The following is a 54,770-nucleotide window of genomic DNA, read 5'->3' as shown; positions in this document are numbered from 1 at the left end:
CGGATGGGTGATGTAGGGGTCGCCGGACTTGCGCTTCTGGCCGCTGTGCCGTTCGTCGGCGACGTCGTAGGCGCGCTGCAGCAGCGCGACGTCGGCCTTCGGGTAGATCTCGCGGTGCAGGGTGACCAGGGGTTCGAGCACGGGGCGGACCTGGCTGCGGGTCGCCGTCATACGGCGGGCGAGTCGTGCGCGCACCCGGCGCGAGGCCGACGAGGACGCACCGGGCTGGATGGAGCCCACCGCGCCCGATCCGCTCGCCCGGTCGGCACTCTCGGTCGTCGTCCCGGCGGTCTCCGCGGGGGTCACGCCGCGCTGCGCCGTGTCGGATTCATCGGGCATCAGCGGTCCTCCTCACGGTTGTCTGCCGCCACACGGCGAGCCGTCCGGCCTGCCCGGGCGCGCTCAGCCGATTCTAGTCGCGCGCCGGCCGGCATCGTGTCGACGCCGTCAGTCCAGCGCGACCGCGTGGACGGGCACGTCCGGTCCGAGCCCGCGTGCGATCGTGTCCCGACCGCCGAGACCGGCGAGTTCCATGATCACCGCGACCCCGACGACGTGTGCGCCCGCCCGGTGCAGCAGTTCGGCCGCGGCGACGGCCGTTCCGCCGGTCGCGAGCACGTCGTCGACGAGCAGCACGCGGCGGCCGGACAGGTTCAGACCGTTCGCCGGGATCTCGAGCGTGGCCTGTCCGTACTCGAGGCTGTAGTCGATTGCGATGACCGGCGGCGGCAGTTTGCCTCCCTTGCGCACCGCGAGCACCCCGACCTCGAGCTCACGCGCCACCGCACCGCCCAGCAGGAACCCGCGCGCGTCGATACCGGCCACGAGATCGATCGACGTGCAGCCGTGGGTGAGCGCGGTGACGATGGTCGACAACCCTTCCGGGTCGGCGAGTACCGGCGTCAGATCCTTGAAAGCGATTCCGGGAGCAGGGAAGTCGTCGACGAGGCGGGCATGTTCGGCGATGGCCGCCCGTGCTCGCGAGACCGCTTCCGCCGTACGCTCGGGCACGACACCACCCATCGGTTCACTCCCCTGCTCAGCCACGGATCGTCCACCGATCCATATTCCATCCGGTGCCGTCGCGGCCCATGCCGGCCACCACGTTGCCCACCCGATCCTTCCATTGCCGTACCCGCGGTGCCGCGAACAGGGGCACCGACGGCATCGTCGACCAGGTCGCGTTCTCGATGGACCGGGCCAGACGCAGACGATCGGGCGCCGACACGGTCGTCGCTAGCTGATCCACTCCCCGGCTCACCATCGGCTCCCGGATGCCGGACAGATTCAGCGGGTCGCCTCCGCGCAGGGCGTAGGCGTCGCGGCTGGGGTCGGCGGCCCCGGCCGCGGCGAACGACGCGCCACCGGCGACGATCAGGACGTCGGCGTCGCGCCCGAGCGCATCGGGACCGAGCTCCGGGGAGGAGACGTCGTCGACGACGAAGCCGGCGGCGCGGCAGGACGCCGCGATCGCGGCGGTCATCTGCTGCCATCGCGGGGTCGGTGCGACGTAGCCGATGCGCACCGTCCGCGGCGCGACTCCGGACGCGGTCGTCTCACCGGTTGCCGGATCCACACCCGCGCCCTGACCGGTCGCCGACCGCACGAGTCCCCGCGCCCGTTCGATGTCGGGCCGCTGGTAGGCCTGACCGAATTCCGAGTTCATCTGCCCGGCGAGATTGTCCGCGGGTGAGAGCACACGGAGATTCCAGACTTGCGCACCCGCCCCGAAGTCGCGCGCGAGGTCGGCACGCGGCACACACGAGGCGAACGCACGGCGCATCCGCACATCACCGAAGACGCCGCGACCGGCCAGGACCAGCTCCTCCACTCCGAGTGCCCGTGCGGGCGACGCCGGGCCGGCCGCACCCGCCGAGCCGGCCACATCGCCGTCGACGAGGCCCGCCGTCACGTCGACGACGTCGAACCGGCCCTCGGGGAGCCTGCGGGTCGCGTCGGTGCCGCGACCCCAGACGACGATGCGCGAGGTCTCGGGCTTGTCTCCCCACCATGCCTCGTTGGGCACCAGGACCAGACCGCCCGATCGCGAGTACCGGTCGATGCGATACGGCCCGGACGCCGGGTAGTGCGCGTGGTCGACCCGGCCGAATGTCAGATCGAAGCCGGTGTTCCACGCGTCCGCGATACGCCCGATGGCGGCCCGGTCCATGGCGCGGATCGGGTCGATGACGTCGGTGAGTCCCGCCACCCGGGCCACGACGTGTGCCGGCACCATCGCGCCGGCGCCGAAGAGCGAGAGCCAGTTTCGGTACTCACGTCCGGGCGCGAAGGTCACGGTCGCGCTCTTGTCGCCGGCCGCGCAGTCCACCGAGTCGATGTCCCGGTAGCCCGCGGTGGTCGCCGGGGTGAACCCGGGGAGGCGTCCGCTCATCGCCGCCCAGGCCAGGAGGAGGTCGTCGCAGTCGAGGGCCACTCCGTCGGAGAAGGTCGCCTCGGGGTGGAACTCGTACCGCAGGGTCGGGACCCGGCCGGGCACCTGAGTGACCGTGCCGACGTCACGATCCGGGATGACCTGACCGGCCGGGCCCAGGAGACTGAAACCCGGCAGCAACCGGGTGGTCGCCATGAGCACGCCATCGGCGTTGCCGCCCACCGTGTTCGCGTTGTAGGTCGAGATCCGGGCGTCGACGACGTAGTCGATGGTCGGGGGTCCGTCGTCGCCGCACGCCGTCAGCAACCCGGCGACCGTGACGAGCCCGACGACGAGGCTCAGGATCCTGACGAACTCCCGGCTCCGACTGGTCACGTCGGTGAGACTAGCGGTTGCGGCGGCGTTTGCCGGTCGGGACCGCCCGGTCCGCGTCGTCGGTGTCGACGGTCTCGCCTCGACGGTGGGTCCGCACCGGTCGCGCGTCGCCGACCGGCACGCCGGACTCGACCGCGGCACGACGCCGCAGGACCTTCTCGGTGTGCCGGGCGACGTCGGGTCGACGTTCCTTCAGTGTCGCCAGGAGCGGCGCGGCGAGGAAGATCGACGAGTACGCGCCGACGATCACGCCGACCAGCTGGATGAGGCCGAGGTCCTTGAGCGTGCCCACCCCGAGCAGCCAGACCGCGATGATCATCAGCGCGATGATCGGCAACACCGAGATGACCGTGGTGTTGATCGACCGCATCAGGGTCTGGTTGACGCCGAGATTGGCTTGTTCGGCGTAGGTGCGCCGGGTGGTCTGCAGGACCGAGCGGGTGTTCTCGGAAATCTTGTCGAACACCACCACGGTGTCGTAGATCGAGAAACCGAGGATCGTGAGCAGACCGATGACGGTCGCCGGTGTGACCTCCCAGCCGACCAGCGAGTAGATCCCGGCGGTCACGATCAGGTCGAAGAACAACGACCCCATCGCCGCGACGGACATCTCCCGGTCGAATCGCACCGCGATGTAGACGAAGACGATGACCAGGAACACGGCAAGCGCGATCAGCATCCGCTCGGTGATCTCATTGCCCCAGGTCGAGCTCACATCCGAGATGCTCACCTCGGCGGGTGCGAGCTCCGGCCCGAACTCGTCGGCGAGCGCGCGGGTCACCGACTCCGCCTCGGCGAGGTCGAGTGTCTCGGTGCGCACCTGGATCGTCTGGCTGCCACCGGCGCCCGCGGTCTGCACCGACTCGGGCGCCTCACCCAGGGCTGCGGTGACGACTTCCTCCACGGATTCGGCGGTGATCTCCGAGGAGACGACCGGTACCGACATCTGGGTACCGCCCTCGAAGTCGATGCCGAGGGTGAACCCGCGGATACCGATCGAGGCCAGACAGATCAACAGGATCGCCGCGGTCACGCCGTACCACATCCGGCGGCGTCCGACGATCTCGAAAGCACCCGTACCGGTGTAGAGCCGGGACAGGAACGACCGGTCGCGGTCGGCGACGAAGTCGGCGTCCGCGCCGGGCTGCGCCTTGTCGGCGTCGAGGACGGCCGAGTCCCCGGCTGCCTTGTTGTCCGGCCCGGTCATCGCACCGTCCCCTTCTCCCGAGTGGCGTCCGTGGTGTCATCGGCGTCGGCCGTCGCGGCGGCGGAGCCGGCGGCGGGACTCGCACCCGATTGCCGGTGCGCGGCCACGCGACGCTGGCGGGCGACCTCGCTGATCGCCCCGAGTCCGTTGACGCTCGGCTTCGACAGGAACGTCGAACGGCTCGCGTAGACGACCAGCGGATGGGTGACCAGGAACACGACCATGACGTCGAGGATCGTGGTCAGACCCAGGGTGAACGCGAATCCGCGGACCTCGCCGATCGCCAGGATGTAGATGACGGCGGCGGCGATGAAGCTCACCGCGTTACCGGACCAGATGGTGCGGCGCGCGCTCGCCCAGCCGCGGGGCACCGCGGACCGGAAGCTGCGGCCCTCGCGCATCTCGTCCTTTATTCGTTCGAAGTAGACGACGAACGAGTCGGCGGTCATACCGATACCGATGATCAGACCCGCGATACCGGCCAGGTCGAGCGTGAACCCGATCCAGCGGCCGAGCAGGACGATGATGCCGTAGACCATCGCTCCCGCGAGGACCAGTGACAGCACTGTCAGGATGCCGAGCATGCGGTAGTAGGCCAGCGCGTAGATGAACACCGCGATCAGGCCGACCAGTCCGGCGATCAGACCGGCCTGCAGCGAGGCGAGACCCAGGGTCGCCGAGATCGTCTCGGCATCGGAGGCGGTGAACGACAACGGCAGCGAACCGTACTTCAGCACGTTCGCGAGCTCGTTCGACGACGACTCGGTGAATGGGCTCGCGCTGCCGCCGCTGATCCGGGTCTGACCGCCCGGGATCGGCTCGTTGATCGCCGGCGCCGACACGACGCGCGAGTCGAGGGTGAACGCGGTCTGGGTCCGGTTGGGCGCCTGCTCGGCGGTGTACCGGGGCCAGAAGCTCGCGGCCTCACCCTCGAACTCCAGGGTCACCACCCATTCGCCGGTCTGCGGGTCGGTTCCGGCGTTCGCGTTCTTGATGTCGCGACCGTCGATGATCTCCGGGCCGAGAAGGTAGACCTCCGAGCCGTCGGTCGAGCAGGCCACCAGGTACTGGTCGGGGCGGTCGTTGCCCAGCAGGGGATCGTTGGCCGTCGGCGAACAGTCCATCTTCGCCATCTGCTGCTGAAGCGCCTCGAGCTGCTGCGGGCTCGCGTTCGCGGGGGCCTGACGCAGTTTGCGCTGCTCGTCGATCGCGGCTGCCGCGGCCTCGGTCGGCAGGGCGTCCGCTTGATCGTCGGCGCCTTCGGGCTTCGGCGGTTGCGGGGTCGCCATGACGGGCTGCCCGACCACCGGCCGGACATACAGGCGCGCCGTCTGGCCCAGGGAGCGGGCCTGGGCGCCGTCCTGGCCCGGGACCGTGATGATCAGGTTGTCACCGCTGACGACGACCTCGGAACCGGAGACACCGAGTCCGTTCACACGCTGTTCGATGATCTGCTTGGCCTGGTCGAGCTGTTCTCGGGTCGGAGCCTTACCGTCTTCGGTCCGCGCGGTCAGGGTGACGCGAGTACCGCCCTGCAGGTCGATACCGAGCTTCGGTTCGATGGTCTGTGGGCCGGTGAAGAAGATCAGTCCGTAGACGACCGCGAGCAGGCCGATGAAGGCCACGAGCGGGCGCCACGGCGGGATCTCTCGAGCCGGTCGCGACCGCTTCCCTGCAGTCCGGCCCTTCCCCGAAGTCCGAGAGGGAGTTGTCACAGCTGTTCAGGTCTCCTTGAGAGCGTCAACCGGCCGACAGGCATCTCGACCGGCACGGCCACCATCGGCCCGGTGTCCGGGACACACCAGAGGAGGTCCAGGGCGGCCGCGCGGGCAGGTGGGCGCGCCGCGTCATGAACCGACGCGGCGCGGATTCGGCTTACTTGTCGGTGTCGCGTGCGTCGTCGGTGGCAGGCTTGTCCAGGCTGACCGAGTCGACGTCGTAGTCGTCGGAGTCGATCTCCGGGGCGACATGGCCCGCGTAGGTGGCGGCGGCTTCGTCGGTGGGGACGACACGCATGACAGCCAGCCGGTTCCAGCGGGTGACCACACCGGTCGCGATCTCGACGTCGACGACGTCGGGCGAGCTCGCGTCGATCACGGTGCCGAAGAGCCCGGAGGTCAGCTGGACGCGGGTGCCCGTGGACACCGAGTTCTGCATCTCCTGCATCTCGGCCACACGCTTCTTCTGCTTCCGCATCGACAGGAACATGAAGCCGGCGAGCAGGGCGAGCAGGAGCGGGAAGAGCAGAGCGTCCATGAGTGCGAGTCAATCCTTCGGGTATCGGGATGTACGGCGTGAGCGAGCGGCCTGTCCGGACGGATCCGGGCAGCATCAGCTCAGCTGTGCTCCACACAGTGTGCCACGTCTTGCGGGGAGGTCATCCCCGCAGGTGGTGCCGGTGGGGTCAGAGGTCGTCGAACAACGTCTCCGCGGCGACGTCGCGCGGACGCACCCCGAAGGTGGCGTTCATCGCACCTGCCGGCGGGGTGAGACCGAGGTGATGCCAGGCGGCTGCCGTGGCCACCCGCCCGCGTGGCGTCCGGGCGATCATGCCCGCACGCACCAGGAACGGCTCGCAGACCTCCTCGACGGTCGCCGGCTCCTCGCCGACCGCCACGGCCAGCGTCGACACACCGACCGGGCCGCCGCCGAAGGCGCGGATCAGGGCGTCCAGCACGGCCCGGTCGAGCCGGTCGAATCCCAGCTCGTCGACGTCGTAGACCGCGAGGGCCGCGCGGGCGACCTCCACGGTGATCGAACCGTCGCCGCGCACCTCGGCGTAGTCCCGAACCCGACGCAGCAGCCGGTTCGCGATGCGGGGGGTGCCGCGTGATCGGCGGGCGATCTCGCCGGAGGCGTCGTCGCGCAGTTCGATGCCGAGGATCGCCGCCGCCCGGCGCAACACCCGGACCAGTTCCTCCGGCTCGTAGAACTCCATGTGCGCGGTGAAACCGAAGCGGTCGCGCAGCGGACCGGTCAGCGACCCCGACCGCGTCGTCGCACCGACCAGGGTGAACGGCGCGACATCCAGCGGGATCGAGGTGGCACCCGGGCCCTTGCCGACCACGACGTCGACCCGGAAATCCTCCATCGCCAGGTAGAGCATCTCCTCGGCCGGCCGCGCGATGCGGTGGATCTCGTCGATGAACAGCACATCGCCCTCGACGAGATTGGAGAGCATGGCCGCGAGATCGCCGGCCCGCTCGAGTGCCGGGCCCGAGGTCACGCGGATCGCGGCGCCCATCTCCGAGGCGATGATCATGGCCAGCGACGTCTTGCCGAGCCCGGGCGGACCCGACAACAGGATGTGATCGGGTGTCCCGCCGCGACCCTTGGCTCCCTGGAGCACGAGTTCGAGTTGCTCGCAGACGCGCGGCTGGCCGACGAATTCGGCGAGCGACCGGGGCCGCAGTCCGGCGTCGAGGTCACCGTCGGACCGCACCGGCATCGCGCTCACGTCGCGATCGTCGACGTAGTCCGGGTCCTCGGTCATCTAGGACGCCTTTCCCAGCAGCGACAACGAGTGCCGGAGCGCCGTCGACGCGTCGGCATCGGGATGTTCGGCGAGTACCGCGGTGACCGCCTTCTCGGCGGGGCCGGGCGTGAACCCGAGGCCGACGAGGGCCTCGGCCACCTGATCGCGGATGCCGCCGACGACCGTGACACCGCCCGACGGCTCGCCGGTGGGCCGGTCGACCTTGTCCCGCAGTTCGACGCAGAGCCGTTCGGCCACCCGCTTGCCGATACCCGGAACCGAGGTGAGGGCCTTGGTGTCGGACTCGGCGAGCGCGCGGCGCAGCGCATCGGGCTCGAGGACCGCGAGGGTGGCCATCGCCAGTCGCGGACCGACGCCGGTCACCGTCTGCAGGAGCGCGAAGAGGGAACGGGCGTCGGGTTCGGTGAAGCCGTAGAGCGTCATCGAGTCCTCGCGGACGATCATCGAGGTCAGCAGCGTCGCCTCGTCGCCCCGGTGGAGCCGGGACAGTGTCGCGGGGGTGGCGAGCACGCGATAACCCACTCCTCCGCAGTCGATCACGGCGTGGTCGAGGGCGATCTCGAGCACCGGTCCGCGGACTGACGCGATCATGCGCGACTCCCCTCTCGTGCCTGGGCCACCCGCGCGCGGTGACGGGCCGCGGCCGCGTCGGCCTGCTTCTGCGCGGCGGCCATCCGTTCCATCATCGGTCCGCGCCAGCAGTGACAGATCGCGAGCGCCAGCGCGTCCGCGGCGTCGGCAGGACGCGGTTTGGTCTGCATGCCGAGAATCCGGGTGACCATGGCGGTGACCTGCGCCTTGTCGGCGCGCCCGCTGCCGGTCACCGCCGCCTTCACCTCCGACGGGGTGTGGAATCGGACCGGGACATCACGTTGCGACGCCGCGAGCGCGATCACGCCGCCGGCCTGCGCGGTCCCCATCGCGGTGGACACCTGGTTCTGCGCGAAGACCCGTTCGATGGCCACCACATCCGGCTGGTGGACGTCGAGCCAGTGACACGCGGAGGTGTAGATCGCGAGCAGCCGCTCGGCGAGTTCCATGTCACTCGGGGTTCGCACCACGTCGACGTCGAGGGCGGTCACCGTTCGGCCCCGACCCGACTCGACCAGCGCGATACCGCACCGGGTCAGACCCGGATCGACGCCCATGACGCGCACTCGTACCCTCCCAGGCATCGTGTTCTGCGAACAGTTGTTCGAGATCCTATCGGGGAGGACGGACAAGTCCGGTGATCAACACACCGCGTAGGGCGCCGTCATCAGTCGTTCTCGAGTTCGGCGAGGACCTCGTCGCTGATGTCGACGTTGCTGTAGACGTTCTGGACGTCGTCGGAGTCCTCGAGCGCGTCGATCAGCTTGAACACCTTGCGGGCACCGTCGGCGTCCACCGCCACCTCGACCGACGCGCGGAAGCTCGCCTCGGCGGAGTCGTAGTCGATCCCGGCCTCTTGGAGAGCGCTGCGGACGGCGATGAGATCGCTTGGCTCGCTGACGATCTCGAAGGAATCACCGAGATCGGTGACCTCTTCGGCACCCGCGTCGAGCACCGCCATCAGCACGTCGTCCTCGCTCTGCCCGTTCTTCTCCAGCGTCACCACTCCCTTGCGGGTGAACAGGTAGGACACCGAGCCGGGATCGGCCATGTTGCCGCCGTTGCGCGTCATCGCGGTCCGGACCTCGCCCGCCGCGCGGTTGCGGTTGTCGGTGAGGCACTCGATGAGGACGGCCACCCCGTTGGGGCCATAGCCCTCGTACATGATGGTCTGCCAGTCCGCGCCGCCGGCCTCTTCACCGCCGCCGCGCTTGCGCGCGCGCTCGATGTTGTCGTTGGGGACCGACGACTTCTTCGCCTTCTGGATGGCGTCGAACAGCGTGGGGTTGCCCGCCGGGTCGCCGCCGCCGGTCCGTGCCGCCACCTCGATGTTCTTGATGAGCTTGGCGAACATCTTGCCGCGCTTGGCGTCGATGGCCGCCTTCTTGTGCTTGGTGGTGGCCCATTTGGAGTGGCCGCTCATGTCCGTCGATTCCTTTCCCGGCGCCGGCACGTGCGGCGGGCCGCGGCCCGCATCCGGCGCATTCCTGGCTCTACTCGGTCGCCCTGTCGGTTGGGCGCCCTGGTGGATTGTTCCCGGCGTGCCGGGCTCGTGGTCTACCGCTGGTTCGGCACGATCTTACCGACGCACCATCTCCACGAAGTATTCATGTACGCGCCGGTCGCCGGTCACCTCCGGGTGAAACGACGTCGCGAGCACGTTCCCCTGGCGGACCGCGACGATGCGTCCGGCCGCCGGGCCGTCGGGAATGCGCGCCAGCACCTCGACCTCGGGGGCGATCGTCTCGACCCAGGGCGCACGGATGAACACCGCGCGCATGGGCGCGGCGCCGTCGGTGTCGGTGATGCCGGTGAACTCGAGGTCGGTCTCGAAGCTCTCCACCTGGCGACCGAATGCGTTGCGCCGCACGGTCACATCGAGGGCATCGAGATGTCGTGCGTCGGGCCGCGTGTCGAGGATCGTGGACGCGAGCATGATCATGCCGGCGCACGACCCGTAGGCCGGCAGTCCGTCGGACAGCTTTTCCGCCAGCGGGTCGAACAGATCGAAGATGCCGAGCAGCTTGCTCATCGTCGTCGACTCACCGCCGGGGATGATGATCCCGTCGATCTCGTCGAGTTCGGCCGGGCGTCGGACGGCCACGGCGTCGGCGCCGGCCGCCTCGAGCGCGAAGACGTGTTCGCGCACGTCGCCCTGCAGGGCGAGGACCCCGATGCGCGGTCGGCTCCGCCCGCTCACCGATCGGTCCGCGCGTGCTGGTCGGCCGGCATCGCGCGGCCGGTGCGGGCCAGCCCCTCCTGGGTGACCGCGGCGACGAGCCTGCCCCGGATGTCGAAGATCCGTCCCTGGGTCAGCGCTCGGCCCGACCCCGCCGACGGCGACGTCTGGTCGTAGAGCAGCCAGTCGTCGGCGCGGAACGGCCGCATGAACCACATCGCGTGGTCGAGCGAGGCGACCTGCGGGTTGGACTCCGGGTGCGGCACCCGCGAAGACCCGAGGAGGGTCATGTCACTCATGTAGGCGAGGGTGCCGACGTGGAAGACGGTGTCGTCGGGCAGCCGGTGGCGGTAGCGGAACCACACCCGTTGCTGCGCAGCGAAATACGATGACGTGACCATCTTCTCCCGCGGCACGATGCGCAGGTCGAAATTGGCCCACTCCTTGAACACCGCGCGTTCCTCCGCGCCCAGTTCGTCCAGGCGGTCGTTCAATTCGTCGGGTTGCGGCGCGGGAGGCATGCGGTCCTGATGCTCGTAACCCTCGTCGGTGCGGACATGGAACGACGCGGACATGGTGAAGATCGCCTCACCGTTCTGAACGCCGGTCACCCGCCGGGTGACGAACGAGCGCCCGTCCCGGATCCGGTCGACGAGGAACACCGCCGGGCGGTCCGGGTCACCGGGACGCAGAAAGTAACCGTGCAGGGAATGGACGTCGAACTCCTCGGACACCGTTCGGGTCGCCGACATCAGCGACTGTCCGGCGACCTGTCCGCCGAAGGTCCGCCGGAGATGGCTCGGGAACGCACCGCCGCGGTAGATGTCGGTCTCGATCTGCTCGACCTGGAGTATGTCCTCGATGGCTGCCACGCAGACCAGTATCGCGCACGACCCCGGTGGGGACTCCCCTGCCCACCGAAGCGCAGGCGACGATCAGAGCTCGTCGAGCGTCATGATCCCGTCCTGGATGGCCCGGGCCACCAGCGACGCCTTCGTCGGGGCCGGACGGCCGATCTCGGCGTACTTCGCCCGGATGCGGGTGAGGTGGGTGTTGACCGTGCCGAGGGAGATGTAGAGCTCCTGTGCCACAGCGGGTTTGGAATCGACCAGCATCCAGGTGCGCAGGACCTCGACCTCGCGCGAGGTGAGATTGGGCTTGGCCCGATCGACCGATGACGCTGCCACCTCGGGGATCTCGGCGGCGGGCACGGTGACCGCCCGGTGCAGGTGGGGATGTCCCGGACGATGTCCGAGTGCCAGCGGCTGACCCGCGCGCGACGGCTGGATCTGGTGGCCGGGCAACGGCATCCGGCGGGCTGCGAGACGCGCCAGTGCTTCCTTCCGGCGCGCGATGGCCTCCGCATCGCGACGAGCGCTGACCGAGCGCAGGTGCTGGGGGGCCTGGTGGGCGATCGCAGTCATGTGTGCTTCCTCTTCACTCATTGTCTTCCGGTGGTCACCCGGGTTGTCCCGGCGATGAGATGAAGATTATGAGCTTTCGCCCGGGTGGTCGATGGGGAGAACTCCCCTACCCGTGGGGAGAACTACCCACCACGAAACCGCAGGTCAGACGGGTAGTGATGAGACACCGGACTCAGCCGGCGGCGTTGCGTGCCGCCTCGGCGTCGATGAGCGGGAGATCCTCACGGGTGACGATGCGCGACGACACCGCGTACTCCACGAGTTTGGTCCGGCGGTTGCTGGCGAGTTTGCCACCCCCGCCGCGCATTCCGCTCACCCCGAGTTGATCGAGTTTGTCGCAGACGTTGTCGAGCTTGCGATTGAACTTGGTGAGCGGCCACCCCAGCCGGCGGGCCGCCTGCGCCGACGACGGGATGGCACTCGCGCCGGTCCCCTCGCGTCGCAGGATCTCCTCGGCCAGCACGATGATCAGCAGCTTCTGACTCTCGGTGAGGGTCGGCACCCCCTGCGTGGTGTGTCCCCCGCTGTATTCCGGGCGCGTCACCGACTTCACCTGGGGGGCGCGGGCGAACAGGCTCAGCTCGTAGGTTGTGGGGCCGGCGGTGAAGACGATGGTCGTCTCACCGAAAACCAGCGGCATCCGCGCACCGGGGCCCAGCGTCGCCGAGAACCCGACGTCGCCCGCCGACACGCTCGCCGACAGATGCGTACCCAGGTTGGTGAGCCACCACAGCCCGTTCTCGTTGTGGATCACCAGGAATCGCCGGTGCAGGTAGGGATTGTCGTCGATCGACAGATCTGCCTCGCGCCCGATGAAGAACCGGCGGTCGGCGTCGAGGGCGATGCGCTCGCCGCAGTACTCGACGTAGGTCGCCCCGGCATCGAGCGCGGCGTCGCCCGGTTCTGCGGGGGTCGCGGCTCGGTCCTGCCCCGTGGTCATCAGCTCTCCGATCAGCTCGGGTCGGGGGCCGGTGCCTGTCCGGCGGCCTCTCCCGGCGCCGAATCGTCGAGCGCGGGCATCGTCAGGGTCGGTACCGACTCGTGGACGGTCACGACGATCACGGTGACGTTGTCGTGTGCGCCGAGTGCCAGCGCGGCGTCGACGAGTCGCTCGGCCGCCTGCTGGGAGTCGGCCGCGTTGCGCAGGATGTCACCGATCTCCTCGTCGGGCAGCTCTCCGGTCAGGCCGTCGGTGCACAGCAGCAGCACGTCGCCGGGGAAGGCCGGCGTGCTCGAGTAGTCGGCCACCGGGTCGACCATGCCCGCCCCCAGCGCACGGGTGATCACGTTGCGGCGCGGGTCGGTTCGGGCCTGCTCGGGGGTGAGGAAGCCGGCGTCGATGAACTCCTGGACCTGAGAGTGGTCGGTGGTGAGCTGGTTGAGCGACCCGTTCTGGAAGCGGTAGGTCCGCGAGTCGCCGATGTTGAGCACCAGCCAGTGGGGGCTCTGCTCGTGGGTGACGAGCACGATGCCGGTCGCGGTGGTGCCCGCGCGGCGCTCGGTCTCGGTGTCGATCTCGCCGATGCGGCGCTGGGCGGCGAGCAGCAGGTCGTCGAGTTGCAGCTGAGTCGCCTTGAGGTCGCCGGCGCTGGTGGCCTCCGACAACGTGAGCAGTGCCGCCTCGCTGGCCAGTTCACCGCTGTCGTGTCCGCCCATGCCGTCGGCGAGCAGGTACATCCCCGGCAGCGCGAGAGCCGCGTCCTCGTTGGTCTCCCGGACTCGCCCCACGTTGCACGCGGCCGACCACTCGAGCCGCAATTCACCCACGATGTGTGTGCCCGAGACCGAGGCGTCTCGAACGATGGTCGCCGCATCCATGATCAGCAGATACTACCGCCGCGGAGCCCCTGACCCGCTACGCATGTCGACTGTTCGGTCTCGGGCGTGTTGGGCGGGGGCGCCGCGGCGGACGGCGGTCCGTCTGACCACCTACGATCTGGTCGCGATCCTCACCAGCCGCGCTCGGCGAGGCGGTGCGGCTGCGGGATGTCGTCGACGTTGATGCCGACCATCGCCTCGCCCAGACCGCGCGAGACCTTCGCGAGCACGTCGGGGTCGTCGTGGAAGGTGGTGGCCTGCACGATCGCCGCGGCGCGCTGTGCGGGGTTGCCCGACTTGAAGATCCCCGATCCCACGAACACGCCCTCGGCGCCCAGTTGCATCATCATCGCGGCGTCGGCCGGGGTGGCGATCCCGCCTGCGGTGAACAGCGTGACCGGCAGCTTGCCGGCCTCGGCCACCTCGACGACGAGGTCGTAGGGCGCCTGCAACTCCTTTGCCGCGACGTACAACTCGTCTTTCGGCAAAGACGTCAGCCGGCGGATCTCGTCGCGGATCTTGCGCATGTGCGTGGTCGCGTTGGACACGTCGCCGGTGCCGGCCTCACCCTTCGAGCGGATCATCGCCGCACCCTCGGTGATCCGGCGCAGGGCCTCACCGAGATTGGTCGCACCGCACACGAACGGCACGGTGAAGGCCCACTTGTCGATGTGGTTGCTGTAGTCGGCCGGGGTCAGGACCTCGGACTCGTCGACGTAGTCCACACCCAGGCTCTGCAGGATCTGCGCCTCGACGAAGTGACCGATGCGGGCCTTGGCCATCACCGGGATGGACACCGCGGCGATGATCCCGTCGATCATGTCCGGATCGCTCATCCTGGACACGCCGCCCTGTGCGCGGATGTCGGCGGGCACCCGCTCGAGCGCCATGACCGCGACCGCACCGGCGTCTTCGGCGATCTTCGCCTGCTCGGGGGTCACGACGTCCATGATCACGCCGCCCTTGAGCATCTCTGCCATGCCGCGCTTGACCCGGGCCGTGCCCTGGCCGACCTCGGGGACGGTCGCGCCGTTGTGACTCACTGAAGATCTCCTCGTGTCGCAGTCTCGACCTGCCGCGATCGCAGCGGCGGTACCCCACCAGTCTAGGTGAGGGGCCGATCGCCCCTGACGAGGGTCAGTCCGCCTGGCCTGGGGTGACGCGCTCGATGATCTCGAAGTACTCCGGGGGCGTCGCGTGTCCGCCGAGCCGCAACCACCGGACGGGCCGGCGTTGCGCGAGAGCCCGGGTGTCGCGCACGGCGTCGTTGTAGAAACGGCGCGCCATCATCACCCGTGTCTCGGCGTCGGCGAGTTCGACGACGAGCGCTGCGGACCGACGATTCGGGTCGGTCCGCGCCAGTGCGGCCGACACGGCGTTCTCGGCGTGCTCCCTCTCCGACGGTGCCGCACGCTCGGCCAGGTCGGCCAGGAGCGCCAGTTCCCGCGCCTGCGCGGCGACGTCGTCACCCGCGGACCTGCGGTATCCGGCGGTCCCCTCGCCCGCGATCATCTCGGCGGACACGGCACGCACGACCACCGCGCGCCGGTCGAGGCTGGATTCGAGCGCCTGGCGGGCCAGGTCGACCCGCACGTTGAGGCGGTCGAGTCGATTCGCCGTGTGGTAGGCCCAGCCGATCACGAGCAGCACGGCCACCACGCCGAGAACGATCCAGGTGGCCATCAGTCCGACACCACGACGGGGCCGGCGCCCACGGTGACGGTGTCGTAGACCCGGAGGATCTGATCGGCCACCCGCGACCAGTCGTACCTGTCGGCGCGCACCCGCCCGGCGGCGACGAGATCCTCGCGTGCCTCCGGATCGGCGAGGAGCTCGACCAGACCGGCGGCGAGCTGGTCCGGAGAGCCCGTCTCGACCAGCCGACCCGCCCGGCCGTCGTCGAGAACCCGGCGGAAGGCGTTCAGTGAGCTGGCGATCACCGCCGCCCCGGCCGCCATCGCCTCGACCAGGACGATGCCGAAGCTCTCGCCGCCCAGATTGGGGGCGCAGTAGACGTCGGCGGAGGCCAGCGCCCGCGCCTTGGTCGCGTCGTCGACCTGTCCGAGGAACACGAGGTGCTCGGCGAGCGCCCCCGCCCGTCGGCGCAACGCTGCCTGATTGCCGCCGCCGACGACGAGGACTCGCACGTAGGGGAACTTCTCCACGACCGAGGGCAGCGCGCGCATCAGCACGTCGATGCCCTTGCGTGGTTCGTCGAAGCGACCGAGGAACAGGATCGTCCCTCCGGGGTGCGGATAGCCGTCGAGGGGCTCCGCGTCGGCGAAGGACGAGACGTTGATGCCGTTCGGGATCTCGACGGCATCCGAGCCCAGCGACTCCATCTGCCACCGGCGCGCGAGCTCGGACACGGCGATCTTGCCCGCGATCCGCTCGTGATAGGGCCGCAGGATCCCCTGGAAAGCGCTCAGCCACAACGACTTCGAGGTGGCCGTGTGGAACGTGGTGACAATGGGACCCGACGCCACCATCAGCGACAGCATCGAGATGCTCGGCGAGTTCGGTTCGTGGACGTGCAGGACGTCGAAGCCGTTCTCGGCGACCCAGCGGCGCATTCGCAGGTAGCCCTTCGGGCTGAAGTTCACCCGGGAGACCGACCCGTTGTACGGGAGCGCCAGCGCCGGCCCGGCCCGGACGACGTACTCCGGGAGTTCGGTGTCGCGGGCGGCCGGGGCGAGCACACTCACCTCGTGACCACGGTCGAGGAAGACGTCGGCGAGTTCGGTGACGTGGGCCTGGACCCCGCCGGGCACATCGAAGGAGTAGGGGCAGATCATCCCGATTCGCATGGCACTCCCCTGGTCGTCGTTCCCGAATCCCGATCGTCCCCGCCGATCACGGTGGCGGTCCGTCCTGCTCCACACGGCCGCGCTGCCGGTCGGTCCAGTCCGCTTCCCAGAGCGGCTGCAGCATGTGCCAGTCCGTGGGGTGTGCGGCGATGTTGACCGCGAAGGCGTCGGCGAGCGCCTGCGTGGCGGACTCGATGCCGCCGGAGGTGTCGATCGGCTCGCCGCAGCTCATCCGGGAGTAGGGCGCCTCCTCGAACCAGTGATGGGCCGGCAGCAGCGCTGCGCCGGTCTCGATCGCCAGCCGCGCCGACCCCGCAGGCATCCTGGTTCGCCCGCCGAAGAAGGTGACCGGCACCCCGTGCCGGGCGATGTCACGCTCGCCGAGCAGGCACACGATGCCGCCGGCGCGCAGCCGATCGGCCAGGCGTCCGAAGGGAGGCTGCTCGCCACCGCTCAACGGGAAGATCTCGAAGCCGAGCGACTCCCGGTAGGCGACGAACTGGTCGAACAGCGACTCCGGCTTGAGTCGTTCGGCGACGGTCGCGAACCTGCCGTAGTGGTGGACCAGCCACACACCGGCCATGTCCCAGTTGCCCGTGTGCGGCAGGGCCAGGACCACACCCTTGCCGCGGGCCACGGCAGCATCGAGCCGAGCCCGGTCCGGCGCGGGGAGCGTGACGGTCGATGTGACGGTCGCGCGATCCTGTGCCGGCAGCCGGAAAGCCTCGCACCAGTAGCGCGCGTACGAGCGCATCGCGTCGGCGACGAGGTCGTCGGGAACCTGCGCGGGTTCGACGCCGAGGACACGGGCGAGATTGCGCCGCAACTGATCCGGACCGCCGCGACGGCGTCCCGCATAGGCTCCGGCACGGTCGAAGACAGCCCGCGCCGCCCGCTCTGGTGCCCATCGGACCGCGGCCCAGCCCGCCCGGTACCCGAGGTCGGCCGCCAGCGCGCCGAAATCGGTCATCGTTGTCCCGCAGGTGGGTTCTGTCCGCCCGAGCCGGCCGGCGGGTCGGAGTCCCCGAGGTCGGTACCGGTCTCGGCGGTGTCCCCGGGTTTCGGGGTGATCGGGATGAGGTCGCGCGCACCCGGCGACTGGGCGATCGACCACATGCGCTGGCCGACGGTGATCACGCTGGCGATCGCGAGAAACCACATCGCGACATGTACGGCCCACCACAACCCGAGACCGGTGAGCCCGGTGCCGACGAGCACGATGATCAGCCGGTCGGGCCGTTCGATGAGACCGCCGTCGCCGTAGAGGCCACTGGCCTCCGCGCGGGCCTTGGCGTAGGAGATGACCTGCGAGGTCACCAGACAGATCAGGGTCGCGACGAGCAGCAGGTGATGGGGTTCGGTGACCGCGCACCACCACGCCAGCCCCGCGAAGATGGCACCGTCGGCGACGCGGTCACAGGTCGCGTCCAGCACCGCGCCGAATCGCGTACCTCCACCCCGGGCACGCGCCATCGCCCCGTCGAGCATGTCGAACATCACGAACAGCCAGATGACCAGCGTGCCCACGAACAGATGGCCCATCGGGAACAGCGTGAGCGCGGCCGCGACGCCGGCGAGCGTGCCGATCACCGTCACCGAGTCCGGCGTGAGTCCGGTCCGCAGGAGCGCCCGACCCATCGGGAGGGTCACCTTCGAGACCGACGCCCGACCCAGAATGCTCAGCATCGCGGAGTTCCTCCCCCATCTCGCCGTGCGTCGCACCCCGACGCTTCCCGGTCATCCATCGTCTGACATCGCCTCACCCGATCACGCCGCGTACGTCAGTCACCCAGACGTTGCCACGCGTCGGCCAGCAGTCCGCGGGTGTCCCGGAGCAACTGCGGCATGACCTTCGTCTCGCCCACGATCGTGATGAAATTCGCGTCACCCATCCACCGCGGCACGATGTGCTGGTGGAGGTGCTCGGACAGCGAGCCACCCGCCGCGTAGCCGAGGTTCAGACCGACGTTGAAGGCGTTCGGGTTCGACACCGACTTGATGGTCCGGATCATCCGCTGGGTGAACGACATCAGCTCGGCCGATTCGGTGGCGGTCAGGTCCTCGAGGTCGGCGACCTGCCGGTACGGCACCACCATGGTGTGCCCCGGGTTGTACGGGTACAGGTTCAGCACCGCGTAGACGGCCTCGCCGCGCGCCACGATGAGGCCGTCCTCGTCCGACATGGTCGGGATGTCGAGGAACGGGTGCCCGGTCTTCTCCGCCGGCTGCGGGTCGGCGATGTAGGTCATCCGGTGCGGACTCCACAACCGCTGCAGGCGATCGCCGACGCCGACACCCTCGTCCCGGATCTCGCCGGGCGCGTCCCCGAACGCGGCGTCACTCATCGAGTGCCCCCGCCACCACGACCGTCTCCACGTCGCCCAGGGCGGTCTCGATCAGCTCCTTGGTGGGCGACTCGTTGCGCCTGCTCCGAACCCACTCGACGAGCACGGACACCGCGTCGGCGACCGGCACACCGTTGACCTGGGTGCCGTCGCGGAAGCGGAAGCTCACCGCGCCGGCCTCGACGTCGCGTTCGCCTGCCAGCAGCATGAACGGCACCTTGCCGGTGGTGTGGTTGCGGATCTTCTTCTGCATCCGGTCGTCGGAGTTGTCGACCTCGGCACGGATTCCGGCGGACGCCAGCGAATCGACGACCCCCTGCAGGTGCCCGGCGAACGTCTCGGCGACCGGGATGCCCACGACCTGGACCGGCGACAACCAGGCCGGGAATGCACCGGCGTAGTGCTCGGTCAGGACACCGAAGAAGCGTTCGATGGAACCGAACAACGCGCGGTGGATCATCACTGGGCGGTGCTTGGCTCCGTCGGAGGCGGTGTACTCGAGTTCGAAGCGCTCGGGCAGGTTGAAGTCGAGCTGGATGGTCGACATCTGCCAGGTACGGCCGAGTGCGTCGCGCGCCTGCACCGAGATCTTCGGGCCGTAGAAGGCCGCGCCGCCGGGGTCGGGGACGAGATCGAGCCCGGACGCCTGCGCGACTTCGGCGAGGGTCGCCGTCGCCTCCTCCCACGCCTCGTCGGACCCGACGAACTTCTTCGGGTCCTTGGTGGAGAGCTCGAGATAGAAGTCGTCGAGGCCGTAGTCCTTGAGCAGGTCGAGAACGAACTGCAGCGTCGAGGTCAGCTCGTCGCGCATCTGCTCGCGCGTGCAGTAGATGTGCGCGTCGTCCTGGGTCATGCCGCGCACGCGTGTCAGACCGTGGATGACACCGGACTTCTCGTACCGGTACACCGCGCCGAACTCGAACATCCGCAGCGGCAGTTCGCGATATGAACGGCCCCGACCACGGAAGATCAGGTTGTGCATCGGGCAGTTCATCGGCTTGAGGTAATAGTCCTGCCCGGGTTTGCGAACCGCCCCGTCCTCGTCGTACTCGGCGTCGACGTGCATGGGCGGGAACATGCCGTCGCGGTACCAATCGAGGTGTCCGGACACCTCGTAGAGGTGCGACTTGGTGATGTGCGGCGTGTTGACGAAGTCGTATCCGGCCGCGACATGGCGGGCACGCGAATAGTCCTCGAGCTCCTTGCGGATGATGCCGCCCTTGGGGTGGAACACCGGCAGGCCGGACCCGAGTTCGTCGGGGAAGCTGAACAGGTCGAGTTCGGCGCCCAACTTGCGGTGGTCGCGCTTCTCCGCCTCGGCGAGCAGTTCGAGATAGGCGTCCTGGGCTTCGACGGACTCCCACGCGGTGCCGTAGATGCGCTGGAGGTCGGCGTTGTCCTGGTCACCGCGCCAGTAGGCCGCCGAGCTGCGGGTCAGCTTGAAGGCCGCGATGTACTTGGTGGTCGGGACGTGCGGCCCGCGGCACAGATCGCACCAGATGCGTTCGCCGGTACGAGGATTGAGGTTGTCATAGACCGACAGTTCGCCACCGCCGACCTCCATGACCTCGGCGTCGTCGGCGGCGCCCTTGTCGTCGATGAGCTCGAGTTTGAACGGCTCACCGGCCAGCTCGGCACGGGCCTCGTCCTTCGACGCGTACACCCGCCGCGAGAATCGCTGACCCGACTTGATGATCTGCTTCATCTTCTTCTCGAGGGCGGCGATGTCCTCGGGTGTGAAGGGTTCGGCGACGTCGAAGTCGTAGTAGAAGCCGTCCTTGATCGGCGGACCGATGCCGAGCTTGGCCTCTGGGAAGAGCTCCTGGACCGCCTGTGCGAGAACGTGTGCGGACGAATGCCGGATCACGCTGCGGCCGGCCTCGGTGTTCGCGGCAACCGGTTCGACGTCGGTGTCGGCGTCGGGTGCCCACGACAGGTCGCGTAGATCGCCGTCCGCGTCACGGACGACGACGATGGCCTCCGGCCCCTTGTTGGGGAACTCGGCCTCGCGCAGTGCGGTGCCCGCGGTCGTCCCAGCCGGCACACGGATCGTGGCGGGGCTGGTCACCTGGACGTCGTCGGGCACGGGGGCGCTCCTAGGGTCGGGGCGGACACGCGAAGACGCGTCCGGGTCGGGACGTTTGCGACTCTGATGGTATCCGCGCCGCGTCGTCGTGGAGTGCACCCCTACCTTGTGGCCCTCGCGATCAGCCGAAGACGGGACTCGCCAGCCAGCTGTAGTCCAGGCCCACCCAGCCGGCGACGGTGTGCAGGGCTCCGAGCAACCACAGGGTCGCGATCACGATCGCGCAGGTGCCGAGCCAGAAGATGGCCTGCACCGACCAGTGCTGGCGGCCGATCCATTCCATCCAGGCGTCGTACTTGGCCCGCGCGAACTTCAGCAGCCGGTGCGCCCACTCGAACTCGGACGACAGGATTCCCAGCCCGAGGAACACGATGAGCCATCCGGGGCCCGGGTACGGGATCGCGAGGATGCCGCAGAGCAGGACGATCGTGCCGATGGTCCCGACCGCGATGCGGTAGATGCCGTGCCAGCGAGGGTTGCTGCGCACCACGAACCGACGGTGGCGTGCGAGGATTCGCAGGCGGTGCCGGCGGGATCCGCGGTCGACCTCGGCGCGCCCGGCAGCAGGATTCGACGATTCGCTGCGCGCCGGGTCCGGTGTGGAGGTCTCGTTCACTCCGGACTCGCTCGCCCCCGGTGTCGGCATCGTCTCCCACCCTGTTCGTTCGGCCCGGAAAGTGACGTCCAGGCTACGCGATGACAGCGGCGTCCTCCGGCGCCGGCAGGCTCGGCGTTCGACGGCGACGCCACGTGAGCGCGGCGTCGATCAGCGTCGCGGACACCGTGACCGCGAGCAGAAGCGGATAGCACCCGGAGTACAGCACGACGAGCACGTCGTCGACGATGGAGCCGTTCGGGTCGCGCGGCATCATGAACAGCCCCAGGGCGATCGCGTGATCCGACGTCAGGTAGGGCCCGCTGTCCCACCAGTGCCGCCACCAGGTGAACGTCAGGGCGACCACGCCCATCGGAGCAAGCCAGTACCACCACGCGCCCGTCGTCCTCCCCCGCCTCATGGCCAGGTCGAGCGCGACGATGAACAGGGGCACGCACCAGACCCAGTGGTGCCCCCACGCGAAAGGCGAGACCGCACACATCGTCATCCCGACGATCGTCGCCGCGAGAAGGTCGCGTGACTCGCGATGAGCGAGGACCGCGGCGAGCAACCCCAGACCGGCGACGATCAGCGCGAGCGGCAGCCACAGCCACGTCGGCGCCACGAAGACGGGCCCGCCGGGCGCGCGCTCGGCAAACCGTCCGATGTCGAAGTGGGCCAGCAACTGGGACGCGAATCCGCGCACCGACTGGTTGGCGGGTGAATCCGCCCGGCCGATGCGGTCCGTGTCGGCGAGGTGACGGGTCCAGTAGGCCCACGAGTCGGCCGGAACGATCAGGAATCCGATCGCCACGGTCGCCGCGAAGGTCGCCACCGCGGTGCCGGCCGCACGCCATTGCCGGGTCACCAGCAGGTAGACGACGGCGAACAGCGGCGTCAGTTTGAGTCCGGCGGCGACTCCGATGGCCACCCCGCGCCACTGTGAGCACCTCCCGAGAAACACCAGGTCGGTCAGGATCAACGCCATCACCAGAAGGTTGACCTGGCCGAGCCAGATGGTCGTGCGGATCGGCTCGAGGGCGGTCGACCCGATCGCGACCAGCACGGCGAACACGCCGAGACGCGCATCGAGTCGGTAGTTCAGGCTCCGGAGACTCATCGCGACGACGCCCGCGAGCGCGGCGAAACCGATTGCCCACCAGACTATTCCGGCCATGGTCTCGGTGAGCAGAGCCAGCGGGACGAAGACCAGTCCGGCGAACGGCGGGTAGGTGAAGTGCAGACGCCACAGGACAGGGGCGTCGTACAGCGGTGCGGCGTCGAGCACGGTGGCGGCGCCCGCCCGGTAGACGCGGACGTCCGTGGCGTTCTCGAACAGTCCGTAGAACGGGTTGGTGATGGGGAATGCCGCGATGTGCCAGGCGATCACCGTGATCGCGATGACGGCCGCGACGACGATCGCCGCCGTCGACACCGATGCGGGCGCAGGGCGTGACGACTCCGGCAGTTCGACGGCAGTCCTCGCGGCCACGCGGCGAGAGTACGCCCGAATTGTGACATGGCTCACGCGAAACGCCGCGGGAAGCGGTCGGTTGTTCGGCAGACAGTCGGGTTCCGACGGTTCGGGGCGGGCTACCGTTGATCCCGGTGGGTGACGAGATCACCTTGGGGACGACACCATGCCACCGAAAGCGCCCTGGACACTCGGGCCGGCACTCGCTGCGGCGACTCTGACACTGGCCGTGGCCTGCACAGACAACGGCATCGAGCGGGCCGCGATGACGCGCGCCACCTCGTCGAGCCCCGTCGACGGTCCGGCTAGACCGATTCGCATCGCGGTCGAGACCCCGTCCGACGTCGTGCGCCCGCGGATCGACCTCTGGCCGCTCCCCGACGACGCCGCCCTCAGGCCCGAGCAGCGCCGCGCCGCCGAGGCACTCGTCCGTCTGTCGTCGGGGAGCGACGGTGAGAAGCTCGCGCAGCGGTCCGCATGCCGTGTACTGAGCGACGTCCAGTCACCGCCCCTCGACGCCTCGGGGTGGCGGGTACGGATCGTCGCCACGGACACGATGCAGTACGGCCACGCGCTCCTCGCCGCACCGCAGCAACGCGCCGCCGACGATGCGGTCGTCGTGTTGGGACGACTTCTTCACGACATCGACACGGTGGCGGGGCGGCCTTACCGGCCCGTGTTCGTGCAGGGCTGCAGTCCTTATTGAGCTCGACCGATCGCCGCGCCGCACCCACGGAACACCGGTGCGGCAACTACCACTGCCACCGCAAACCGGCGCTGTTCGACTGCCGGCACGTGGCGGTGCCGTCGGTTTGATACACCATCGCGCGAGCACCGAGTTTCGGGCAGGGGGTGCCGATACGGACCTTGGGCGCACGGGTTACGGCGTAGCTGCGCCAACCAGCTACTTCGGCGGAGCAGTACAGCGTGCCGTCGGCGGAGTCCATGCCGTACTCGTGCTGATAGCAGGGTCCGCCTTCGCGCTGAACCGAAGACGGCGCCGCCGACGCCCCGCCGACGCCGGCCACAGCGCCGATGACCGCTGCTGCCATGACTATTCCGGCGACGGACTTTCTGGCCATCAGTGATCTCCTCAGAAATTCTCGTAGCGATATGCGTGGCGAGGACAGAGGTCCTGGGTCGCGTAGAGCAAGAACAGTCGCTGTTCGTAAGCGGGCTGGTAGCTGCCGTCAGGGTTGTAGAAGACCCGCTCGGCAATCTGAGTGTCCGCATGTCGGTCCATGACGCCACAGGCCCGGTAGCCGCCTACAACCATTTCCGCGTCAGTGGTGTAGCGACTGTTCGGCCACGCTGCAGTGGGTAGGGTTCGCGCCTTGTTGACGAAAGCCTGCTCGGCGACAGTGATGGCGGACGATTGCCCGGTACCGACGAGCAGCCCCGCACCCAGTGCCATCGTGGCCAGCATTCCGGTGATGAGTCGTTTCATCGGCAGAGTTCTGTCTGCGCGGCGGTGACGACCATGGCGGAGTTCTCCTTGCTGAGAAACAGTCCATCCGCCGCGTACAGCGCGTGGGCGATGGACGATGACGAACGGCCGGTGTCCAACTGACCGCACACCCAGTAGCCGGTATGAAGCGCGTCGTCAGCCGTGGTGAAACGTCGGCTACAACCGCCGGCGCCGTCGCCGGGATAGTCGAAGCACGACGCCGCTCCGGGGATTGTTGTGTAGATCCCCTGCGACTGCAGAATGGCGAGATAGTCGCCGCGCGATGCCGAGGCATCACCGGCACCGAACGCGACAACGACAGCCGATGTGAGCGCGGCGACTCCAGCAAGCCAGCCAGCGTGTGGTCATGTCTGTCTCCAAGCGTCCGCCTGCAGCCGTGAGCCACCGATCGCTACAACTGCCGCCGCATCGTATCCATCCGCGGTGCCGAAACTTGAGGTCGATGGCTTTGTTCATCCGATCAATCGAACGCCGCACTGCAGCGTGGATGCCGTCCGCCATTGCGCTCGACCGGTCGCGGCGCCCATGGAACGGTCCGGGCTTCTATGGTCGGTGGTCGGTGGTCGATTGTGTGTCCACCGGTACGTGTACCCGCGGAGGAGCGATGACAGTATCCAGCGACAGTCCGATCGACCGGGAGATCCTCGACCATCTGGCCCACATGCGGGACGACCTGACCCGGTTTCAGATGGAGTACCAGTTCGCGGTCGACGAGATCCTGACCAAGGTGACCATCCTGCGTACGGAGTTCCTCCACCTGCACCACTACAACCCCATCGAGCACGTGACCTCGCGGGTCAAGACACCCGAGAGCATCCTCCGCAAGGCCATGCGCAAGGGCATCTCTCCTGACCTGCCCTCGATCCGCGCACAACTGACCGACATCGCCGGCATCCGCGTCACGTGCAGCTTCATCGCGGACACCTACCGAATCCTGGAGACCCTGACCTCACACGACGACATCCGGGTCATCGAGATCAAGGACTACATCGCGGCGCCCAAACCAAACGGCTACAAGAGTTTGCACGCGATCGTCGCGATCCCGGTGTTCCTGTCCACCGGACCCGTCGAGGTCGTGGTCGAACTCCAGATCCGGACTGTGGCGATGGACTTCTGGGCCACGCTGGAGCACAAGATCTTCTACAAGTACGACGGCCGTGTCCCGGACCATCTGTCGGCGGAGCTCGCCTCGGCGGCCCGCACGGCGAACGAACTGGATCAGCGGATGGAGCGGCTGCACGCCGAGGTTCACGGCGACACGACCGGTTCGGCGCGGGGCCCCATCGACGACGACGTGATCCGGTATCTCCGGCAGCACTCGTCCACACCGGAGATAGCGGAAAGTCGTCCGGAGTCGTCCTGACCGTAGGTGCCGAACCGCGGAAGCGCCCCCAACGACAAGAGCCTCACCGGGAATTCGGCGAGGCTCTTGTCGTTCGGTGGTCCCGGCTGGGATCGAACCAGCGACCTTCCCGGTGTGAACGGGACGCTCTTCCACTGAGCCACGGGACCGTGTCGGGCGCCTCTTGTCAGTGCCAGGGGCGCCTGTGCACGAGCCAGAAGATTACACGGGTTGCGCAGAAGTCCCAAATTCCAGCGGTGGGCCATGTCACTGCATGGCGATCTGCACCCGCGGGTGAATCACACGCTGCGGATTCGCTCTCGCCCGCGCCTCTGACCAGGCGATTTGGATAGTTCGGAAACCATCGCGTAAGTTTCTCTTCGCACCGCGAGCAGCAAGATCCACAAGATCGCTCGTGGGCATGCGGATGTAGCGCAGCTGGTAGCGCATCACCTTGCCAAGGTGAGGGTCGCGGGTTCGAATCCCGTCATCCGCTCGGCGCGAGTCGACTCGCATCTGGTGGTGTGGCCGAGTGGTGAGGCAACGGCCTGCAAAGCCGTGTACACGGGTTCGATTCCCGTCGCCACCTCCAACGCTGCACAATTCCATACCCGCGCGATTAGCTCAGTGGGAGAGCGCTTCCCTGACACGGAAGAGGTCACAAGTTCAATCCTTGTATCGCGCACCATAGTTAGTGCAGGTCAGCCCCGGTTTACGCCGGGGCTTTTCTGTTTTGTGAACTCAGCGTGAACTGTGGTCTTCCGTTCCAACCAGAACGGCCCCGGTCGGTGCTACCAACACCGAGCCAGGGCCTTGGACAGAACGGACAGGACCCGCTCGTGACCATGCGATTGATTCTATCGGTGTGCGCTACTGCGCTCGCGCTATACCTACTCCCCCTCGGCGTGTTCCACGCCTGCTTCGCGCATGGGCTGGTACGCCGGATGAGCGCCCTTCATCTTCGAGTTGATGCCGTCCGCTCGGCCATGCGTGACCGGGATGTCGACATGGCCCGGGACCTGGCGGAGCTGATCGAACTCGACGTCGACGAGGTGCGTTCCCAGCTTGCCGGCAGTACCCCACCATCCGCGGCCCTCATCGCCGGCGTATCTCACCATCTCGCGATGCCGCTCGACTCCTTCTTGGACGTCGCGCCCTGATCTGACGATCTGCCCCGTCGGTGTAGTGCCGTTCGACTCGGCACCGGGGTACTTGGTCGTCATCGCAGAGCCCGACCTTAACCAGCCTGCTCCCCGTAGCCCAGTCGTACGCCGGGGACGTGCGCCACCCCTCGCGACTTCGCGAATCGAGAGCCGGTGCCACATGGTTACCGCCTTGCCTTCGGGTCAGGTGGCAATCGGTCGTGGCCTGACGCGATAGGTAGGCAAGGTTCGTGGGACGTCCGGGATGGGGTTGAGCTCCTGCCACCCGTGGGTGCCCGTTGGCTGTGCACGAAACTCCTGCGACAGCCCTACCGCGGTCGACGTAGCATCGACCCCATGTCCGACCAGAACGAGAACCGAGCCAACGACACCGAGCACCAAGAGCGGGTGCTGGAGGCCGCCATTCAGACCGCCGAGTGGTCGGCCGAGCTTAACCGACGCCTCCAGTAGCAGACTTCACCAGAACGGCCACAGCGCAACTATCTGACCGATGATGGTCGCGACGATGCCCAGCAGGGCGATCGTCACATCGCGTGCGCCGACCGTCCTGGCTTCTTCACTACGTCGCCTCAACTCGTCATCGGTGTAACTCCTTGCCCGCGCCTCCGCTTCGCTAATCTGGCGTCCGAGTTCGGCGTCGCGCAATGACAGTCGCCAACGTTGGCCGTCTGCTTCCGCCATGCCGTTTCGCAAGTCGCGAACCGCTTCCTCGATCTGGTCGAGCTTGTCTTCGACGGCGCCTCGGAGCCTGAACTGCACTACGACACCCGCGTGACTCTCGAACGTTGCGGTCGCTGATGCATCCAGTGCCACGTTCGCGTCGCGCTTCCTCGGGAGGCCGAAGTACTTCGCGATGACCTCCCGCACGTCACGCACGACGAGACCCAGGCCGACGAGAGTCGCGATCGACCCGAGTATCTGAATCACCGCACCGAAGATCTGCCAGCTGGTCATGTTTGCCATGGACTGAGTATTAACGGCGTATCGCGGGAGTCTCAGGTTTCTTGTCTAACAGCACCTGAAAACCTCGGCGCGAGGCCGTCACCAGAGTGCTGCGTGCCGGGTAGCACGACCGGGGCAGGGGGCTCCCTCCCCCGGTTGACCTGCGGAAGTAGTTGCGCGCCACGAGTTTTCGTGCGTACGGTGTGGAGGTCGGCGGTTCTCGCCAACCCTTCCCACCACCTTCGCCTGGAGGCGTCATGTCCTTTGCTGCCCACCACCCGGTCGACTCGGCCACCCGCACCTGCTGCCGTGGCATCGGCGCCCACGTCCCGAACTGCGACGCCTACCTCGGCCAGCTCCACGACTTGGCCGAGACCCTCATCGATGCCACAGTGCGCGCCGAGTTGGTCGGTGCCATATGGGAGCTGGAGGATGCCATCGACTACGCGCCGGAACTGGTCTCAGATCACCTTGGAGCGGTCGAGGCGCTTGTCGCACGGTTGGTTCGCTGACGTGGCAACAGCATTCGTCGAGAGGGTGAAGGCGAGCTTCTATGCCGAACGCGATGCCCAGCTCGACCGCGCCGAGGCGTACGCGATCGGTTACGACCGCGAGCTGGCCGCGTTCTTCGAGGAGGTCGAGCCCCGGATTCTGTACAAGGACATCCTCGTCCGGGTAGCGGCCGAGGTCCGCGCCGAGCGTGCTGCCGAGCGTACCGAGCTGGAGTTCTGGCAGCGCGCCGAGGCCGAGCACTTCGCCACGTACGTCGACGATGCGATGACCGAGGTCGTCATCGAGGACTCCGCCCAGCTCTTCCGCACCCGCCTACTCGCGGCCGTGTGGTCGGCCGTGCAGCGGCCACGCCGTGTGGTCGGTGTGCCGGCTGCACGCCGACCGATCGGTGGAGTCTCGCGAGGAGTGCCGGCCGACCGATGCCCGCGGGCGGGTGGCCGTGTGGGTTTCGATGGCGTGGCTGACCGCGATCGGTCAGGTGGCCGAGGACCGCCCGCCTGAGGATGCGCCAACCACCTACCCACTTCCACCTATCGCCCCCACTACCTGGAGGTCTCCACCATGTTCGCTGTCATCTTGTTCGCCGCACTGATCCTGGTCCTTGTAGTCTCGGCGTCGTCGCCGGAACCGCACCCCTCGTCAGGGTGCTCCCGCGTTACCCACCGCCCGCGACTCGGTGAAAGCCTGGCCGCACGCCGCGAGGCCGCGGAGCTGAGCTACATGGACCGGTTGTCGTCGCTGTCGCTGAAGGAGGCCCGCGAGGAGTTGGCCCGGCTCACGGCGCGCTACGACGAGGCCGAGAAGGACGAGGACCCGTACGAGCGGTTCATCCAGATCCGCAACGACCTCGGGTCAGCAGTCCGGTACTACGAGCACTGCATGGGACGGCGGGTGGCGGTCACGGCTATTGCCGCGTGAGCCCCGGGCGACAGTCAGCCACCCGACACCCACTCACTCCCACCATGGTTCTGGAGGTCTCCCGCCAATGCTCGCCGTCATCTGTCTCGCATCCCTGCTCGTCCTACTTGTAATCACGCCGTCATCTCCGGCGACGCAACGCTCCCCGTGGGACCGCACCCGCGGCCGCGTGGGCGAGAGCGCCCAGCAGCGCCGGCACCGTGTCGAGCGCGCATACGTCGACACCTTCACCCGCGAGCGCCGCGACCATGCGCTACTCCGAGTCCGCGACCTGGAGCGGCAAGTGCGCGAGGCTCTCGACGACGAGGATGAGTTCGAGCGGCTATGGCCCCGGCACAACGAGCTGAAGCAGGCTATCGCTGACTATGAGACGTGCGTCGGTCGGCGGATCGACTTCATCGCTGCCTGCTGAGACGCCGGCACGCAGGTCCTTGTTGCATGTCTCGAATGTGTTGCGCACCTGAGTATTTGGGTGGTCTACTGTTCCCGGCGTCCGACGACAACAGATCGGGCGAAGTAGCAGGATGGAACAACCGCGATGATGACCACAGACCTCGCCCCAGTCATAGCCGATGCCCTCGGGCAGCAGCTCACCGTTTCGACCGAGATGGTCGACGGTTGCCCGCTCATCGTGCTGGAGCGGGGCGGAGACATCGTTGCCGACCTGGAGCCGGCACAGGCACTCGCGCTCGCACATACGCTACTCGAGGCCTGCTGACTCACCTGCGCAACAGAAAGACCCCGGCACCTTGGAGTAGGTGTCGGGGTTCTTAGTGAAAAACATTCTTATACAACAGAACCCGGCGCCTCGGCATGTCTAGCAAGGCGACGGGCTCTGTTGTTCCTGAGGACCCCCGACCGACGCGTCGGTCGGGGCTTCCGCGTGTGACTGGCACGCGGGAAGTCTGAGGCTATGCGGCCACGGTGAGCGATCCGATCGCCTCCGGAGCCGGGAATGCGATCGCGAAGCGGGCGACGGCGCGGACAGATGTCCGGTCGCTGGAGAAGGCCGCGTCTGTCGAAGTGACCAGTTCAGCGTCCTGTCGTACTCCGAGGATCACCATGGTGGAGTCCCAGATGTGGATGCGGTTCTCTTCGACGTGCTTGCTGACCAAGATGTTCAGGCCAGCGACCCGGTACCCGTTCGCAGCGGTCGCGTCGGGCTGCAGGAGGTCGCGGTTTGAACCGGCAGACTCCTTGAGGACCGCCAACCGGGCGAACACGGCCGGCGTGGCGACCAGGACGTCGGGGCTGTAGCCGGACGCTTGCACCTGGGCGATCAACGCCTTGATGTCGTCCAAGTTCGCGAGGTCGCTGGTGTCTGCGAGTGCCTGGGTGCCGACGACGCTTTCGATGCCCGCGGGGCCATGTTCGGTTGTTGCTCCGAACGCGGCGAGGTCGAGCTGGGCGGCGATCTCGCGAGCTGCACCGTTGCCGATGAGGTCGAGAGTGCCGGGGTTGCCGTCAGCGACGAGCTCATTCGAGAGGAAGGTCAGCGACTTGATTGCCTTTGCCGGCGCGACGATCTCACCAATCACGGCATCGGAAACGCCGATCTCGGTACCTTCGGCGGTCCAGGCCGCCGATCCGTCCTGCACCTTGGGGATGCGGAGGTTGGCGGAGGCGAAGGGCATCTGGGTCGCAGCCTGAGCGAACACCGACGCCTTGAGGGCCGGTTCGATGACATAGCCGGCTACTTCGTCGGGCTTGAGTGCGCCGGGGTTGACGCTGCGAATCATACTCATTGTGAGTCCTGTTGTTTCAGAGTGGTTCTCGCCCTTGCACTATCGCGGCGGCTACTGCCTGCCGAAAACCTCGCTGGCGATCGGGGGTCTGTGACGGGGAGCGGGAGGAATCGCGGTCCCGCTCAACCCGTCACTGATAATTCTCCCCAACCTGCACATTCTGCGCCAGGGCTTTCGAGGGGGCTACCGCTTCAACATCTTCGACCAACCGGGAGACTTGGCCGGGGTGAGCCTGGGCGGATTCGCGAACTGGCCGGACTGCTGGTAGGTGCCCCGAACTGTCGGCTGCACCTTTCCGAGACCTGGGCGAACAGCGAGTTGTTCAGCCACGGCGGCGGCGACGAGTTCGGCGGACACCTGGCCGTCATCGTCCAGGAGCGCCGCGAGGTCGACGCCACCGAGAGCCGGGTCGAGAACATCTGCCGGTTGCGCGAGGTCGGCCGCAAAGGCCGCGACCTGGGATCGTTGCGCAGCTTCCAGGCGCGCCGTGACGGTCGCGAGTTCGCCTTCCGCAGCCTGGGCTCGACGACGGTACTTGCGGGCCTCCAGCTCGTCACCAGCCGGGTCGTCAGTGCCATCGGTTGCGGGGTCGTCGGTCGGGTCCGGTGCCTGCCGCGCATTTTGGCCGGCATCGGAGTCGGCCGGTGGGGTCGGTTCGCCGGCATCACCTGCCCATGCGGCGCCACCTGTGGTGGAGGTCGTGGTCGTGTCAGTCATGGGTGCGTCCAATCGGTTCGAGGGTCTTAGCGTCGTGGAACGTGAGTTGTCGAAGGCCGCCCGTCCAGCGGATTCGGGCGACGGGGCGGGGCCGGTCGGGGTCGAGGTAGCCGAGATGGGTCAGGATGCCGGCCTCGATGTCGGTGGCATCGCGGCGAACAACGCGGTGTTCAATATCGGCGTGCAACCGCGAGTCCATGTGGTGCTGTATCCCGGTCGGGTAGTCGCGGAAGGTGATGGGGCCGCGTCTGTCGTTCGGCATGTACTCGTGGGCGTCGAGGGTGGAGTAGTCAATCATCGTGCGGCCTCTAGTGCCGCCACCCTGTTGTCGAGACGGTCGACTACGGCCTGGAGCGCGCCGACGTGTCGGGCGGTTTCCGCCTGAAGACGGGACAGGTCATCGAGGGCAAGAATGATGTCGGCGTGGAGCTGAACAACGCGATCGCGCAGCCGGCCAAAGTGGTCAGGTGGGTTCTCGGACAATGGTTTCACTTTCCGGGGAGAGCGTCACCGCGTGGTGACTGAGGAGGCATCCGTGGCAGTCACGGCCGGGACGATGGGAGTTCGCGGCGGCAGCTGAGGTGGTCAGGTACAGGAAGGCTGTGCGTGTGGGCCAGCAGAGGACCGCCGCGCCGGCCTCACGTCGCAGAAGGGGCGAGCCCTGGACCTTGAATCCGCCGGTCGCACAGCAGAGCCAACGTGCAATGTTGCGGTGACTCCCGTCGCAGCGGCACGTGGTCCAGATCGGAGAGGTGGTCAGCACGGGGCACTTCCGACGGGACTCGCGACCTCGCAACTGATGCAGCGGTCGAGGCTCGACATGGATGCCGGGAGCAGAGGGTTCGAGCATCCCTCGGTGGCGCACGTCCTCGGGCCTATGGCGGCCGTTGCCGGGGCTGAGCGGCCCGCCTGCGGATGTTCGGACGGCTGGTGCAGCACTAGGGCGCAAGCATCGCACCAGGACGCGGCAATTGGCATGTGTGCGTCGCAAGCCCAGGGGACACCGTAGGTGGTGCCGGCGGGCGGGTTGGTTGTGGTGGATGAGGTGTCGGGGAGCGCCCGCGCTGCAAGTAGCTCGACGGCCAGATCGTAGAACGTGTGCGCATCCTGGATGTCCGCCTGCCGTCCACTGTCGCTGCCGAGCGCCGAGATGAACGACTGGAGTCGGGCGCCCCAATTGCTGCGGGTGCCGACAGTTCGGGTCTCGTCGTCGCGGTCGTGGAGTTCAAGTGCAAGGGCAACGGCTTCGATGGTGTGGCCGCTCCCCTCTGCCGCCACCCGAAGGGCTCGGTTGCCGATGAAGGTCTCGTGTCCGGGCCACGGCATCGGCTCCGAGGTCTGTTCACCACGTCTCAGTAGTTCGTCGTCCGTGGGGACGCTGCCCGGGCGCGGAGCGCCGGGGGAGGTTCTTTGAGTAGTTGTATTGAGTAGTACAGGAGTAGTAGGGGGCTCACTGCTGACCCCCTTAGGGGCTCGTGACTGACCCCCTAGGGGCTCACTACTGACCCCCTGTTCGACCTGGCCTGTCACCCCGTTCGACCTGGCGTGACACCCCGTGGCCTCACGAGCGTCTCGCGAACATGCAGCGATACCGTCGCGAGTACTCGCTGAGTCCTCGTTCAATGCGGCTCGGACATGAGGGCGGGGTGACGCCGCCGCCCACTGCGGGATGAGACATTTGTAGGTGGTGGCCCGATGCAGCTTGCTGCTGCCAATCTCGGTTCGCACGATCCATCCATCGGCCTCAGCGTCGCGAATGTGTCTCTTCACTGTCGAGGGGCTTAGTCTGGTGGCCTCGATCAGCGCCGTGCGGTACGCCCATCCTTCGCCAGTGTCGTTGTCGATGTACTGGGCGATTGCAAACAGGACGCCGACGTAGTGCTTGCCTTGCTGATTCTCGGCGAGCTTGGACTGCCACCGGAACAGAAAGGCTCGGTTATCGCTCCCAGATACCGTGTCCGGGGCGTCAGGTGATGCTATGGTTGTCATAGGAATTGCGAGTTCCTTCTAGATCGTTTCTGAGATCCCCGGCGTCGGCTAACGTCGGGGGTTTTTCTTGTCCGGGGCAGCTATCTCGCGGAGTCGCCTAGGCGCATGGCGGGCTCGGTGGGGGCCAGCGCGTCCAAGTCGGCGTACGTGCGGCCGTCGCGAGCGATGAACACGTTCACGCCGTCCGGGTCCGGGTTGGCCGCCGTCGCGGCCGGCGAGAGGATCAGCGCGGCGTCGAGCAACGCGAAGTGGAACGCCGACGAGGGATCGTCCACGTACTCGCACCCGGGATGCCTGCGGATGGCGAAGTCCCTTCGGCGCTGGACCATCTGCCCGCAATTCGGGCACTCGCCGCGCCCCATCATTTGCTCGCCGGCACTCGGCATTGTTCGACTCCTACTACTCGGTGGCTGTTCTTGCTGATCTGGTCTCGCGGTGCGCCGCCGCCCACACGATGAGCTTCGATACGCCTTCGTGGACGGTGGCGGTCGAACCGGCTACGCGGCCGGCAATTTCGCCCGTCCGGACCGCGGCAACGAGGTCTTGGAGCGGAACACGGAGAAGGTGGGCGACCCTGCCGGCGGCGATCTCGGAGGTCATCGGCCGAGCATTCGCTCGATGGCGGTGATGTCGTACCGCCTGGCGGTCACCAAGGTCCGATGCGGGACTTGATCTGGGGACCGGCGAATCATCCGGGCGATGGTCTCGCGGCACACGCCGGTACGACGGGATGCTTCCGAAATTGACACGTATTCAGTTGCGGCGGAGGGTTTTTCGGGCATTGGTGGATCACTCCGGTCTGCGGGGTTTGAGATGCGGCGGATACCGCCTACATTCAGAATGAGCCGTTTGTGCAGATGTTCATAGGGCTCTCCCGGCACGACCGCCGGCAGACAAGGCCGAGCAGGGTGCATGTCCTGCTGGACCCAATCTGCCGCGATGCACCTAGTACGCGCCGGGGCCCACTGCGCCCATCATCCGGTCGAGTTCAGCGGTCGGGATGCGGATGAGTCGCGCCCCTACACGATGGGCGGTTAGCCGGTCATCACTTATCCAGCGTCTAACGGTCTTGGGACTCACCGCGAGATGCGCTGCGGCCTGCTGTATGGACATAAACGGCGGCACTGGACTCCTTCCACGACTGTTGAACCCATTGTCCAACAGTGATTCTCAATGAATGCGGATTTACACACCTGGGGCGGCATGTCCAGACAAGGGTATCGCCCGGTTGCCGCTATGAAGGTGATCTCGGGACTCGCCGGTCAGCTTTCTAAGATCGCCTACTTGTCGGAAACCAAGTCCGACAGCATGGCCGCGATTGCCCGGTCTCGACCGTCGACAACATGCTGGTACCTGAGCGCCGCGGTCGGTGTGGAGTGACCCAACCGCCGCATGAGTTCGACGAGCGTTGCGCCAGTCGATGCAGCCAGGACCGCGCCGGTATGGCGCAGATCGTGGAACCGTAGGTCATCCCTCCCCGCCGCCGCCCGCGCCGGGTAATAGTGTCGATACAGCGAGTTGGGAGACAGCAGCCCTCCGTGAGCGGCCGGAAACAGCAGGGCATCGGACGCCTCACCGACGTGGTCTTTCAGGTGCGACTCGACGACTGGCAGTAGATGAGGCGGAATCTCCACGGTCCTCGTGCCCGCCTCCGACTTTGTGCTGGTCTGGTGCCGGCCGTCGCCGCGGCTTCGGACGGCGCCCCGCTGTACATCGACATATCCGGCGACCGTCACGCCATTCTTGCCACGCTCAAGGTGAACGTCGGCCCGGGTGAGGGCGGTTGCTTCCGAGAACCGCAATGCGCACCAGGCCGCGAGCCAGATCAGCAACTTGAACCGCCCCGGCATCTCGCCCACGATGACTCCGAGTTCGTCGACCGTCGCCGGTTTGATCCGCTTGTTCCGGCTCGCCTGCCCTGCGCCGGGAATCACACACGGGTTGATCGTCACGAGGTGTTTAGAGTCCGCCATGGCGGATTTCATGATGGTGCTTAGCAAGCTGTAGGCGTTGGCCGTCAGCGTCGGAGTGTTCAGTTTGACCTGAGCCGCGTGCCACTTCGCCACATCCTCGGACGTGATCGATCCAATCGGAAGGTCACCGAACGTCGGCAGTAATCGATTGACGAGGATGTCCTCGTACTGGTCGCGGGTCCGCGCCTTGATGGGACGGCCCTTGACGGTGCGGTTCTCCAGCCACGCCGCCGCGTAGTCGGTGAAGTGAACGACTGCTTTAGGTTCAGCCTCGGGCGGTGACCACGCCTTCCTGATGATGTCAGCCTGGACCAGCGAGAGCCAACCGCGTGCATCCTGCTTCACCGTGAAGGTGGTGGGCGCCTTGTGCCGGCGCCCATCAGGTCCGGTGTACATCGCCCGATAGCGACCGGAGGGCAGCTTGTGAACCGTCCCGAACGCCCCGGGCTTGGCGTTCTTACGGCCGGCACCTCGAACCACGCTTCACGCTCCTAAGCGTCACCAGACCGCCCTATTTGACCGATCCCAGGTGAGAGCATATCGCCGCGTGAACTCGAATGAACTCGTCGTGAACTGCGTTGATGCAAGCCGTGTCGGTTAGAGGGTGCTTATGTCCATGCGCTACTATGGCCATAATCACCTGATCATAGGGCCATTTCCGATGGTCAGGCGGTTAACCGGAAGACCACAGCGTCACAAGTTCAATCCTTGTATCGCGCACCACGACAAAACCCCCGGTCTTACCGGGGGTTTTGCGTTTGCGATCAGCGTGCCGTCACGGTCGCCACCGACCACTCGTCGACGATCTCCCCCAGCCCAACCGCCGACGGTGCGGAGGGGGCGGACAGCACAGTCCGCGAGAAGCGCGGCGCGGGCGCCGGTGCGATCGCGTCGTCGACGCGCACGAACGAGCCCCGCTGCACCGCGACCGGGTCCGCGGCAGCCTCGTCGAAGTCGAGAACCGGTGTCACACAGGCGTCGACATCGGCGAACACGCTCCCCCAGTCGTCGCGCGTGCGCGTTCCGAATCGGGCCTGCAGTGCGGCGCCGATCACCGGCCACGAGGCGCGGTCCCACCGGTCGGGCAGATCACCCACCCCGAGGGTGTCGACCAGATTCCGCCAGAACTTCTCCTCGAGCGCGCCGACGGCGATGAATCTGCCGTCGGCGCACCGATACGTGGTGTAGAAAGGCGCCGACCCGTCGAGCAGATTGCCCTGGTCCCGAGAACCCCAGCGTCCGGCCGCCTTCCATGACCACTGCAGCGCGGCGAGCAGGCCGGCGCCGTCGACCATCGCGGCGTCGATCACCTGACCGCGACCGGTACGCGTGCGGTCGTGCAGGGCGGCCAGCACCCCGACGACGAGCAGCATCGAGCCACCGCCGAAGTCGCCGACGAGCGAGAGCGGCGGCACCGGCGGCGCTCCGGCCGGACCCATCGCCTCGAGTACACCGGAGACCGCCAGATAGTTGATGTCATGTCCCGCACTCGGGGCGCGGTCGCCGTCCTGCCCCCATCCGGTCATCCGTGCATAGATCAGTCGCGGTGCGTCGGAGCAGATCTCGGGACCGAGTCCGAGACGTTCCATCACGCCCGGCCGAAAACCCTCCACGACGATGTCGGCGCGCATGATCAGCTCGCGGATGCGGGCCAGGTCGGCGGGGTCCCTGACGTCGGCGTCGACACTGCGTCGTGACCGGTACAGACCGGCGTCGGCAGCCGGAATGCCGTCGGGCCCGGGCAGATCGGGGCCGGGGCGCCGGATCCGGAGGACGTCCGCGCCCAGATCGGCGAGCAGCATGCACGCGTGCGGTGTCGGCCCGAGACCGGGCATCTCCACCACCCGCACCCCGGCGAGCGGGCCGCTCACGACGTCGGACGGTGGTGGAGAACGCCACCGATCGTGAAGTCGACGTAGTCGCGTGCCAGCTGGTCGACATCGTGGGAGTCGTTGAGCCACCAGCTGATCCCGTTCATCAGGTCCAGCACCGCGACCGCGGATCGGTGCGGGTCGCGAACCTCGAACAGCCCCATCCGTGCACCGGCGTCGATGACATCGCGCATACGACGCTGGTAGTACTTGCGATAGTCGGTGACCACGCGTCGGTGCTCGGGCGTCAGCGCCGACAGCTCCCGGAGGGCGACAAGGTGTTCCACCCGGTGTCGCGCCAGTCGCCGGACGTGCGCCTCGATGAGGTTCGTCAGCCGTTCGACGGGACCGCCCTCGGCATCGAGCAGCAGCAGGTCCTCCTGTGGGTCCTCGGTCATGCGCAGCGCGATGGCGTAGAGGATCTCCTCTTTCGACTGGAAGTGGTTGTAGAGACTCGCCCCTCGCATACCGACGGCCTGGGCGATGTCGCGCATCCCGGCGTTGGAATATCCGTGTTCGGCGAAGTAACCGGCGGCGGCCTCGACGATCTCGTCGCGGCGCCGGCGTGGCCGTCGATCCGTCCGCTGCCGGCGATCGTCGGCTGCCTCGATGGCGTCGTCCTCAGCCCTGACCGGTTCCATAGGCCTTCCTCAACTCGCGTTTGAGCAGTTTGCCCTGAGCATCGGTCGGCAGTGCATCGACGACGTAGACCTCCTTGGGCACCTTGTACGATGCCAGGTCGGTCCGGCAGTACTCGCGGATGTCGGCACCGGTGTGTTCCGCGCCGGCGCGGAGCACCACGAAACCGGTGACGGCCTCCGACCAGTACGGGTCGGGCAACCCCACGACGGCGGCGCGCTCGACGTCGGGATGCGCCTGCAGCACTCGCTCGACCTCTTGCGAGGCGACGTTGAAGCCGCCGGTCTTGATCATGTCCTTGCGCCGATCGCGGAAGAACAGGTTGCCCTCGGCGTCGATACGGACGATGTCACCGGTGTGCACCCAACCGCCCTCGAAGACCTGCGCGGTGCGTTCGGGGTCCTTGAAGTAGCCGAGCATGACCGACGGTGTGCGACACAGCAGCTCGCCCTCCTCGGCGTCGTTGCCGTCGGCGTCGACGACCCGGACCTCCAGGTGCCCGACCGGTTTGCCGATCCAGGTCGGGTCCTGATCCGGCACGTCCTCGAGCCGCCGGAACCAGCCGACGGAGCCGAGCTGGGTGAGTTCGGACTGCCCCCAGTAGGTGCCCCACACCGATTCCGGAGTGGCCGCGGCCCACGCGTCGACCGCATGCGGCGACACCTGGCCGCCGTAGGTGAGGCACCGTCGTACCGAACCCACTGTGGCGGGACCGAAGTCGGGGTGGTTGGCCAGCGCGATGAAGAACGTCGGCGTCTGCGCCAGCACCGAGATCTTCTCGTCCCGGATCATCCGCAACGCCGTCGCCGGGTCGACCGCGGCGGGCAGTACCAGGGTCGCGCCCAGCAGCGTCAGCGACGTCAGCGAACCGATCCCGGCGATGGTGTGGAACGGCATGACGTAGAGCCACACGTCGTCGTTGCGGCAGCGCAGCCCCCACGTATATGCGGGCGAGGTGGAGATGAGGTAGTTGCGGTGGGCGATCTCGACGCCCTTGGGCGCCGACTCGGTCCCGCTGGTGTAGACGATCATCGCGAGGTCGTGTTCGTCGACGTCGCAGTCGGGTTCGGAATCGTCTGCCGCGGCGACCGACTCGTCGAAGGAGTTCCACGAGTTCGCCTCGTCGTCACCGACGACGAGCACCGAGATACCGAGACCGTCGGCGATGGGACCGGCCAGCGCGGACAGGGGTTCTTCGACGACGAGCACCGTCGGCTCCAGGTGACGGAGCTGCTGTGCGACTTCGCCTTCCCGGAACATCGGGCTCACGCCGGAGTACGCGGCGCCGACCTTCAGCGCGCCGTAGTAGGTGGCGACCGTCTCGACCCGGTTGCGGCTCATCACCGCCACCCGGTCCCCTCGTCCGACGCCGAGGTCGAGCAGCACATGCGCGACCCGATTGGCCATCGCGTCGAGTTCCGCGTACGACGTCGACGTCCGTCCGCCCTGCGCGTCGTAGGCCACGATCGCCGGTGTCGAACCCTGGGACCGGGCCAGGCGTCGTAGTTGGTCACCGATGGTGGCCCGGCCGAGCTTCGAGGTCTGTGCCGATGTGAGTGCGCGGGTGCTGGAGTCCACGGCGGGGGCGCTCACGCGAACATCCGGTTGTCGAACCGGTCGAGGAAGGTGATCTCCTCGACCGGGGTCCGGGTCAGCTTGCGGGGGAAGTCGTCACGCGGGTAGCCGACGGCGATGTGCGCGGCGGTCAGGTATCCCTCGGGAATGCCGAGGAGGTCCTTCACCTCGTTCTCGGCGGCGCACAGCAGGGTTGTCAGCGCGGTCGCCACGCCCTGTTGCCGGAGCGCGAGGGTGAGGTTCTGCACGCTCGGGTAGATCGACGCCCCGCCGACGACGCTGAGCCTGCCGAGCTCGTGGTCGGTGGGGTGCAGTCCTTCCATCTCGGCGCAGACCACGATGAGGGCGGGCACCTCGGCGAGATGATGGGCGAAGTAGTTCGCACTCTCCACCGTCTTGGGTACCGCACCGACCTTCTTCGAACCCTCGACGACCGCCGCGTAGTAGCCCTCCCAGAACGGCAGGTAGAGGTCGGCGAGCGCCTTCTTCGTGACCTCGTCGCGGACGACCACCCAGCGAACGGGCTGCCGGTTGCCGCCCTGCGGGCCGAACCGCGCGTCGTCGAACGCCCGGTACAGCACGTCGTCCTCGACGGGCCGCTCGCTGAAGTAGCGGCAGGTGCCCGTCGTGCGCATTGCTTCGCTGAGATCCATGTCCATCCTCCGTGATCACTAACCATCGTTAGTATGACTGAGCCCACACTTACACACGACGATCATGACGTCAATAGTCGATATCGGTGTCTGAAGTTGGTGTTGACGAGGCACTACTAACAGTGGTTAGTTTCAGTTATGACATCCGTTTCCCTACGGTCGACCCGGCCGCACACCGCGGAGATCCGCGCGGCGGTCGCCGACGGCAACATCCCGACCCTGCTCGCCGTTCTCGTGGAGATGACCGGCGACCGGCGGTGGATGGCGGACCGGTACCGCCCGACGCGTAGCCGCGGCATGGACGACAACTCCTCGGGCGGTCTCGCCGAGGACATCCAGCAGGAGATCCACGAGGCGGTCGTCGACGCCCTCGACGACTGGTATGACCGCGGTCGTCCCGAGCGGAAGCCGGCCGACGAGACCCTCGTCGCCGCACTGATGTCGTTCACCGCGGGCGAGCAGGTGGCTCCGGAATTCGCGCCGATGATGACCGAGATCGTCCGCGGAGACCTGCGGGGTAGGCATCTCCCGACCCTGCCGGCCGATCTCGCCACGTCGATCGACGCGCTGGTGATCGGCGCCGGAGTGGCCGGCATGCTGATCTCCACGCAGCTCGCCGCCGCCGGCGTCGAGCACACCGTGTTGGAGAAGAACGACGAGGTCGGCGGCTCGTGGTACGAGAACCACTACCCCGGCGCCGGGGTCGACACACCGAGCTACCTGTACTCGATCTCGTCCTTCGACCACCCCTGGTCGACACACTTCGGGAAACGCGACGAGGTGCAGGGCTACCTGCAGGCCTTCGCCGACCGGCACGCGGTGCGCGACCGGGTCCGATTCGGCACCGAGGTCCTCTCGGCCGCCTACGACACCGACACCCAGCGCTGGACGGTCCACGTCCGTGACCGCGACGGCCATCAGGACACCCTCACCGCCCGGATCCTGATCAGCGCGGTCGGAATCCTCAACCGTCCCAAGCTTCCCGAGCTCCCGGGCATGGCCGGCTTCACCGGCCCGATCTTCCATTCCGCGCAGTGGCCCGACGAACTGGACGAGCCCGGCGCCCTCACGGGCAAGCGGGTCGCCATCGTCGGGTCCGGTGCCAGTGCGATGCAGATCGGGCCGGCGATCGCCGATCGGGTCGGGTCCCTGACGATCTTCCAGCGCTCACCGCAGTGGATCGCGCCGAACGACGACTACTTCGCACCGGTCGGCGACAACGTGCACTGGCTGATGGACAACCTCCCCGGATATCGCGAGTGGTATCGCGCACGACTGTCGTGGATCTTCAACGACAAGGTCCACTCCACCCTGCACGTCGACCCGGACTGGCCGGAGCAGACCGCGTCGATCAACGCGGTCAATCACGGTCACCGCGAGTTCTATCTCCGCTACCTGCGCTCCGAGCTGGGCGACCGCGACGACCTCGTCGACCTGTCGACCCCCGACTACCCGCCCTTCGGGAAGCGGATGCTGTTGGACAACGGCTGGTTTCGCATGTTGCGCCGGTCGAATGTCGAGCTGGTCCCGCACGGTGTCGAGCGCGTCACACCCGGCGGGCTCGTCGACGGCACCGGCACCGCACACGACTTCGACATCATCGTCTTCGCGACCGGATTCCACAGCGACCGCTACCTGTACCCCATGGACATCGTGGGACGCAGCGGGCAGAACACGGTCGAGGCGTGGGGTGACCACGACGCCTACGCCTATCTCGGCATCACCGCCCCCGATTTCCCCAACCTGTTCATCCTCACCGGACCGAACACCGCCCTGGGACACGGCGGCAGCTTCATCAGCATCCTGGAATACCAGGTGCGCTACGTCTGTGATGCCGTTCGCGCGATGATCGAGAACCGTTTGGGCGCACTGGAAGTACGGCGGGATGTCACCGACGAATACAACGATGCCGTCGACCGCGCCCACGCGACGATGGTGTGGACGCACCCGGCGATGACCAACTGGTACCGCAACCCCGACGGCCGCGTCGTCGCCGTCCTGCCGTGGCGGATCGTCGACTACTGGGCGCGCACGCGCACCGTCGACCTCGCGGACTTCCTCGCCGAACCTCTCCGGTGAACGACGGGACTACGGTATCTGTCATGACCTCGCTCATCTCCGCCCCCGACCTCGCCGCCCGTCTCGGCGAGGAGAACCTGCGCATCGTCGACGCGACCGTTCACCTGACCTTCGACGCCGACGGCGCACATGTCGCCTCCGGCCGCGACACCTATCTGGCCGGGCACCTGCCGGGCGCGGTGTTCGCCGACCAGATCGCCGACCTCAGCGATCCCGACGGCGAAGCGCCCTTCGCAGCAGCCGACTCGGCCCGATTCGCCGCGGCGATCGGCGGCCTGGGGATCGGCGACGACTCGACCGTCGTCGTCTACGACACCGTCAACGGCATCTGGGCCACCCGCCTGTGGTGGCAGTTCGGACTCGAGGGCTTCGACGACGTGCTCGTCCTCGACGGCGGGTACTCCGCCTGGACCGCGGCCGGTCTGCCGGTCGAGACCGGCGAGGTCACCCATCCGGCAGCATCATTCACCCCGCATCGCCGACCCGAGCGCGTCGTGTCCACCGCCGAGGTCGCCGACGCCACCGCCGATTCTTCGGTCCTGCTGGTCAACGCGCTCGACCGCGAATCGTTCGCGAACGGCCACATCCCGTCCAGTGTCAACGTCCCGTTCGGTGACCTCGTCGACGACTCCGGCCGACTCCGGCCACTCGAGGAGTTGCGCGAGCTGTTCGGCAACGCGGGCGCCCTCGACCCGTCGGTGCGGCCGGTCACCTACTGCGGCGGCGGGATCGCAGCCACCGCCGCCGCTTTCGCGCTGCGCTCCCTCGGCCGGGAGGACGTCGCCGTCTACGACGGGTCGATGAACGCCTGGACCGCCGACCCCGCTCGTCCGCTGTCGTGACAGACGTGGACGACATCGCCGTCGCCGTCGAACTCGTGACCGATCCCGCCGCCGCAGCCTCGGTCGCGGATGTGGCCGCACGCACGTTCCCGCTCGCGTGCCCACCGCACGCGACCCCCGACGACATCTCCGGTTTCATCGAGAACAATTTGCGCGAGAACAACTTTCGCGAACACATCGCCGAGCCGCAGACCGACGTCCTGGTGGCACGCGACGGCGCCGGCGGTCCGATCGTGGGTTACGCGCTGGTCTTCCACCGAGAACCGACCGACCCCGATGTGTGTGCCGTCGTCACCGGACGGCCGGCCACCGAGGTGTCGAAGCTGTACGTACTCCCCGACCATCACTCCCGCCAGGGCGCCAGCCCGTCCCGTCTGCTGATGACCGCGGCGCTCGAGCGTGCCCGATCACACGGCAGCAGCGTCGTGTGGCTCGGTGTCAACCAGCAGAACGTCCGCGCCCAGCGGTTCTACGCGAAGATGGACTTCACGCGTGTCGGGGAGAAGACCTTCACCCTCGGGGACAGCGTCGAGCACGATTACGTGTTCACACTGCGGCTGTGAGCCGGCGGGTCGATCGGACGTCGCGACCAGGCCTGGTGACTTCGGCCACGCGCAGCCTAGGCAGCACGCGTTCCGTGTGACCATTCCAGGGTGTCCGCAGTGGGTCAGGCAGTAGTCACCGCGATCTCCGCGGCGGCCGCCGACGCCGGGATCGTGCTGGACCCTCAGCAACGGCTACTCGTCGATCGGCTCGCCGTCCTCGTTCCGGAGGGACGCCGGCGGACGCGACGCTCGTCGAGCCCGCGCGGGCTCTATATCCATGGTTCGGCCGGCCGGGGCAAGACGTGGCCGGCCGACGCCTTCTTCGACGCCAGCCCGACACCGAAGAAGACGCGGATCCACTTCCACAGCTTCTTCGAGGAACTCCATCGCCGTGTACACGAGCACCGGAACGACCCTGACTCGCTGCGCCTGGGCATCGACGATGTCGTCGGCAACAGCGAGCTGCTGTACTTCGACGAACTTCACGTGCACGACTCCGGGGACGCGCGTCTCCTCACCCGATTGCTGGAGTACGTGCTCGCCCGCCGGATCACCGTCCTGGCGACGTCGAATTACGCACCGGATGATCTGCTGCCGAACCCCATCTGGCATCACCTCTTCGAGCCCGGGATCGCGATGATCAAGGATCATCTCGACGTCCACCACCTGAACGAGCAGACCGACTACCGCACCTCTCCCCGCGGGGGCTCCGTCGGCTTCGCCGCGGGAACCTGGATCACTGTGCCCCCGTCAGATCGCCTGTCCCAGCCCACCGAAACAGTCGGGCTCACTGTTCGCGGTCGACGTTTCGAGGTCCGTTCCGAGCGTGACGGGTGTCTGCAGGCCTCGTTTGCGCAACTGTGTGACGAGCCGGTGTCGACGATCGAGTATTTGACGTGGGCGCGCACGTATCCACGCTGGACGGTCACAGACGTACCGACATTCGACGACGCCGACGAGGAGGCGCAGCAGAGATTCGTCAACCTGGTGGACATCCTGGTCGACGAGAACATCGCCGTCACCTTCACGTCACCGCACACCTTGCCCGTCTTCTGCACCGCCGCAACGGCCTCCCGGCCCGATGCCTTCCGTATGACCAGTCGTCTGCGGTTGATACATCCGACTCCGTAGTCGCAGCGTTCTGGCGCCTACTCGCAAACCCACCTCTTTTCCGTAAACCCACCGCGCTCGGACCGGCTGGGTTTACGGAAAAGGGGTGGGTTTGCCGGTGGCACGTTGTTGCGGCGGCCCGGAGTTCAGGCCGCCGACTCCGCGAACCGCGACAGGGCGAGCAGACGCGACGTCGCGCGCAGATACTTCTTGCGATAGCCACCGGCGAGCATCTCGTCGGTGAAGATCTCGTCGAGCTTCGCTCCCGCGACGGTGACCGGGATGTGTGCGTCGTAGAGGCGGTCGGCGAGCACGACCAGGCGCAGCGCCACCGACTGGTCTTCTGCCGGATGCACTCCCGAGATGCAGACCAAGGAGACGCCGTCGACGAGGTCCTTGTACTTCGACGGGTGCAGCGTGCTGAGGTGGTCGCACAGAGCGTCGAAGTCGTCGAGGGTCGCACCCTCGGTGGATTCGGCGATCGCGGTCAGCTCCGACTCACTGCGCGGCTCCGGTGCCGGCGGCAGATCACGATGACGGTAGTCGGGACCGTCGACGCGAATCGTCTCGAACACGGCCGAGAGTTTGCGGATCTCGCGGAGGAAGTCCTGGGCGGCGAACCGGCCTTCGCCGAGCTGTCCGGGAAGCGTGTTGGAGGTGGCCACCATCGAGACGCCCTTGGCGGTGAGTTCGGTGAGCAGCCGCGAGACGAGCATGGTGTCGCCCGGGTCGTCGAGCTCGAACTCGTCGATACACAACACGGTGTGCTGCGAGAGTCGTTCGACCGCGTTCACGAAGCCGAGCGCGCCGACCACGTGGGTCACCTCCACGAACGTCGCGAACGACTTCGGCGCGGGCATCGAGTGATAGATGGACGCCAGGAGGTGGGTCTTGCCGACGCCGAAACCGCCGTCGAGGTAGAGGCCGACGCCCTGGGACGGCGACTTGCGCGAGAACAGGCCCTTCTTCCCGGAGCGCGCCTTCGACGCTCGCACCACGAAGTCGCGCGCCTTGGCCACCGCTTCGGCCTGCGACGGCTCGTTCGGGTCCGGGATGTAGGAGTCGAAGCTCACGTCGTCGAACGTCGACGGGGGCACCATCTCGTCGATGAGTGCGTCGGGCGAGGTCGCAGGGTTGCGATCGCAGAGTCGGGCCACCATGTGTGGAGAGTAGCCATCCGCGGAATGATGGACACATGTTCCACCTGCAGAAAGCGACCCAGGTCACAACCAATGACGAACTGGACCGGTTGGCCGAGCTCTACCTCTACCCACCTCGTCCGTCGTCGGGTCCCGGGGCAGCCGCGCCGTTCGTACGCGCCAACATGGTGTCGTCGATCGACGGGGCCGTCACCTACGACGGCAAGTCGGGCGGACTCGGTGGACCCGGTGACAAGGCCGTCTTCCGCGTGCTGCGCGGACTCGCCGACATCATCCTGGTAGGCGCGGGCACCGCGACGACCGAGGGTTACGGCCGGCCCCAGCCGGACGAGGCTCTCGCCGCGCATCGCGAATCGTTGGGGCAGGCCCCTGCGCCGGCACTCGCGCTGGTGTCCCGATCGCTGTCGATACCACCCGACTTCGAGCCCGTGTCCGACCCGAACACGGTCATCCTCACGTGCACCAGCGCACCCGCTGATCGTCGGCGAGCGCTGCTCGACGCAGGCGCGACCCTGCTCGACTGCGGCGACGACACCGTGTCGACACCGGCGATCCTGGAGCGGTGCGCCGATCGCGGATGGTCACGTGTGCTCTGCGAAGGCGGCCCCAGCCTGCTGGGTTCACTCGTGGCGGCCGACGCCCTCGACGAACTCTGCCTGACCACGAGCCCGCACCTGGTCGGGGGGAACGCCGGGCGCATCGTGGCCATCGGGGGCTCGGGGTCCGCCGACGGGTCAGCGGTGCTACGCGCCCTGCGTCCGGCGACGATCATCACCGACGACGACGGCTTCGTGTTCACCCGCTGGCTCCGTCACGGCCGCTCCTCGACGCAGTGAGTCGTCGGTTCCACGCCTGACGCGCCGACACCCGGCCCGGGGTCTTCTCGGTCGACGTTGACTACTCTCGCGAACATGCCAAGAGCGCACACCCCGGCCGTCGGCGTAGGACCGAGCACCCGCCCGAGGGCTCTCGCGGGTGTCGTCGTCGGCGCGATCGCGGCGATCGTCCTCTCCTCCTGCGCGGTCGGCCCCGATCGGGGCCCGGACCTGATCCCGGGGGGCGGCGGTCAGCAGGGGCCGGCCCCGTCCTCGTCTACCGCTCCACCGGTACCGGCGCTCGCAGCGCCCAAGACCGATCTCGAGTGGAGCGAGTGCGCGGCCGAGACCAGCGAACGGTACGGGGTCGCACGTCCGGAGGGCGTGACCGTCGAATGCGCCGAATACGACTCGCCCATCGACCGTGACAAACCCGACGGCGAAGCCATCTCGGTGGCGGTGACCCGAGCCCGTACGGCCGACACCCCACCCGATGCCGCGCCGCTCGTCCTCACCTCCGGCTCCGACCTGCCGTCGTCCCGAACCCTGATGGTCATGACGGCCGGGCCGGGCCGGGCACTGCTCGCGTCGCACCCCGTGGTCGCGGTCGACCATCGCGGAATCCCGCTCAGCAGTGACATCGACTGCATGACCCGACTGGAACGCGACACGATCGCGAACAACGGCCTCACCGAACGCGGGACGACCACCGACGCACGGATCTCCCGGCTGGCGGCCGCCGGGTCGTCGTCCTCCGACGGTTGCACGGAGACGCTCACCCCCTACCAGCTGAGCTTCGGGGCGGCGAACGCAGCCGCGGACCTCGAGTCGCTCCGTCAGCGCTGGGGCGTCGAACACCTCGGGCTCATCGGGACCGGCGAGGGTTCCGACGTCGTGCTCAGCTACGCGTCGCTGTACGGCGGACGTGCCGGGCGGATCATCCTGGACACCCCGACGCCGTTCGGCGCGAACGCGCGCGACCGCGCGCAGTCGCAGTCACAGGGCGTTCAGGTCGCCCTGCAAGGCTTCGCACAGCGCTGTTCGGCGCTGACCGGCTGTGCGCTCGGCTCCAACGGAGTCGCGACGATGACCCGCCTGCTGACCAAGGCACGCGCGGGCGACCTCCCGTCGCTGTCGGACACCACCGCCCTCAGCGCGATCACGACGACACTGGCACTCGCCGCGGACCGGCCGCAGTCGCTCCTCGACCTCGCCGACGCGATCGCGGCCGCCGACCGCGGGGAGACCGCGGCGCTCGTCCGCCTCGCCGAACGCGCCGCGACCCTCCGGCTGCCCGACGGCGCCCAGGTCTCCCGCTGCAACGACGTCACCGGACCGGTCGGCCAGAACGAAGTGCCGGGCCTCGTGGACGCGTGGTCGAAGCAGAATCCCCTCACCGGCGCCGACAGCGCGCTCTCGCTCGTCCGATGCAACGGCTGGGCGTCGGGCGATCCGGTCCGGCCACCCACGTCGCTGCCGGCCGACCCGCTGATCCTCAACGGGACGCGCGACTCCATCAACGGCGGTGAGGGAGCCGCCGCCCTGGTCCCGCTGTTCATGAACGCCGGAGCCGAACCGGTGACGGTCACCTGGGATGGTCTGGGCTTCTCGGTCCTGGGACGGAGCGCCTGCGCCGCCGACGTGGTCGTCGAATATGTCGACCGGGCCCCTCTGCAGGGCCCGACCCAGCGCGGCTGCCCGACGTGAGGACGGTCGGACCGCGCGCAGGGTTCTGAGCTCGACGGCGCGCGTAGTACGGTTCGCGGGTGGCCAATCTCGACAGGTATCTCTACCCCCCGATGAGTGCTCAACGGATCATCCCGATGGTCCTGTGGCCGATCAGCCTGCTCATGGTCGTGCACCGCTCGGTGTTCCTGGGGGTCAACGGCGACCGCACCGATGACTTCAAGCCCGTGTACAACGCGGCCTTCAACTTCCTCAACGGTCTGCCTGTCTACGGCGAGAACTACGCCACCGTCGACCCGCACTACCTGTACCCGCCGTCGGGCACCCTGCTGATGGCGCCGGTCGCGGTGATCGACTACGAGCGCGCGCGGTGGGCGTTCATCGCCGTGAGCGTCATCGCCCTGCTCGTCTGCGCCTACCTGCTCACCAGGATGTTCGGGTACGCGCTGAACTCGTGGGTCATGCCGACGGTCCTGTTCTTCTTCTTCAGCACCGAGACCGTCTCGCACACACTGATCTTCACGAACTTCAACTCGTTCGTGCTGCTGGGGCTGATCGCATTCCTCATGCTGATGCTGACCCGGCACGACTGGTGGGCCGGCGTACCGATGGGGTTGACCCTGGCCGTCAAGCCGGTGCTGGCACCCCTCATGCTGCTGCCGCTGCTCAGTCGTCAGTGGCGGGTGTTCGCCCTCACCATCGCGATCCCGGTCGTCCTGACGGTCGTCGCCTGGCCGCTCTCGGTCGATGCGAACGACTTCATCAGCCGAACGGTCCCGTATCTCGGTGAGGCGCGCGACTACTACAACAGCTCCATCGCGGGCAACGGCGCGTACTTCGGTGTCGCCCCGTGGCTGATCCTGCTGCTGCGCGTGGCATTCGTGGTGATGGCAGCGTTCTCGCTGTGGTTCCTGTACCGCTACTACCGCAAGACCAACGAACTGCTGTGGCTCACGGCGTCGTCGGGGGTGCTGCTGTGCACCACGTTCCTCGTCGGCTCGCTCGGCCAGGGTTACTACTCGATGCTCTTGTTCCCGCTGCTCATGACGGTGCTCCTCCCCGGGTCACCGATGCGCAACTGGCCGGCGTGGCTGGGCGTCTACGGGTGTATGACCTTCGACGGCTTCTACTCCGACCGCTGGACCGCGTTCGGCTGGATGGTCGAGTACAACAAGGTCACGTGGGGCTGGTCGCTGCTGATGATCGCGGTGTTCTGCTCGCTGCTGTTCCGCTACCTCGACATGCGGTCCGACGGGGTGACCGGCATGGTGACGCCGGTCCGGTCGGAGTCCGATGCGCCGCGCATCCCGGCCGGTGGAGCCGACGCCTTCGACAGCACGGCGGAGCCCGGCGACAAGGACTCGATCAGCCTGTCGAAACAGCGCTGACACAGTCGGTCCGGACGCGCGCGCTACCGTGGAAGGCATGACCGACAGCACCCCGCGGACCGACACCGAGAATCTCGCCGACCTCACCGACGAGCAGTGGAAGCAGCGCCTGACTCCCGCCGAATACCGGGTCCTACGCCAGGCGGGTACCGAGGCCCCCTTCACCGGCGAGTACACCGACACCAAGACGGTCGGGGTCTATCGGTGCCGCGCCTGCGACACCGAGCTGTTCCGCAGCGAGCAGAAGTTCGAATCACATTGCGGCTGGCCGTCGTTCTTCTCTCCGCTGGCCGGCGACAAGATCATCGAGGTCGAGGACACCTCGCTCGGTATGCGGCGCGTCGAGGTGCTCTGCGCGAACTGCAAGAGCCACCTCGGTCACGTCTTCGCCGGTGAGGGCTACGACACCCCCACCGACCTCCGCTACTGCATCAACAGCATCAGCCTGAAGCTGGAACCCGCCGAGTAGCGACCGTGCCCCGGATCAGGGCAGCGCGTCGATGAGCGCGGGCACCTCTACCCGGGGACCGGTGAAGAACGGCGTCTCCTCGCGTACGTGCATCCGGGCCTCGGTGGCACGCAGGTCACGCATGAGGTCGACGATGCGATGCAGCTCGGGGGCCTCGAAGGCCAGCAGCCACTCGTAGTCGCCGAGCGCGAACGACGACACCGTGTTGGCTCGGACGTCCTTGTACGCGCGGGCCGCCTTGCCGTGGTCGGCGAGCATCTTGCGGCGCTCCTCGTCGGGCAGCAGGTACCACTCGTAGGACCGCACGAACGGGTAGACGCAGATGTAGTTGCCGGGGTCCTCGCCCGCGAGGAACGCCGGGATGTGGCTCTTGTTGAACTCGGCGGGGCGGTGCAGGGCGACATTGCTCCACACGGGGTTGCACGCGCGCCCCAGAACGGTCTCGCGGCGGAACTTCGCATAGGCGGCCTGGATCGGCTCGACGTCGGCGGCGTGCCACCAGATCATGAAATCGGCGTCGGCGCGCAGCCCCGACACGTCGTACACCCCGCGCACCACGACGCCGCTGTCCTCGAGTGACTTGAAGAAGTCCGTGGCGTCGGATTTGGCCTGATCGCGGTCGGTACCCAGTTCACCGGGGCGGACCGCGAACACCGAGAACATCAGGTAGCGGATCGTCGAGTTGAGTTCTGCGTAGTCCAAGCGGCTCATGGATGCCATCGTGCCACCGCCGCCCACACAACTACCAGGCAGGTCAGCGGTGACAGGTCACGTCAGATCGTCGAGCAGCTCGGCCGCCGCGCGGCCGGCCCGGCCGATACACGCCGGTACCCCGACCCCTGCGTACGACGACCCGGCCAGTGCGAGGCGCGGTGGGCGCGCGGCCAGCACCCGCGCCATCGCCGCGAGGTGGCCCGGCGCATAGACCGGCAGCCCGTCGTCCCAGCGCTGCACGTACACGTCGACGACCCGCGACGACACCGGTGCGACGCCGGCGGCACGGCACACCTCGTCGAGATCCTCCAGCGCCGCACGCCGCAACCGGTCGTCGACCCCGGGTTCGGTGGCCTCATCCGGTACCGGCGCACCGAACCGCCCGAACGACGCCCGGACCGACACCGGCCGGTCCGCGCCAGAGGTGTCCGGCCCCGACAGATGGGCCCACTTCTGTGAGCTGAACGTGAACGCCTTGGCGCGCAACCCTTCTCCGGTGCCCACCAGCACACCCGAGTGCTCGGGCAGCGCTGTGCCCGGCGCGAACGCGATCGACACCACGACCGACGAGGCGCGCCGGACGGTCCGCAACGGAACGGACAGGTCCGGCACGGATCGGTGCAGGAGGTCGCCGGCCCGCCAGGCCGGCACCGCCAGGATCACGCCGTCGTACGGTCGCCGGTCTGCGGCCCCGTCCACGTCGAGCTCCCAGCCATCCCCCGACGGAACGAGTTCGGTGACCGGACTGCTGGTGTCGGGGTCGACCCCGGCCGCGGTCCGCAGGGCGTCGAGGAGGATCGCGTAGCCGCCCACGAGTGCACCGAAGACGGGTCCCGACGCGCCCGCACCGGCGGCGATGAGGGCCCCGACGGCCGCCGTGAGCGACGGCGCGCCCGCGTCCAGGCGCGCGGCGAGTGCCGGGAGCGCCTCACGGACCCCGATGTCGCCGGCGAGGCTGGAGTACACACCGCCGAGCATCGGGTCGACGCTGCGGGCGACCACGGAGGGTCCGAACCGTTCGGCGACGAGTTGCCCGACGGACGCGTCGGCGCCGGTCCCCCAGCTCATCGGGCGTTCGGGTTCGCCGGTCATACGCTCGATGTCGGCGGGGTCGGCGAGACCGTCGACCACCGCCGGCCCGGCCGGGATGCCCATCAGCGCCGGACTGGGCAGCGGGTGCAACCGCTCCCCCGACCACACCGCGGGACGTCGCGGAGTCGGTGAGACGACCCGGTCGGCCAGGCCGAGTTCGGTGACGAGTTCGAGCGCCTCGGGGCGCCGGACGATGAACGCCTCGGCGCCGACGTCGACGGGCCGGTCGCCGACGGTCGCCGTGTGCAGCACACCACCCAGCCGTGCGGTGGCCTCGAAGAGGTCGATGTGCGCGTCCGACCCGAGGGCACGACGGAGGCGGTAGGCGGCGGTCAGGCCGGAGATCCCGCCGCCGACGATCGCGATCCGGACCCGCGGGGACATCAGAGGCTGTGGATCACTTCGACGACCCGCGTCAGCACATCCGGGTCGGTGCCGGGAAGCACGCCGTGGCCGAGGTTGAAGATGTGCCCGACCGCCCCGGCCGCGATGGCCCGGTCGCCGTCGGCGACGACCCGCCGTACCTCGGCGTCCACCACATCGGTGCCGGCGAACAGCAGGGTCGGGTCGAGGTTGCCCTGCACGGCCTTGCCCGGACCGACCCGGCGCACGGCCTCCTCGAGCGGCACCCGCCAGTCGACGCCGATGACGTCGGCGCCGACATGTGCCATCGGGGCGAGGAGTTCACCGGTGCCCACCCCGAAGTGGATGCGCGGCACGCCGTATTCGGCGACCTCGGCCAGCACGCGGGCGCTGTGTGGCGCGACGAAACGCTGGTAGTCGGCGGCCGACAGCATGCCCGCCCACGAATCGAACAGCTGGACGGCGTCGACGCCGGCGTCGAGCTGCACGCGTAGGAACGCGATGGTGATGTCGGCGAGACGTGCCATCAGCTCGGCCCACGTCTCCGGATCCCCGTGCATCATCGCCTTGGTTCGTTCGTAGTTGCGGCTCGGCCCGCCCTCGATGAGGTAGGAGGCGAGGGTGAACGGGGCACCCGCGAAGCCGATCAGTGCCGTGGCGTCTCCCAGTTCGCCCAGCAGGAGTTCGATCGCACGGGCGATCGAACCGACCGCAGCGGGCTCCAGGCGCGGGATGCGCGACACCGCGTCGGGCGAGCGCACCGGCTCGGCGATCACCGGGCCCGTCCCGGCGACGATGTCGAGGTCGATGCCGGCGGCCTTGAGCGGCACCACGATGTCGGAGAAGAGGATCGCCGCGTCGACGTCGTGTCTGCGGACCGGCTGCATGGTGATCTCGCAGACCAGTTCCGCGTCGAAGCAGGACTCCAGCATGCCGTGATCGGCGCGGATGGCCCGGTATTCGGGCAGCGAACGACCCGCTTGCCGCATGAACCACACCGGACGGCGTGAGGGGGTCGCGCCGGTGGCCGCGGCGACGAGCGGCAGGTGCGACCTATGGACCCGGGTACCAGTTGCGTTCGACATCACCGCTTACTCTGCCATGCCCCCCCGATCCCGCACGTGTGGTGTCGGCGCGCCTCCGCCGCGCCCGGCCACCCCCGCCCTACGGTCGAACGGTGACCTCTTCGGGAGCTCCGGACGAGCCTGCTGATTTCCGCGCGGCGGTGGAGTCGCTGCATGCTGCCCGGGTCCGCCGCGAGATCGAGGTCGGACCCATCCGCCCGCCGCAGCGCCTGGCGCCTTACAGCTACGCCGTCGGCGCCGAGGTGCGCCCGCCCGAGGACCTCGACGTCGTGCCGACGGATTCACAGGGCAGCGCGTTCGGGCGGCTCATCCTGCTCTTCGATCCCGCCGGCCAGGACGCCTGGAACGGCACCATGCGTCTCGTCGCGTTCCTGCAGGCCGAGGTCGAGGCCGCGCTGGCCATGGACCCCTTGCTGCCCGAGGTGGCGTGGAGCTGGATCAGCGATGCGCTCGGCGTGCCGGTGGGCGCCACCGCCACCCCCGAGGGTTCCGCCCATCGCGTCGACGTGACCGCACTCGGCGGCACCGTCACCTCCACCACGTCGGTCCGCTACGGCGACATCGCCGGACCTCCGCGCGCGCATCAACTGGAGGTGCGGGCCTCCTGGACCGCGCTGACCGCGGACGGACTCGGCAGCCATCTCGAGGCGTTCTGCGATGTCCTCGCCTCCGCCGCCGGTCTCCCACCGGTCGGGGTGACCGAACTCGGCGCGACGTGAACGATCCCGCCCCCGACGAACCGGCCACCGACGAACCGGCTCCGGAGATCACCCCGCTGCTCCGGCCGGCCGGCGGTGTGCCACCGGTGCTGGCGACCGCCACCGAATTCGCCGACGCGGCAGCGGCTCTCGCGGCGGGTAGCGGCCCGATCGCCGTCGACACCGAACGCGCGTCGGGCTACCGCTACTCCCAACGGGCCTATCTGATCCAGATCAAACGACGCGGGTCGGGCAGCTTCCTGCTGGACCCGATCGGCGATCCCGCCGCACTGGCACCGGTGATCGGCGCGTTGCGGGGCCCGGAATGGGTGCTGCACGCCGCCGATCAGGACCTCCCCTGCCTCCGCGAACTCGGCTTCGAGTGCGTCGAGCTGTACGACACCGAGCTGGCCGGGCGTCTCCTGGG

General features: G+C 68.0%; 62 protein-coding genes and 4 tRNA genes (2 of these 66 only partly in view). 21 read left to right on the top strand and 45 right to left on the bottom strand.

Annotated elements, in window-relative coordinates; all coding sequences use genetic code 11:
• From KTR9_RS12330 to KTR9_RS12215, 24 genes are all read right to left on the bottom strand, one after another.
• Positions 1-339: the start of a RelA/SpoT family protein gene (locus KTR9_RS12330; RefSeq protein WP_014926617.1), read on the bottom strand. It extends 2,043 nt beyond the left edge of the window; 339 of the gene's 2,382 nt are visible here — the first part of the coding sequence; its start codon is at positions 337-339; the stop codon falls past the left edge of the window.
• Between the two features lie 108 nt (positions 340-447).
• Positions 448-1,023, bottom strand: a complete 576-nt coding sequence (locus tag KTR9_RS12325) for an adenine phosphoribosyltransferase (protein ID WP_014926616.1) — start codon at positions 1,021-1,023, stop codon at positions 448-450.
• Positions 1,024-1,039: 16 nt separating this feature from the next.
• Positions 1,040-2,767 carry an ABC transporter substrate-binding protein gene (locus tag KTR9_RS12320; protein ID WP_014926615.1) on the bottom strand — a complete coding sequence of 576 codons (1,728 nt, stop codon included), beginning with the start codon at positions 2,765-2,767 and terminating at the stop codon, positions 1,040-1,042.
• A 10-nt stretch (positions 2,768-2,777) separates the two neighbouring features.
• Positions 2,778-3,974 carry a protein translocase subunit SecF gene (gene secF, locus KTR9_RS12315; RefSeq protein WP_014926614.1) on the bottom strand — a complete coding sequence of 399 codons (1,197 nt, stop codon included), beginning with the start codon at positions 3,972-3,974 and terminating at the stop codon, positions 2,778-2,780.
• A complete protein-coding gene (gene secD / locus KTR9_RS12310) occupies positions 3,971-5,689 on the bottom strand; it encodes a protein translocase subunit SecD (protein WP_014926613.1) in 1,719 nt (572 codons plus the stop codon). The genes secF and secD overlap by 4 nt, the downstream gene beginning before the upstream one ends.
• 160 nt (positions 5,690-5,849) lie before the next feature.
• Positions 5,850-6,230, bottom strand: a complete 381-nt coding sequence (yajC, locus tag KTR9_RS12305) for a preprotein translocase subunit YajC (RefSeq protein WP_010840940.1) — start codon at positions 6,228-6,230, stop codon at positions 5,850-5,852.
• A 148-nt stretch (positions 6,231-6,378) separates the two neighbouring features.
• A complete protein-coding gene (ruvB, locus tag KTR9_RS12300; protein ID WP_014926612.1) occupies positions 6,379-7,467 on the bottom strand; it encodes a Holliday junction branch migration DNA helicase RuvB in 1,089 nt (362 codons plus the stop codon).
• Positions 7,468-8,061, bottom strand: a complete 594-nt coding sequence (gene ruvA, locus KTR9_RS12295; protein ID WP_014926611.1) for a Holliday junction branch migration protein RuvA — start codon at positions 8,059-8,061, stop codon at positions 7,468-7,470.
• Entirely contained in the window at positions 8,058-8,627 is a 570-nt protein-coding gene (gene ruvC / locus KTR9_RS12290; protein ID WP_010840937.1) for a crossover junction endodeoxyribonuclease RuvC, read from the bottom strand. The genes ruvA and ruvC overlap by 4 nt, the downstream gene beginning before the upstream one ends.
• Positions 8,628-8,728: 101 nt before the next feature.
• On the bottom strand, positions 8,729-9,484 hold the full coding sequence (locus KTR9_RS12285) for a YebC/PmpR family DNA-binding transcriptional regulator (RefSeq protein WP_010840936.1): 756 nt from the start codon (positions 9,482-9,484) through the stop codon (positions 8,729-8,731).
• 156 nt (positions 9,485-9,640) lie between these two features.
• A complete protein-coding gene (pdxT, locus tag KTR9_RS12280; protein ID WP_014926610.1) occupies positions 9,641-10,261 on the bottom strand; it encodes a pyridoxal 5'-phosphate synthase glutaminase subunit PdxT in 621 nt (206 codons plus the stop codon).
• Positions 10,258-11,112 (bottom strand): acyl-CoA thioesterase, encoded by an 855-nt coding sequence (locus tag KTR9_RS12275; protein WP_014926609.1) that lies wholly within the window; start codon positions 11,110-11,112, stop codon positions 10,258-10,260. Before KTR9_RS12275 ends, pdxT begins: the two co-directional genes overlap by 4 nt.
• Before the next feature lie 63 nt (positions 11,113-11,175).
• Complete coding sequence (locus KTR9_RS12270) at positions 11,176-11,664, bottom strand: helix-turn-helix transcriptional regulator (RefSeq protein WP_010840933.1); 489 nt, start codon at positions 11,662-11,664, stop codon at positions 11,176-11,178.
• Positions 11,665-11,836: 172 nt separating this feature from the next.
• Complete coding sequence (locus tag KTR9_RS12265; RefSeq protein ID WP_010840932.1) at positions 11,837-12,604, bottom strand: FHA domain-containing protein; 768 nt, start codon at positions 12,602-12,604, stop codon at positions 11,837-11,839.
• An 11-nt stretch (positions 12,605-12,615) separates the two neighbouring features.
• The gene (locus KTR9_RS12260; RefSeq protein WP_010840931.1) at positions 12,616-13,482 is read right to left on the bottom strand and encodes a PP2C family protein-serine/threonine phosphatase; all 867 of its coding nucleotides are present in this window, start codon (positions 13,480-13,482) and stop codon (positions 12,616-12,618) included.
• A gap of 131 nt (positions 13,483-13,613) precedes the next feature.
• On the bottom strand, positions 13,614-14,525 hold the full coding sequence (gene pdxS, locus KTR9_RS12255) for a pyridoxal 5'-phosphate synthase lyase subunit PdxS (protein ID WP_010840930.1): 912 nt from the start codon (positions 14,523-14,525) through the stop codon (positions 13,614-13,616).
• A 94-nt stretch (positions 14,526-14,619) separates the two neighbouring features.
• Positions 14,620-15,165, bottom strand: a complete 546-nt coding sequence (locus KTR9_RS12250) for a hypothetical protein (protein ID WP_010840929.1) — start codon at positions 15,163-15,165, stop codon at positions 14,620-14,622.
• A complete protein-coding gene (locus tag KTR9_RS12245; RefSeq protein WP_010840928.1) occupies positions 15,165-16,289 on the bottom strand; it encodes a glycosyltransferase family 4 protein in 1,125 nt (374 codons plus the stop codon). The genes KTR9_RS12250 and KTR9_RS12245 overlap by 1 nt, the downstream gene beginning before the upstream one ends.
• 46 nt (positions 16,290-16,335) lie before the next feature.
• On the bottom strand, positions 16,336-17,259 hold the full coding sequence (locus KTR9_RS12240) for a phosphatidylinositol mannoside acyltransferase (protein WP_014926607.1): 924 nt from the start codon (positions 17,257-17,259) through the stop codon (positions 16,336-16,338).
• Complete coding sequence (gene pgsA, locus KTR9_RS12235; protein ID WP_044506577.1) at positions 17,256-17,975, bottom strand: phosphatidylinositol phosphate synthase; 720 nt, start codon at positions 17,973-17,975, stop codon at positions 17,256-17,258. The genes KTR9_RS12240 and pgsA overlap by 4 nt, the downstream gene beginning before the upstream one ends.
• A 95-nt stretch (positions 17,976-18,070) precedes the next feature.
• Positions 18,071-18,634 (bottom strand): HIT family protein, encoded by a 564-nt coding sequence (locus KTR9_RS12230; protein WP_004018806.1) that lies wholly within the window; start codon positions 18,632-18,634, stop codon positions 18,071-18,073.
• The gene (thrS, locus tag KTR9_RS12225) at positions 18,627-20,720 is read right to left on the bottom strand and encodes a threonine--tRNA ligase (protein WP_014926605.1); all 2,094 of its coding nucleotides are present in this window, start codon (positions 20,718-20,720) and stop codon (positions 18,627-18,629) included. The genes KTR9_RS12230 and thrS overlap by 8 nt, the downstream gene beginning before the upstream one ends.
• Before the next feature lie 121 nt (positions 20,721-20,841).
• Complete coding sequence (locus KTR9_RS12220; protein WP_014926604.1) at positions 20,842-21,366, bottom strand: TIGR02611 family protein; 525 nt, start codon at positions 21,364-21,366, stop codon at positions 20,842-20,844.
• Between the two features lie 43 nt (positions 21,367-21,409).
• A complete protein-coding gene (locus KTR9_RS12215) occupies positions 21,410-22,807 on the bottom strand; it encodes a glycosyltransferase 87 family protein (RefSeq protein ID WP_083888964.1) in 1,398 nt (465 codons plus the stop codon).
• A 148-nt stretch (positions 22,808-22,955) separates the two neighbouring features.
• Here KTR9_RS12215 and KTR9_RS12210 point away from each other — a divergent pair, with 148 nt between their 5' ends.
• Positions 22,956-23,495 carry a hypothetical protein gene (locus tag KTR9_RS12210; protein ID WP_014926602.1) on the top strand — a complete coding sequence of 180 codons (540 nt, stop codon included), beginning with the start codon at positions 22,956-22,958 and terminating at the stop codon, positions 23,493-23,495.
• A gap of 46 nt (positions 23,496-23,541) precedes the next feature.
• On the opposite strand, the gene KTR9_RS12205 is transcribed toward KTR9_RS12210, so the two are convergent.
• Genes KTR9_RS12205 through KTR9_RS28270 form a run of 3 tightly spaced genes read right to left on the bottom strand, consistent with a single transcriptional unit; the run spans position 23,542 to position 24,469 of the window.
• Positions 23,542-23,871 carry a hypothetical protein gene (locus KTR9_RS12205; RefSeq protein WP_014926601.1) on the bottom strand — a complete coding sequence of 110 codons (330 nt, stop codon included), beginning with the start codon at positions 23,869-23,871 and terminating at the stop codon, positions 23,542-23,544.
• Between the two features lie 11 nt (positions 23,872-23,882).
• Entirely contained in the window at positions 23,883-24,236 is a 354-nt protein-coding gene (locus KTR9_RS12200) for a hypothetical protein (RefSeq protein ID WP_148281186.1), read from the bottom strand.
• Positions 24,233-24,469, bottom strand: coding sequence for a DUF732 domain-containing protein (locus tag KTR9_RS28270; protein WP_443134922.1), 237 nt, complete (start codon positions 24,467-24,469; stop codon positions 24,233-24,235). Before KTR9_RS28270 ends, KTR9_RS12200 begins: the two co-directional genes overlap by 4 nt.
• Positions 24,470-24,861: 392 nt before the next feature.
• Here KTR9_RS28270 and KTR9_RS12195 point away from each other — a divergent pair, with 392 nt between their 5' ends.
• A complete protein-coding gene (locus tag KTR9_RS12195) occupies positions 24,862-25,620 on the top strand; it encodes a GTP pyrophosphokinase (protein ID WP_014926600.1) in 759 nt (252 codons plus the stop codon).
• Positions 25,621-25,697: 77 nt separating this feature from the next.
• Here the strand turns inward: KTR9_RS12195 and KTR9_RS12190 are convergent.
• Positions 25,698-25,769: transfer RNA gene (locus tag KTR9_RS12190), tRNA-Val, on the bottom strand.
• A gap of 253 nt (positions 25,770-26,022) precedes the next feature.
• On the opposite strand from KTR9_RS12190, the gene KTR9_RS12185 reads away from it, so the two are divergent.
• From KTR9_RS12185 to KTR9_RS12175, 3 genes are all read left to right on the top strand, one after another.
• Positions 26,023-26,095 (top strand) — tRNA-Gly (locus tag KTR9_RS12185).
• 22 nt (positions 26,096-26,117) lie between these two features.
• A tRNA-Cys gene (locus KTR9_RS12180) sits at positions 26,118-26,191 on the top strand.
• 21 nt (positions 26,192-26,212) lie between these two features.
• Positions 26,213-26,287: transfer RNA gene (locus tag KTR9_RS12175), tRNA-Val, on the top strand.
• 202 nt (positions 26,288-26,489) lie between these two features.
• Here the strand turns inward: KTR9_RS12175 and KTR9_RS12170 are convergent.
• Together KTR9_RS12170 and KTR9_RS12165 are read right to left on the bottom strand one after the other, a co-directional pair.
• Complete coding sequence (locus tag KTR9_RS12170; protein WP_044506573.1) at positions 26,490-26,822, bottom strand: hypothetical protein; 333 nt, start codon at positions 26,820-26,822, stop codon at positions 26,490-26,492.
• 396 nt (positions 26,823-27,218) lie between these two features.
• On the bottom strand, positions 27,219-27,725 hold the full coding sequence (locus KTR9_RS12165; RefSeq protein ID WP_014926599.1) for a hypothetical protein: 507 nt from the start codon (positions 27,723-27,725) through the stop codon (positions 27,219-27,221).
• Positions 27,726-27,961: 236 nt separating this feature from the next.
• Between KTR9_RS12165 and KTR9_RS12160 the strand changes: the two genes are divergently transcribed.
• The 5 genes from KTR9_RS12160 to KTR9_RS12140 all read left to right on the top strand — a co-directional run bounded on the left by KTR9_RS12160 (position 27,962) and on the right by KTR9_RS12140 (position 29,853).
• Complete coding sequence (locus tag KTR9_RS12160) at positions 27,962-28,216, top strand: hypothetical protein (RefSeq protein ID WP_044506569.1); 255 nt, start codon at positions 27,962-27,964, stop codon at positions 28,214-28,216.
• A 1-nt stretch (position 28,217) separates the two neighbouring features.
• Positions 28,218-28,718, top strand: a complete 501-nt coding sequence (locus KTR9_RS12155) for a hypothetical protein (protein WP_044506567.1) — start codon at positions 28,218-28,220, stop codon at positions 28,716-28,718.
• A 60-nt stretch (positions 28,719-28,778) separates the two neighbouring features.
• Entirely contained in the window at positions 28,779-29,135 is a 357-nt protein-coding gene (locus tag KTR9_RS12150; protein WP_044506564.1) for a hypothetical protein, read from the top strand.
• Between the two features lie 67 nt (positions 29,136-29,202).
• A complete protein-coding gene (locus KTR9_RS12145; RefSeq protein ID WP_044506562.1) occupies positions 29,203-29,547 on the top strand; it encodes a hypothetical protein in 345 nt (114 codons plus the stop codon).
• Between the two features lie 126 nt (positions 29,548-29,673).
• Positions 29,674-29,853, top strand: coding sequence for a hypothetical protein (locus KTR9_RS12140; protein ID WP_044506559.1), 180 nt, complete (start codon positions 29,674-29,676; stop codon positions 29,851-29,853).
• A gap of 193 nt (positions 29,854-30,046) precedes the next feature.
• Here the strand turns inward: KTR9_RS12140 and KTR9_RS12135 are convergent, their stop codons facing one another.
• From KTR9_RS12135 to KTR9_RS12125, 3 genes are all read right to left on the bottom strand, one after another.
• Positions 30,047-30,880, bottom strand: coding sequence for a phage major capsid protein (locus KTR9_RS12135; RefSeq protein ID WP_014926598.1), 834 nt, complete (start codon positions 30,878-30,880; stop codon positions 30,047-30,049).
• Positions 30,881-31,063: 183 nt separating this feature from the next.
• Entirely contained in the window at positions 31,064-31,597 is a 534-nt protein-coding gene (locus KTR9_RS26530; protein WP_049942590.1) for a hypothetical protein, read from the bottom strand.
• A complete protein-coding gene (locus KTR9_RS12125) occupies positions 31,590-31,895 on the bottom strand; it encodes a hypothetical protein (protein WP_044506557.1) in 306 nt (101 codons plus the stop codon). Before KTR9_RS12125 ends, KTR9_RS26530 begins: the two co-directional genes overlap by 8 nt.
• A gap of 800 nt (positions 31,896-32,695) precedes the next feature.
• Here KTR9_RS12125 and KTR9_RS27300 point away from each other — a divergent pair.
• Positions 32,696-32,956 carry a hypothetical protein gene (locus KTR9_RS27300; protein ID WP_148281185.1) on the top strand — a complete coding sequence of 87 codons (261 nt, stop codon included), beginning with the start codon at positions 32,696-32,698 and terminating at the stop codon, positions 32,954-32,956.
• A 710-nt stretch (positions 32,957-33,666) separates the two neighbouring features.
• Here KTR9_RS27300 and KTR9_RS12115 read toward each other — a convergent pair.
• The 8 genes from KTR9_RS12115 to KTR9_RS12085 form a co-directional block, all read right to left on the bottom strand.
• A complete protein-coding gene (locus tag KTR9_RS12115; protein WP_044506553.1) occupies positions 33,667-33,972 on the bottom strand; it encodes a hypothetical protein in 306 nt (101 codons plus the stop codon).
• Between the two features lie 13 nt (positions 33,973-33,985).
• On the bottom strand, positions 33,986-34,186 hold the full coding sequence (locus KTR9_RS27295) for a hypothetical protein (protein ID WP_148281184.1): 201 nt from the start codon (positions 34,184-34,186) through the stop codon (positions 33,986-33,988).
• A 345-nt stretch (positions 34,187-34,531) separates the two neighbouring features.
• A complete protein-coding gene (locus KTR9_RS26895) occupies positions 34,532-34,699 on the bottom strand; it encodes a helix-turn-helix domain-containing protein (protein WP_238554136.1) in 168 nt (55 codons plus the stop codon).
• A 167-nt stretch (positions 34,700-34,866) separates the two neighbouring features.
• Positions 34,867-36,039, bottom strand: a complete 1,173-nt coding sequence (locus KTR9_RS12105; protein WP_014926597.1) for a tyrosine-type recombinase/integrase — start codon at positions 36,037-36,039, stop codon at positions 34,867-34,869.
• Positions 36,040-36,323: 284 nt separating this feature from the next.
• Complete coding sequence (locus KTR9_RS12100) at positions 36,324-37,430, bottom strand: CaiB/BaiF CoA transferase family protein (RefSeq protein ID WP_044506549.1); 1,107 nt, start codon at positions 37,428-37,430, stop codon at positions 36,324-36,326.
• Positions 37,427-38,071 carry a TetR/AcrR family transcriptional regulator gene (locus KTR9_RS12095; RefSeq protein WP_014926595.1) on the bottom strand — a complete coding sequence of 215 codons (645 nt, stop codon included), beginning with the start codon at positions 38,069-38,071 and terminating at the stop codon, positions 37,427-37,429. The genes KTR9_RS12100 and KTR9_RS12095 overlap by 4 nt, the downstream gene beginning before the upstream one ends.
• Entirely contained in the window at positions 38,052-39,662 is a 1,611-nt protein-coding gene (locus tag KTR9_RS12090; RefSeq protein ID WP_014926594.1) for a class I adenylate-forming enzyme family protein, read from the bottom strand. Before KTR9_RS12090 ends, KTR9_RS12095 begins: the two co-directional genes overlap by 20 nt.
• Complete coding sequence (locus KTR9_RS12085; RefSeq protein WP_010840912.1) at positions 39,659-40,297, bottom strand: nitroreductase family protein; 639 nt, start codon at positions 40,295-40,297, stop codon at positions 39,659-39,661. The genes KTR9_RS12090 and KTR9_RS12085 overlap by 4 nt, the downstream gene beginning before the upstream one ends.
• Positions 40,298-40,435: 138 nt before the next feature.
• Between KTR9_RS12085 and KTR9_RS12080 the strand changes: the two genes are divergently transcribed.
• The 4 genes from KTR9_RS12080 to zapE (KTR9_RS12065) all read left to right on the top strand — a co-directional run bounded on the left by KTR9_RS12080 (position 40,436) and on the right by zapE (KTR9_RS12065) (position 44,894).
• Positions 40,436-42,376: a flavin-containing monooxygenase gene (locus KTR9_RS12080; RefSeq protein WP_014926593.1), complete on the top strand. Its 1,941-nt coding sequence runs from the start codon at positions 40,436-40,438 to the stop codon at positions 42,374-42,376.
• Between the two features lie 23 nt (positions 42,377-42,399).
• Positions 42,400-43,218, top strand: coding sequence for a sulfurtransferase (locus tag KTR9_RS12075; RefSeq protein ID WP_014926592.1), 819 nt, complete (start codon positions 42,400-42,402; stop codon positions 43,216-43,218).
• A 5-nt stretch (positions 43,219-43,223) separates the two neighbouring features.
• Complete coding sequence (locus tag KTR9_RS12070) at positions 43,224-43,781, top strand: GNAT family N-acetyltransferase (protein ID WP_014926591.1); 558 nt, start codon at positions 43,224-43,226, stop codon at positions 43,779-43,781.
• Between the two features lie 90 nt (positions 43,782-43,871).
• Positions 43,872-44,894, top strand: coding sequence for a cell division protein ZapE (gene zapE / locus KTR9_RS12065; protein WP_238554103.1), 1,023 nt, complete (start codon positions 43,872-43,874; stop codon positions 44,892-44,894).
• 125 nt (positions 44,895-45,019) lie between these two features.
• Here the strand turns inward: zapE (KTR9_RS12065) and zapE (KTR9_RS12060) are convergent, their stop codons facing one another.
• Positions 45,020-46,033 (bottom strand): cell division protein ZapE, encoded by a 1,014-nt coding sequence (gene zapE, locus KTR9_RS12060; protein WP_014926589.1) that lies wholly within the window; start codon positions 46,031-46,033, stop codon positions 45,020-45,022.
• Positions 46,034-46,068: 35 nt separating this feature from the next.
• Between zapE (KTR9_RS12060) and KTR9_RS12055 the strand changes: the two genes are divergently transcribed.
• The 4 genes from KTR9_RS12055 (at position 46,069) to msrB (ending at position 50,391) form a co-directional block, all read left to right on the top strand.
• Positions 46,069-46,869, top strand: a complete 801-nt coding sequence (locus KTR9_RS12055; protein ID WP_044506547.1) for a pyrimidine reductase family protein — start codon at positions 46,069-46,071, stop codon at positions 46,867-46,869.
• 75 nt (positions 46,870-46,944) lie between these two features.
• Positions 46,945-48,555, top strand: a complete 1,611-nt coding sequence (locus KTR9_RS12050; RefSeq protein WP_014926587.1) for an alpha/beta hydrolase — start codon at positions 46,945-46,947, stop codon at positions 48,553-48,555.
• A gap of 59 nt (positions 48,556-48,614) precedes the next feature.
• Complete coding sequence (locus KTR9_RS12045) at positions 48,615-49,922, top strand: glycosyltransferase family 87 protein (RefSeq protein WP_044506545.1); 1,308 nt, start codon at positions 48,615-48,617, stop codon at positions 49,920-49,922.
• Between the two features lie 37 nt (positions 49,923-49,959).
• Positions 49,960-50,391, top strand: a complete 432-nt coding sequence (msrB, locus tag KTR9_RS12040) for a peptide-methionine (R)-S-oxide reductase MsrB (protein ID WP_010840903.1) — start codon at positions 49,960-49,962, stop codon at positions 50,389-50,391.
• A 15-nt stretch (positions 50,392-50,406) separates the two neighbouring features.
• Here the strand turns inward: msrB and hemQ are convergent, their stop codons facing one another.
• From hemQ to hemE, 3 genes are read right to left on the bottom strand one after another with little or no spacing between them, the layout of a single operon-like run.
• The gene (hemQ, locus tag KTR9_RS12035; protein ID WP_044507882.1) at positions 50,407-51,102 is read right to left on the bottom strand and encodes a hydrogen peroxide-dependent heme synthase; all 696 of its coding nucleotides are present in this window, start codon (positions 51,100-51,102) and stop codon (positions 50,407-50,409) included.
• 57 nt (positions 51,103-51,159) lie between these two features.
• On the bottom strand, positions 51,160-52,581 hold the full coding sequence (locus KTR9_RS12030; protein ID WP_014926584.1) for an FAD-dependent oxidoreductase: 1,422 nt from the start codon (positions 52,579-52,581) through the stop codon (positions 51,160-51,162).
• Positions 52,581-53,645, bottom strand: coding sequence for a uroporphyrinogen decarboxylase (hemE, locus tag KTR9_RS12025; RefSeq protein ID WP_083888960.1), 1,065 nt, complete (start codon positions 53,643-53,645; stop codon positions 52,581-52,583). Before hemE ends, KTR9_RS12030 begins: the two co-directional genes overlap by 1 nt.
• 92 nt (positions 53,646-53,737) lie before the next feature.
• Between hemE and KTR9_RS12020 the strand changes: the two genes are divergently transcribed.
• A complete protein-coding gene (locus KTR9_RS12020; protein ID WP_035716956.1) occupies positions 53,738-54,364 on the top strand; it encodes a DUF3000 domain-containing protein in 627 nt (208 codons plus the stop codon).
• Positions 54,361-54,770, top strand: partial view of an HRDC domain-containing protein gene (locus KTR9_RS12015; protein WP_014926582.1) — the beginning only. 868 nt of this gene lie beyond the right edge of the window; only the first 410 of its 1,278 coding nucleotides appear in the window; it begins with the start codon at positions 54,361-54,363; its stop codon lies off the right edge, out of view. The genes KTR9_RS12020 and KTR9_RS12015 overlap by 4 nt, the downstream gene beginning before the upstream one ends.

The organism is Gordonia sp. KTR9, assembly GCF_000143885.2.
Taxonomy (GTDB): domain Bacteria; phylum Actinomycetota; class Actinomycetes; order Mycobacteriales; family Mycobacteriaceae; genus Gordonia.
Note: the sequence above shows the minus strand (reverse complement) of the source record. Positions and strands in the feature narration are given on the sequence as shown.

What these genes read in the sequence shown, in the direction of transcription:
- yajC (WP_010840940.1), bottom strand. Translation starts at nt 6,230, where the DNA reads ATGGACGCTCTGCTCTTCCCGCTCCTGCTCGCCCTGCTCGCCGGCTTC.
- KTR9_RS12030 (WP_014926584.1), bottom strand. Translation starts at nt 52,581, where the DNA reads ATGTCCCCGCGGGTCCGGATCGCGATCGTCGGCGGCGGGATCTCCGGC.
- zapE (WP_014926589.1), bottom strand. Translation starts at nt 46,033, where the DNA reads ATGGTGGCCCGACTCTGCGATCGCAACCCTGCGACCTCGCCCGACGCA.
- KTR9_RS12140 (WP_044506559.1), top strand. Translation starts at nt 29,674, where the DNA reads ATGATGACCACAGACCTCGCCCCAGTCATAGCCGATGCCCTCGGGCAG.
- KTR9_RS12165 (WP_014926599.1), bottom strand. Translation starts at nt 27,725, where the DNA reads ATGGCAAACATGACCAGCTGGCAGATCTTCGGTGCGGTGATTCAGATA.
- KTR9_RS12115 (WP_044506553.1), bottom strand. Translation starts at nt 33,972, where the DNA reads ATGCCGAGTGCCGGCGAGCAAATGATGGGGCGCGGCGAGTGCCCGAAT.
- KTR9_RS12160 (WP_044506569.1), top strand. Translation starts at nt 27,962, where the DNA reads ATGTCCTTTGCTGCCCACCACCCGGTCGACTCGGCCACCCGCACCTGC.
- KTR9_RS12150 (WP_044506564.1), top strand. Translation starts at nt 28,779, where the DNA reads ATGTTCGCTGTCATCTTGTTCGCCGCACTGATCCTGGTCCTTGTAGTC.
- KTR9_RS12220 (WP_014926604.1), bottom strand. Translation starts at nt 21,366, where the DNA reads ATGCCGACACCGGGGGCGAGCGAGTCCGGAGTGAACGAGACCTCCACA.
- hemE (WP_083888960.1), bottom strand. Translation starts at nt 53,645, where the DNA reads ATGTCGAACGCAACTGGTACCCGGGTCCATAGGTCGCACCTGCCGCTC.
- secF (WP_014926614.1), bottom strand. Translation starts at nt 3,974, where the DNA reads ATGACCGGGCCGGACAACAAGGCAGCCGGGGACTCGGCCGTCCTCGAC.
- pgsA (WP_044506577.1), bottom strand. Translation starts at nt 17,975, where the DNA reads ATGCTGAGCATTCTGGGTCGGGCGTCGGTCTCGAAGGTGACCCTCCCG.
- KTR9_RS12095 (WP_014926595.1), bottom strand. Translation starts at nt 38,071, where the DNA reads ATGGAACCGGTCAGGGCTGAGGACGACGCCATCGAGGCAGCCGACGAT.
- KTR9_RS12240 (WP_014926607.1), bottom strand. Translation starts at nt 17,259, where the DNA reads ATGACCGATTTCGGCGCGCTGGCGGCCGACCTCGGGTACCGGGCGGGC.
- KTR9_RS12195 (WP_014926600.1), top strand. Translation starts at nt 24,862, where the DNA reads ATGACAGTATCCAGCGACAGTCCGATCGACCGGGAGATCCTCGACCAT.
- KTR9_RS12075 (WP_014926592.1), top strand. Translation starts at nt 42,400, where the DNA reads ATGACCTCGCTCATCTCCGCCCCCGACCTCGCCGCCCGTCTCGGCGAG.
- hemQ (WP_044507882.1), bottom strand. Translation starts at nt 51,102, where the DNA reads ATGAGCCGCTTGGACTACGCAGAACTCAACTCGACGATCCGCTACCTG.
- KTR9_RS12125 (WP_044506557.1), bottom strand. Translation starts at nt 31,895, where the DNA reads ATGATTGACTACTCCACCCTCGACGCCCACGAGTACATGCCGAACGAC.
- ruvA (WP_014926611.1), bottom strand. Translation starts at nt 8,061, where the DNA reads ATGATCGCGTCAGTCCGCGGACCGGTGCTCGAGATCGCCCTCGACCAC.
- msrB (WP_010840903.1), top strand. Translation starts at nt 49,960, where the DNA reads ATGACCGACAGCACCCCGCGGACCGACACCGAGAATCTCGCCGACCTC.
- KTR9_RS12145 (WP_044506562.1), top strand. Translation starts at nt 29,203, where the DNA reads ATGCTCGCCGTCATCTGTCTCGCATCCCTGCTCGTCCTACTTGTAATC.
- KTR9_RS12250 (WP_010840929.1), bottom strand. Translation starts at nt 15,165, where the DNA reads ATGGCCACCTGGATCGTTCTCGGCGTGGTGGCCGTGCTGCTCGTGATC.
- KTR9_RS12055 (WP_044506547.1), top strand. Translation starts at nt 46,069, where the DNA reads ATGTTCCACCTGCAGAAAGCGACCCAGGTCACAACCAATGACGAACTG.
- KTR9_RS12210 (WP_014926602.1), top strand. Translation starts at nt 22,956, where the DNA reads ATGCCACCGAAAGCGCCCTGGACACTCGGGCCGGCACTCGCTGCGGCG.
- KTR9_RS12200 (WP_148281186.1), bottom strand. Translation starts at nt 24,236, where the DNA reads ATGAAACGACTCATCACCGGAATGCTGGCCACGATGGCACTGGGTGCG.
- KTR9_RS26530 (WP_049942590.1), bottom strand. Translation starts at nt 31,597, where the DNA reads ATGACTGACACGACCACGACCTCCACCACAGGTGGCGCCGCATGGGCA.
- KTR9_RS12325 (WP_014926616.1), bottom strand. Translation starts at nt 1,023, where the DNA reads ATGGGTGGTGTCGTGCCCGAGCGTACGGCGGAAGCGGTCTCGCGAGCA.
- ruvB (WP_014926612.1), bottom strand. Translation starts at nt 7,467, where the DNA reads ATGACCGAGGACCCGGACTACGTCGACGATCGCGACGTGAGCGCGATG.
- KTR9_RS12260 (WP_010840931.1), bottom strand. Translation starts at nt 13,482, where the DNA reads ATGGATGCGGCGACCATCGTTCGAGACGCCTCGGTCTCGGGCACACAC.
- KTR9_RS12135 (WP_014926598.1), bottom strand. Translation starts at nt 30,880, where the DNA reads ATGAGTATGATTCGCAGCGTCAACCCCGGCGCACTCAAGCCCGACGAA.
- KTR9_RS12085 (WP_010840912.1), bottom strand. Translation starts at nt 40,297, where the DNA reads ATGGATCTCAGCGAAGCAATGCGCACGACGGGCACCTGCCGCTACTTC.
- KTR9_RS12080 (WP_014926593.1), top strand. Translation starts at nt 40,436, where the DNA reads ATGACATCCGTTTCCCTACGGTCGACCCGGCCGCACACCGCGGAGATC.
- KTR9_RS12230 (WP_004018806.1), bottom strand. Translation starts at nt 18,634, where the DNA reads ATGAGTGACGCCGCGTTCGGGGACGCGCCCGGCGAGATCCGGGACGAG.
- KTR9_RS12050 (WP_014926587.1), top strand. Translation starts at nt 46,945, where the DNA reads ATGCCAAGAGCGCACACCCCGGCCGTCGGCGTAGGACCGAGCACCCGC.
- KTR9_RS12285 (WP_010840936.1), bottom strand. Translation starts at nt 9,484, where the DNA reads ATGAGCGGCCACTCCAAATGGGCCACCACCAAGCACAAGAAGGCGGCC.
- KTR9_RS27295 (WP_148281184.1), bottom strand. Translation starts at nt 34,186, where the DNA reads ATGACCTCCGAGATCGCCGCCGGCAGGGTCGCCCACCTTCTCCGTGTT.
- KTR9_RS12205 (WP_014926601.1), bottom strand. Translation starts at nt 23,871, where the DNA reads ATGGCCAGAAAGTCCGTCGCCGGAATAGTCATGGCAGCAGCGGTCATC.
- KTR9_RS26895 (WP_238554136.1), bottom strand. Translation starts at nt 34,699, where the DNA reads ATGTCCATACAGCAGGCCGCAGCGCATCTCGCGGTGAGTCCCAAGACC.
- KTR9_RS12270 (WP_010840933.1), bottom strand. Translation starts at nt 11,664, where the DNA reads ATGACTGCGATCGCCCACCAGGCCCCCCAGCACCTGCGCTCGGTCAGC.
- KTR9_RS12265 (WP_010840932.1), bottom strand. Translation starts at nt 12,604, where the DNA reads ATGACCACGGGGCAGGACCGAGCCGCGACCCCCGCAGAACCGGGCGAC.
- KTR9_RS12245 (WP_010840928.1), bottom strand. Translation starts at nt 16,289, where the DNA reads ATGCGAATCGGGATGATCTGCCCCTACTCCTTCGATGTGCCCGGCGGG.
- KTR9_RS12170 (WP_044506573.1), bottom strand. Translation starts at nt 26,822, where the DNA reads ATGACGACCAAGTACCCCGGTGCCGAGTCGAACGGCACTACACCGACG.